This is a genomic window from Citrobacter sp. C5_2, assembly GCF_014596845.2.
Classification (GTDB): domain Bacteria; phylum Pseudomonadota; class Gammaproteobacteria; order Enterobacterales; family Enterobacteriaceae; genus Citrobacter; species Citrobacter werkmanii.
Genome location: NZ_CP115032.1, coordinates 3,743,826 through 3,800,382, shown reverse-complemented (window position 1 = coordinate 3,800,382; position 56,557 = coordinate 3,743,826). Strand labels below are relative to the sequence as shown.

At 53.0% G+C, this 56,557-nt stretch carries 54 protein-coding genes (1 of these 54 running past the window's edge); 34 read left to right on the top strand and 20 right to left on the bottom strand.

Annotation, left to right across the window (positions count from 1 at the left end; all coding sequences use genetic code 11):
• The 4 genes from phoR to malZ all read left to right on the top strand — a co-directional run.
• On the top strand, positions 1 to 923 hold the 3' portion of the coding sequence (gene phoR / locus ICA20_RS18535) for a phosphate regulon sensor histidine kinase PhoR (RefSeq protein ID WP_038638149.1). Its footprint begins 373 nt before the window's first position; 923 of the gene's 1,296 nt are visible here — the last part of the coding sequence; its start codon lies off the left edge, out of view; the stop codon is at positions 921 to 923.
• A gap of 404 nt (positions 924 to 1,327) precedes the next feature.
• Positions 1,328 to 2,647 (top strand): branched-chain amino acid transporter carrier protein BrnQ, encoded by a 1,320-nt coding sequence (gene brnQ / locus ICA20_RS18530; protein ID WP_038638153.1) that lies wholly within the window; start codon positions 1,328 to 1,330, stop codon positions 2,645 to 2,647.
• 79 nt (positions 2,648 to 2,726) lie between these two features.
• A complete protein-coding gene (gene proY, locus ICA20_RS18525; RefSeq protein WP_038638156.1) occupies positions 2,727 to 4,100 on the top strand; it encodes a proline-specific permease ProY in 1,374 nt (457 codons plus the stop codon).
• A gap of 139 nt (positions 4,101 to 4,239) precedes the next feature.
• Positions 4,240 to 6,054 (top strand): maltodextrin glucosidase, encoded by a 1,815-nt coding sequence (gene malZ / locus ICA20_RS18520; RefSeq protein WP_038638158.1) that lies wholly within the window; start codon positions 4,240 to 4,242, stop codon positions 6,052 to 6,054.
• Here malZ and ICA20_RS18515 read toward each other — a convergent pair.
• Positions 6,048 to 6,950: a LysR family transcriptional regulator gene (locus tag ICA20_RS18515; RefSeq protein WP_038638161.1), complete on the bottom strand. Its 903-nt coding sequence runs from the start codon at positions 6,948 to 6,950 to the stop codon at positions 6,048 to 6,050. The genes malZ and ICA20_RS18515 overlap by 7 nt on opposite strands.
• 273 nt (positions 6,951 to 7,223) lie before the next feature.
• On the opposite strand from ICA20_RS18515, the gene ICA20_RS18510 reads away from it, so the two are divergent.
• From ICA20_RS18510 to ICA20_RS18490, 5 genes are all read left to right on the top strand, one after another.
• On the top strand, positions 7,224 to 7,865 hold the full coding sequence (locus ICA20_RS18510; RefSeq protein WP_038638165.1) for a hydrolase: 642 nt from the start codon (positions 7,224 to 7,226) through the stop codon (positions 7,863 to 7,865).
• Positions 7,866 to 8,038: 173 nt separating this feature from the next.
• Positions 8,039 to 8,584, top strand: a complete 546-nt coding sequence (locus ICA20_RS18505; RefSeq protein WP_038638169.1) for an antibiotic biosynthesis monooxygenase — start codon at positions 8,039 to 8,041, stop codon at positions 8,582 to 8,584.
• Positions 8,585 to 8,605: 21 nt separating this feature from the next.
• Positions 8,606 to 10,474 carry an amidohydrolase gene (locus tag ICA20_RS18500; protein WP_038638171.1) on the top strand — a complete coding sequence of 623 codons (1,869 nt, stop codon included), beginning with the start codon at positions 8,606 to 8,608 and terminating at the stop codon, positions 10,472 to 10,474.
• A gap of 136 nt (positions 10,475 to 10,610) precedes the next feature.
• The gene (locus ICA20_RS18495) at positions 10,611 to 13,232 is read left to right on the top strand and encodes a DUF2339 domain-containing protein (RefSeq protein ID WP_038638174.1); all 2,622 of its coding nucleotides are present in this window, start codon (positions 10,611 to 10,613) and stop codon (positions 13,230 to 13,232) included.
• Positions 13,229 to 14,626: a DUF3999 domain-containing protein gene (locus ICA20_RS18490; protein WP_038638177.1), complete on the top strand. Its 1,398-nt coding sequence runs from the start codon at positions 13,229 to 13,231 to the stop codon at positions 14,624 to 14,626. The genes ICA20_RS18495 and ICA20_RS18490 overlap by 4 nt, the downstream gene beginning before the upstream one ends.
• Before the next feature lie 48 nt (positions 14,627 to 14,674).
• On the opposite strand, the gene ICA20_RS18485 is transcribed toward ICA20_RS18490, so the two are convergent.
• Positions 14,675 to 15,277, bottom strand: a complete 603-nt coding sequence (locus tag ICA20_RS18485) for a peroxiredoxin (RefSeq protein ID WP_003021524.1) — start codon at positions 15,275 to 15,277, stop codon at positions 14,675 to 14,677.
• A 168-nt stretch (positions 15,278 to 15,445) separates the two neighbouring features.
• Complete coding sequence (acpH, locus tag ICA20_RS18480) at positions 15,446 to 16,027, bottom strand: ACP phosphodiesterase (RefSeq protein WP_038638179.1); 582 nt, start codon at positions 16,025 to 16,027, stop codon at positions 15,446 to 15,448.
• Between the two features lie 90 nt (positions 16,028 to 16,117).
• Between acpH and queA the strand changes: the two genes are divergently transcribed.
• The 7 genes from queA (at position 16,118) to ICA20_RS18445 (ending at position 22,841) form a co-directional block, all read left to right on the top strand.
• The gene (gene queA / locus ICA20_RS18475; protein ID WP_038638182.1) at positions 16,118 to 17,188 is read left to right on the top strand and encodes a tRNA preQ1(34) S-adenosylmethionine ribosyltransferase-isomerase QueA; all 1,071 of its coding nucleotides are present in this window, start codon (positions 16,118 to 16,120) and stop codon (positions 17,186 to 17,188) included.
• A 53-nt stretch (positions 17,189 to 17,241) separates the two neighbouring features.
• Positions 17,242 to 18,369, top strand: a complete 1,128-nt coding sequence (gene tgt, locus ICA20_RS18470) for a tRNA guanosine(34) transglycosylase Tgt (RefSeq protein WP_003021535.1) — start codon at positions 17,242 to 17,244, stop codon at positions 18,367 to 18,369.
• 22 nt (positions 18,370 to 18,391) lie between these two features.
• The gene (yajC, locus tag ICA20_RS18465; protein ID WP_003021544.1) at positions 18,392 to 18,724 is read left to right on the top strand and encodes a preprotein translocase subunit YajC; all 333 of its coding nucleotides are present in this window, start codon (positions 18,392 to 18,394) and stop codon (positions 18,722 to 18,724) included.
• A 27-nt stretch (positions 18,725 to 18,751) separates the two neighbouring features.
• Positions 18,752 to 20,599, top strand: coding sequence for a protein translocase subunit SecD (gene secD / locus ICA20_RS18460; RefSeq protein ID WP_071888113.1), 1,848 nt, complete (start codon positions 18,752 to 18,754; stop codon positions 20,597 to 20,599).
• Positions 20,600 to 20,609: 10 nt separating this feature from the next.
• Positions 20,610 to 21,581 (top strand): protein translocase subunit SecF, encoded by a 972-nt coding sequence (gene secF, locus ICA20_RS18455; RefSeq protein WP_038638190.1) that lies wholly within the window; start codon positions 20,610 to 20,612, stop codon positions 21,579 to 21,581.
• Positions 21,582 to 21,759: 178 nt separating this feature from the next.
• Positions 21,760 to 22,125, top strand: coding sequence for a VOC family protein (locus tag ICA20_RS18450; RefSeq protein WP_038638193.1), 366 nt, complete (start codon positions 21,760 to 21,762; stop codon positions 22,123 to 22,125).
• A gap of 23 nt (positions 22,126 to 22,148) precedes the next feature.
• Positions 22,149 to 22,841 carry a YafY family protein gene (locus tag ICA20_RS18445; RefSeq protein ID WP_038638197.1) on the top strand — a complete coding sequence of 231 codons (693 nt, stop codon included), beginning with the start codon at positions 22,149 to 22,151 and terminating at the stop codon, positions 22,839 to 22,841.
• Between the two features lie 45 nt (positions 22,842 to 22,886).
• On the opposite strand, the gene ICA20_RS18440 is transcribed toward ICA20_RS18445, so the two are convergent.
• Both ICA20_RS18440 and ICA20_RS18435 read right to left on the bottom strand, forming a co-directional pair.
• On the bottom strand, positions 22,887 to 23,750 hold the full coding sequence (locus ICA20_RS18440; RefSeq protein ID WP_003021561.1) for a nucleoside-specific channel-forming protein Tsx: 864 nt from the start codon (positions 23,748 to 23,750) through the stop codon (positions 22,887 to 22,889).
• Positions 23,751 to 24,048: 298 nt separating this feature from the next.
• Positions 24,049 to 24,588 (bottom strand): DUF3251 domain-containing protein, encoded by a 540-nt coding sequence (locus ICA20_RS18435; RefSeq protein WP_038638200.1) that lies wholly within the window; start codon positions 24,586 to 24,588, stop codon positions 24,049 to 24,051.
• A gap of 154 nt (positions 24,589 to 24,742) precedes the next feature.
• On the opposite strand from ICA20_RS18435, the gene nrdR reads away from it, so the two are divergent.
• The 6 genes from nrdR (at position 24,743) to pgpA (ending at position 28,848) form a co-directional block, all read left to right on the top strand.
• A complete protein-coding gene (gene nrdR / locus ICA20_RS18430; RefSeq protein ID WP_016152032.1) occupies positions 24,743 to 25,192 on the top strand; it encodes a transcriptional regulator NrdR in 450 nt (149 codons plus the stop codon).
• 3 nt (positions 25,193 to 25,195) lie between these two features.
• Entirely contained in the window at positions 25,196 to 26,299 is a 1,104-nt protein-coding gene (gene ribD, locus ICA20_RS18425; RefSeq protein ID WP_038638204.1) for a bifunctional diaminohydroxyphosphoribosylaminopyrimidine deaminase/5-amino-6-(5-phosphoribosylamino)uracil reductase RibD, read from the top strand.
• A 90-nt stretch (positions 26,300 to 26,389) separates the two neighbouring features.
• Positions 26,390 to 26,860, top strand: a complete 471-nt coding sequence (gene ribE, locus ICA20_RS18420) for a 6,7-dimethyl-8-ribityllumazine synthase (RefSeq protein ID WP_003021575.1) — start codon at positions 26,390 to 26,392, stop codon at positions 26,858 to 26,860.
• A gap of 19 nt (positions 26,861 to 26,879) precedes the next feature.
• On the top strand, positions 26,880 to 27,299 hold the full coding sequence (gene nusB / locus ICA20_RS18415; protein WP_000801129.1) for a transcription antitermination factor NusB: 420 nt from the start codon (positions 26,880 to 26,882) through the stop codon (positions 27,297 to 27,299).
• Positions 27,300 to 27,374: 75 nt separating this feature from the next.
• On the top strand, positions 27,375 to 28,352 hold the full coding sequence (gene thiL / locus ICA20_RS18410) for a thiamine-phosphate kinase (RefSeq protein WP_038638205.1): 978 nt from the start codon (positions 27,375 to 27,377) through the stop codon (positions 28,350 to 28,352).
• Complete coding sequence (pgpA, locus tag ICA20_RS18405) at positions 28,330 to 28,848, top strand: phosphatidylglycerophosphatase A (protein ID WP_038638206.1); 519 nt, start codon at positions 28,330 to 28,332, stop codon at positions 28,846 to 28,848. The genes thiL and pgpA overlap by 23 nt, the downstream gene beginning before the upstream one ends.
• Positions 28,849 to 28,905: 57 nt before the next feature.
• Here the strand turns inward: pgpA and yajO are convergent, their stop codons facing one another.
• The 4 genes from yajO to xseB are packed head-to-tail and all read right to left on the bottom strand — an operon-like array spanning position 28,906 to position 32,966.
• Positions 28,906 to 29,880: a 1-deoxyxylulose-5-phosphate synthase YajO gene (gene yajO / locus ICA20_RS18400; RefSeq protein ID WP_038638209.1), complete on the bottom strand. Its 975-nt coding sequence runs from the start codon at positions 29,878 to 29,880 to the stop codon at positions 28,906 to 28,908.
• A gap of 56 nt (positions 29,881 to 29,936) precedes the next feature.
• Positions 29,937 to 31,799, bottom strand: a complete 1,863-nt coding sequence (gene dxs / locus ICA20_RS18395) for a 1-deoxy-D-xylulose-5-phosphate synthase (protein WP_038638211.1) — start codon at positions 31,797 to 31,799, stop codon at positions 29,937 to 29,939.
• 24 nt (positions 31,800 to 31,823) lie between these two features.
• Complete coding sequence (ispA, locus tag ICA20_RS18390) at positions 31,824 to 32,723, bottom strand: (2E,6E)-farnesyl diphosphate synthase (RefSeq protein ID WP_038638213.1); 900 nt, start codon at positions 32,721 to 32,723, stop codon at positions 31,824 to 31,826.
• Positions 32,724 to 32,966 (bottom strand): exodeoxyribonuclease VII small subunit, encoded by a 243-nt coding sequence (gene xseB / locus ICA20_RS18385; RefSeq protein WP_038638224.1) that lies wholly within the window; start codon positions 32,964 to 32,966, stop codon positions 32,724 to 32,726.
• 208 nt (positions 32,967 to 33,174) lie between these two features.
• On the opposite strand from xseB, the gene thiI reads away from it, so the two are divergent.
• Positions 33,175 to 34,623, top strand: coding sequence for a tRNA uracil 4-sulfurtransferase ThiI (gene thiI, locus ICA20_RS18380; protein ID WP_038638226.1), 1,449 nt, complete (start codon positions 33,175 to 33,177; stop codon positions 34,621 to 34,623).
• A 33-nt stretch (positions 34,624 to 34,656) separates the two neighbouring features.
• Here the strand turns inward: thiI and ICA20_RS18375 are convergent, their stop codons facing one another.
• Positions 34,657 to 35,358, bottom strand: coding sequence for a helix-turn-helix domain-containing protein (locus ICA20_RS18375; protein WP_038638229.1), 702 nt, complete (start codon positions 35,356 to 35,358; stop codon positions 34,657 to 34,659).
• A 169-nt stretch (positions 35,359 to 35,527) separates the two neighbouring features.
• Here ICA20_RS18375 and ICA20_RS18370 point away from each other — a divergent pair, with 169 nt between their 5' ends.
• From ICA20_RS18370 to ICA20_RS18360, 3 genes are read left to right on the top strand one after another with little or no spacing between them, the layout of a single operon-like run.
• Positions 35,528 to 37,861, top strand: coding sequence for a molybdopterin-dependent oxidoreductase (locus ICA20_RS18370; RefSeq protein ID WP_038638230.1), 2,334 nt, complete (start codon positions 35,528 to 35,530; stop codon positions 37,859 to 37,861).
• 2 nt (positions 37,862 to 37,863) lie between these two features.
• The gene (locus ICA20_RS18365) at positions 37,864 to 38,412 is read left to right on the top strand and encodes a 4Fe-4S dicluster domain-containing protein (RefSeq protein ID WP_165353552.1); all 549 of its coding nucleotides are present in this window, start codon (positions 37,864 to 37,866) and stop codon (positions 38,410 to 38,412) included.
• 10 nt (positions 38,413 to 38,422) lie between these two features.
• Positions 38,423 to 39,211, top strand: a complete 789-nt coding sequence (locus ICA20_RS18360) for a DmsC/YnfH family molybdoenzyme membrane anchor subunit (protein ID WP_038638231.1) — start codon at positions 38,423 to 38,425, stop codon at positions 39,209 to 39,211.
• 39 nt (positions 39,212 to 39,250) lie between these two features.
• On the opposite strand, the gene yajL is transcribed toward ICA20_RS18360, so the two are convergent.
• Positions 39,251 to 39,841: a protein deglycase YajL gene (gene yajL, locus ICA20_RS18355; RefSeq protein WP_038638232.1), complete on the bottom strand. Its 591-nt coding sequence runs from the start codon at positions 39,839 to 39,841 to the stop codon at positions 39,251 to 39,253.
• On the bottom strand, positions 39,804 to 40,715 hold the full coding sequence (gene panE, locus ICA20_RS18350; protein WP_038638233.1) for a 2-dehydropantoate 2-reductase: 912 nt from the start codon (positions 40,713 to 40,715) through the stop codon (positions 39,804 to 39,806). The genes yajL and panE overlap by 38 nt, the downstream gene beginning before the upstream one ends.
• Positions 40,716 to 40,889: 174 nt before the next feature.
• Here panE and ICA20_RS18345 point away from each other — a divergent pair, with 174 nt between their 5' ends.
• Positions 40,890 to 41,381 (top strand): YajQ family cyclic di-GMP-binding protein, encoded by a 492-nt coding sequence (locus tag ICA20_RS18345; RefSeq protein WP_038638234.1) that lies wholly within the window; start codon positions 40,890 to 40,892, stop codon positions 41,379 to 41,381.
• A gap of 79 nt (positions 41,382 to 41,460) precedes the next feature.
• On the opposite strand, the gene ICA20_RS18340 is transcribed toward ICA20_RS18345, so the two are convergent.
• Positions 41,461 to 42,825, bottom strand: a complete 1,365-nt coding sequence (locus tag ICA20_RS18340; protein ID WP_038638246.1) for an MFS transporter — start codon at positions 42,823 to 42,825, stop codon at positions 41,461 to 41,463.
• A gap of 182 nt (positions 42,826 to 43,007) precedes the next feature.
• Here ICA20_RS18340 and tssD point away from each other — a divergent pair, with 182 nt between their 5' ends.
• The 3 genes from tssD to ICA20_RS18325 are packed head-to-tail and all read left to right on the top strand — an operon-like array spanning position 43,008 to position 44,310.
• A complete protein-coding gene (gene tssD, locus ICA20_RS18335; RefSeq protein WP_003021598.1) occupies positions 43,008 to 43,490 on the top strand; it encodes a type VI secretion system tube protein TssD in 483 nt (160 codons plus the stop codon).
• An 11-nt stretch (positions 43,491 to 43,501) separates the two neighbouring features.
• Positions 43,502 to 43,951 carry an STM2901 family protein gene (locus ICA20_RS18330; protein WP_038638248.1) on the top strand — a complete coding sequence of 150 codons (450 nt, stop codon included), beginning with the start codon at positions 43,502 to 43,504 and terminating at the stop codon, positions 43,949 to 43,951.
• Positions 43,936 to 44,310: a DUF1493 family protein gene (locus ICA20_RS18325; protein ID WP_038638250.1), complete on the top strand. Its 375-nt coding sequence runs from the start codon at positions 43,936 to 43,938 to the stop codon at positions 44,308 to 44,310. Before ICA20_RS18330 ends, ICA20_RS18325 begins: the two co-directional genes overlap by 16 nt.
• A gap of 95 nt (positions 44,311 to 44,405) precedes the next feature.
• Here the strand turns inward: ICA20_RS18325 and cyoE are convergent, their stop codons facing one another.
• From cyoE to ICA20_RS18290, 7 genes are all read right to left on the bottom strand, one after another.
• Complete coding sequence (gene cyoE / locus ICA20_RS18320) at positions 44,406 to 45,296, bottom strand: heme o synthase (protein WP_003831005.1); 891 nt, start codon at positions 45,294 to 45,296, stop codon at positions 44,406 to 44,408.
• An 11-nt stretch (positions 45,297 to 45,307) separates the two neighbouring features.
• On the bottom strand, positions 45,308 to 45,637 hold the full coding sequence (locus ICA20_RS18315) for a cytochrome o ubiquinol oxidase subunit IV (RefSeq protein WP_003831006.1): 330 nt from the start codon (positions 45,635 to 45,637) through the stop codon (positions 45,308 to 45,310).
• The gene (locus tag ICA20_RS18310; protein WP_003831007.1) at positions 45,637 to 46,251 is read right to left on the bottom strand and encodes a cytochrome o ubiquinol oxidase subunit III; all 615 of its coding nucleotides are present in this window, start codon (positions 46,249 to 46,251) and stop codon (positions 45,637 to 45,639) included. The genes ICA20_RS18315 and ICA20_RS18310 overlap by 1 nt, the downstream gene beginning before the upstream one ends.
• Positions 46,241 to 48,232 carry a cytochrome o ubiquinol oxidase subunit I gene (gene cyoB, locus ICA20_RS18305; RefSeq protein ID WP_038638255.1) on the bottom strand — a complete coding sequence of 664 codons (1,992 nt, stop codon included), beginning with the start codon at positions 48,230 to 48,232 and terminating at the stop codon, positions 46,241 to 46,243. Before cyoB ends, ICA20_RS18310 begins: the two co-directional genes overlap by 11 nt.
• 10 nt (positions 48,233 to 48,242) lie before the next feature.
• Positions 48,243 to 49,199 (bottom strand): cytochrome o ubiquinol oxidase subunit II, encoded by a 957-nt coding sequence (cyoA, locus tag ICA20_RS18300; protein WP_038638258.1) that lies wholly within the window; start codon positions 49,197 to 49,199, stop codon positions 48,243 to 48,245.
• 584 nt (positions 49,200 to 49,783) lie between these two features.
• Positions 49,784 to 51,259 (bottom strand): muropeptide MFS transporter AmpG, encoded by a 1,476-nt coding sequence (gene ampG / locus ICA20_RS18295; protein ID WP_038638261.1) that lies wholly within the window; start codon positions 51,257 to 51,259, stop codon positions 49,784 to 49,786.
• A 44-nt stretch (positions 51,260 to 51,303) separates the two neighbouring features.
• Positions 51,304 to 51,882, bottom strand: a complete 579-nt coding sequence (locus ICA20_RS18290; RefSeq protein ID WP_003021617.1) for a lipoprotein — start codon at positions 51,880 to 51,882, stop codon at positions 51,304 to 51,306.
• Between the two features lie 306 nt (positions 51,883 to 52,188).
• On the opposite strand from ICA20_RS18290, the gene bolA reads away from it, so the two are divergent.
• The 4 genes from bolA (at position 52,189) to clpX (ending at position 56,423) form a co-directional block, all read left to right on the top strand.
• Positions 52,189 to 52,506, top strand: coding sequence for a transcriptional regulator BolA (bolA, locus tag ICA20_RS18285; RefSeq protein WP_038638264.1), 318 nt, complete (start codon positions 52,189 to 52,191; stop codon positions 52,504 to 52,506).
• 346 nt (positions 52,507 to 52,852) lie between these two features.
• Complete coding sequence (gene tig / locus ICA20_RS18280; protein ID WP_038638267.1) at positions 52,853 to 54,151, top strand: trigger factor; 1,299 nt, start codon at positions 52,853 to 52,855, stop codon at positions 54,149 to 54,151.
• Positions 54,152 to 54,398: 247 nt separating this feature from the next.
• Positions 54,399 to 55,022 (top strand): ATP-dependent Clp endopeptidase proteolytic subunit ClpP, encoded by a 624-nt coding sequence (gene clpP / locus ICA20_RS18275; protein WP_032939995.1) that lies wholly within the window; start codon positions 54,399 to 54,401, stop codon positions 55,020 to 55,022.
• A 126-nt stretch (positions 55,023 to 55,148) separates the two neighbouring features.
• A complete protein-coding gene (gene clpX / locus ICA20_RS18270) occupies positions 55,149 to 56,423 on the top strand; it encodes an ATP-dependent protease ATP-binding subunit ClpX (RefSeq protein WP_003831013.1) in 1,275 nt (424 codons plus the stop codon).
• The last annotated feature ends 134 nt before the right edge of the window (positions 56,424 to 56,557 follow it).

Here is a 56,557-nt window from a genome sequence, read left to right as displayed (position 1 = left end):
GCCTGGCCCAGCAGGTTCTGGGACTGCGCTGGCCGGACGATAGCGGGCAAAATATACTTAACCTGCTGCGCTACCCGGAATTCACGCAATATCTGAAAACGCGTGATTTTAGTCGGCCAATCAATCTGGTGCTCAATACCGGACGGCATCTGGAGATTCGCGTGATGCCCTATACCGATAAGCAATTGCTGATGGTCACGCGCGATGTTACCCAGATGCACCAACTGGAAGGTTCGCGGCGTAACTTTTTCGCCAACGCCAGCCATGAGTTGCGTACGCCGCTGACGGTGCTACAAGGTTATCTGGAAATGATGCAGGAGCATCCGCTGGAAGGAACGACGCGTGAAAAAGCGCTGCATACCATGCGTGAGCAAACGTACCGCATGGAAGGGCTGGTGAAGCAGTTGCTGACGTTGTCGAAAATAGAGGCCGCGCCAGCGCTACTGCTTAATGAGAAGGTGGACGTGCCGATGATGCTGCGCGTGGTTGAACACGAGGCGCACACGCTGAGTCAGAATAATCATACGTTTACTTTTGATATTGATAGCCACCTGAGCGTGCGGGGAAATGAGGAGCAACTGCGTAGCGCGATTTCGAATCTTGTGTATAACGCGGTGAACCATACCCCCGCGGGTACGCACATCACCGTGCGCTGGCAGCATGTTGCCTCCGGGGCGGAATTTAGCGTCGAGGACAATGGGCCTGGTATTGCTGCGGAGCATATTCCTCGTTTGACCGAACGCTTCTATCGCGTGGACAAAGCGCGATCCCGACAAACGGGCGGGAGTGGACTGGGTCTGGCCATCGTGAAACATGCTCTGCAACATCACGATAGCCGCCTGAATATCGAAAGTACGCCAGGCAAAGGGACGCGATTTAGTTTCGTCATTCCGGAACGTTTAATGGCCAAAAGTAACGATTAAAGCGTATTCGTAAGATAATCTTTCCAAAAGCCAGCGCGAGCTGGTTTTTTTATGTGGTCAATAGTTACATCCTGAATTTTGCGACGTTTGATTGTTTTTTGTTCGAACTATTACCCATACCTTTTTCCATGAAATGGTTTTTTGTGCTAACTGCATTTTTCATATCGCTATATTGTTCTGGTTTTTGGATCCCACCTTGCTTTAAAACGTTATAAGCGTTTAAATTGCGCTCCAGATGCTGTCATACCGACTGCATTTACGCGGTAAATCGAAAAACTATTCTTCGCCGCGCCAGGTCGGGAGTGTTTCCCGCTGGAATTGAGCAAAAATGCCGCTGTATTGTCCCCCAGGGAAAGGCAAAAATTTATTATTTTCAACACCACATCCACAGGCTGTAAGACTTTATGACCCATCAGTTAAAATCGCGCGATATTATCGCTTTGGGATTTATGACATTTGCACTGTTCGTTGGTGCAGGTAACATCATCTTCCCCCCAATGGTTGGTTTGCAGGCAGGCGAACACGTCTGGACTGCGGCTTTTGGCTTTTTGATTACCGCCGTTGGTCTTCCGGTACTTACCGTTGTCGCGCTGGCGAAAGTCGGTGGCGGTGTGGACAGCCTGAGTACGCCTATCGGTAAGGTTGCTGGATTGCTGCTGGCCACCGTCTGCTATCTGGCGGTTGGTCCATTGTTCGCGACGCCGCGTACCGCAACGGTCTCTTTCGAAGTCGGGATTGCGCCGCTGACCGGTGACTCTGCGCTGCCGCTGTTCATCTACAGCGTGGTCTATTTTGCGATTGTTATTTTGGTGTCGCTGTATCCAGGCAAACTGCTGGATACCGTCGGCAACTTCCTTGCTCCGCTGAAAATCCTTGCGCTGGTGGTACTGTCTGTCGCCGCGATTGTCTGGCCGGCAGGCCCGATCAGCAATGCGATGGAAGCCTATCAAACCGCAGCATTTTCGAATGGTTTCGTAAATGGTTATCTGACCATGGATACGCTGGGCGCGATGGTATTTGGTATTGTTATTGTTAACGCCGCCCGCTCGCGTGGCGTTACCGAGTCGCGTCTGCTGACCCGTTACACCGTTTGGGCTGGTTTGATGGCGGGTGTGGGCTTAACGCTGCTGTACCTTGCGTTGTTCCGTCTGGGCTCCGATAGCGCAATTCTGGTCGATCAGTCAGCTAACGGCGCGGCGATTCTGCATGCGTATGTTCAGCACACCTTTGGCGGCGCAGGAAGCTTCCTGCTGGCGGCGCTGATTTTCATCGCCTGTCTGGTGACTGCGGTTGGCCTGACCTGCGCGTGCGCAGAGTTCTTTGCCCAGTACGTTCCACTGTCTTATCGTACGCTGGTATTTATCCTCGGCGGCTTCTCAATGGTGGTATCTAACCTGGGGCTGAGCCATCTGATTCAGATCTCTATTCCGGTGCTGACGGCTATCTATCCGCCATGTATCGCACTGGTTGTATTAAGTTTTACCCGCTCATGGTGGCATAATTCTTCCCGCGTCATTGCACCTGCGATGTTTATCAGCCTGATTTTTGGTATCCTTGATGGCATTAAAGCTTCTGCAATTGGCGACGTGTTACCGGCCTGGACCCAGCGTTTACCGCTGGCGGAACAAGGGCTGGCGTGGTTGATGCCAACAGTCGTGATGGTGATCCTGGCAATTATCTGGGATCGCGCCGCGGGTCGACAAGTGACCTCCAGCGCGCACTAATCACTGACAATAAGTTTTAACCACGGGGCTATTAATATGGCCCCGTGGTTTTTTTATTGTGTTAACAGGTTAGGAATCGATGGAAAGTAATAACAAGCTAAAGCGTGGGCTGAGCACCCGGCACATTCGCTTTATGGCATTAGGTTCGGCAATTGGCACCGGGCTGTTTTACGGCTCTGCCGACGCGATCAAAATGGCGGGGCCGAGCGTGTTGCTGGCCTATATTATCGGTGGCGCTGCGGCATATATCATCATGCGCGCGCTGGGCGAAATGTCTGTGCATAATCCTGCAGCCAGCTCTTTCTCGCGCTACGCGCAGGAAAATCTCGGGCCGTTGGCGGGTTACATTACCGGCTGGACCTACTGTTTTGAAATCCTGATTGTCGCTATTGCCGACGTTACTGCCTTCGGCATTTACATGGGGGTCTGGTTCCCGGCGGTACCGCACTGGATATGGGTACTCAGCGTGGTGCTGATTATTTGCGCCATCAACCTGATGAGCGTGAAGGTGTTTGGCGAGCTGGAGTTCTGGTTCTCGTTCTTTAAAGTCGCCACTATTATCATCATGATTGTCGCCGGGTTCGGCATCATCATTTGGGGCATTGGCAACGGCGGTCAACCTACCGGTATCCATAACCTGTGGAGTAACGGCGGCTTCTTTAGTAACGGCTGGCTCGGCATGGTGATGTCGCTACAAATGGTGATGTTCGCTTACGGCGGGATAGAGATTATCGGTATTACCGCAGGTGAAGCGAAAGACCCGGAAAAATCTATTCCGCGTGCTATCAATTCCGTACCGATGCGTATCCTGGTATTTTACGTGGGGACGTTGTTCGTCATTATGTCTATTTACCCGTGGAACCAGGTTGGCACCGACGGGAGTCCGTTCGTCCTGACGTTCCAGCATATGGGCATTACCTTTGCCGCCGGGATCCTCAACTTTGTGGTTCTCACCGCATCGCTGTCGGCTATCAACTCTGACGTCTTCGGCGTGGGGCGTATGCTGCACGGTATGGCGGAGCAGGGCAGCGCGCCAAAAATGTTCGCCAAGACGTCGCGTCGCGGTGTGCCATGGGTCACGGTGATGGTGATGACTATCGCGCTGCTGTTTGCGGTTTATCTTAACTACATCATGCCGGAAAACGTCTTCCTGGTGATCGCCTCACTGGCGACCTTCGCCACGGTGTGGGTGTGGATTATGATCCTGCTGTCGCAGATTGCCTTCCGCCGCCGTCTGCCGCCGGAAGAGGTCAAGGCGCTGAAATTTAAAGTACCTGGTGGGGTAACAACGACCGTTGTTGGCCTGATTTTCCTCGTCTTTATCATCGCGCTTATCGGCTACCATCCGGATACCCGCATTTCACTGTATGTTGGTTTCGCGTGGATTGCCCTGCTGCTGGTGGGGTGGGTATTTAAACGCCGCCGCGAGCGTCAACTGGCTGAAGCACAGTAATTTTTTGCCGGGTAACGCGTCGCGTCGCCCGGCAATTTTCTCCTCCCCCGAACTCCTCCCCTAATAAACGTTAAGATGATGAGTGATCCTGCTCTTTGCTATGGCAAGGTGGCTTCATTTTCATCAAAGGGGATACGTGATGTTGAACGCCTGGCACCTTCCGGTTGCCCCATTTGTTAAGCAAAACAAAGATCAACTGACAATTACGCTGTGGCTGGCCGGGGAAAATCCACCTCAGCGGGTGACGCTACGCGCAGAAAACGATAACGAAGAGATTTCGCTCTCCATGCACAAGCTGCGCAGCCAGCCGCAGCCGGGCGTAACCGCGTGGCGAGCGGCGATCGATCTTGCCAGCGGCCAACCTCGTCGGCGCTATAGCTTTAAATTATTGTGGCCCGATCGTCAGCTGTGGTTTACACCGCAGGGATTCAGCCGTTTTCCGCCTGCGCGTCTGGAGCAGTTTGCTGTTGATGTGCCGGATAACGCTCCGCAGTGGGTAGCTGACCAGATTTTCTATCAAATTTTCCCGGATCGCTTTGCCCGCAGCCAGTCGCGTGAGCCGGCTCCAAACGTCTATTACCACCACGCAGCCGGGCATGACATCGTGCGTCGCGAGTGGGATGAACCGCTGACCGCTCAGGCCGGAGGATCGACATTTTATGGCGGCGATTTAGACGGCATCAGCGAAAAGCTGCCGTATCTGAAAACGTTAGGGGTGACGGCGCTGTATCTGAACCCGGTATTTACCGCGCCGAGCGTGCATAAATACGATACCGAAGATTACCGTCATGTTGATCCACAGTTTGGCGGCGACAACGCGCTGCTGCGCTTGCGTCACAACACGCAACAGCAGGGCATGCGTCTGATTCTGGACGGTGTTTTTAACCACAGCGGCGATTCACACCCCTGGTTTGATCGGCATAACCGTGGGACGGATGGGGCGTGTTACAACCCGCATTCCCCCTGGCGTGACTGGTATCATTTCTCTGCCGACGGTGTGGCGCTTGACTGGCTGGGCTATGCCAGCCTACCCAAGCTGGATTTTTGTTCGCAAAGCCTGGTCAATGAGATTTATCGTGGGGAAGACAGTATCGTTCGTCACTGGCTGAAAGCGCCGTGGAGTATGGACGGCTGGCGTCTTGATGTCGTGCATATGCTGGGAGAAGGCGGCGGGGCGCGCAACAACCTGCACCATGTGGCGGGGATTACGCAGGCGGCAAAAGAAACTCAGCCTGAAGCGTATGTTGTGGGTGAACATTTTGGTGATGCGCGCCAGTGGTTGCAGGCGGATGCAGAAGATGCCGCCATGAACTATCGCGGTTTTACTTTCCCCATCTGGGGATTTCTGGCCAATACGGATATCTCCTACGACCCGCAATCTATTGATGCCCAAACCTGTATGGCGTGGATGGATAACTACCGCGCGGGTCTGTCGCATCAGCAGCAACTGCGGATGTTCAATCAGCTCGACAGCCACGATACCGCCCGTTTTAAATCCTTGCTTGGCAAAGACGTGGCGCGTTTACCGCTGGCGGTGGTATGGCTGTTTACCTGGCCTGGCGTGCCTTGTATTTATTACGGTGACGAGGTGGGGCTGGACGGTAATAACGACCCGTTCTGTCGTAAGCCGTTCCCGTGGCAACCTGAAAAACAGGACACTCATTTGCTTGAGCTGTATCAGCGGCTGGCAAAATTACGCCATCAAAGCCAGGCGTTACGCCATGGCGGTTGTCAGGTGATTTACGCCGAAGATAACGTGGTCGTGTTTATGCGGGTGCTCAACCGCCAGCGCGTGCTGGTGGCGATTAACCGTGGTCAGGCCTGTGAAGTAGTCCTGCCAGCCTCGCCACTACTGCGTGTCGTTCAATGGCAGCACAAAGAGGGTAACGGCCTGCTCGCTGACGATATCCTGACGCTGCCGGCGATCTCCGCCACGGTGTGGATGGGTCATTGATACAAGCGCGCAATCTCCGGGCTCGCCAGCAGCGTTTCTCGCCACCAGCGCTGCGCCAGCCCGTCGCGGCTGTTACGCCATGCCATATAGGCCACATCTTTTTGGCGAAATGAGATGACCGTTTTTTCCACCAGTTCGCCTGTGGCAAGCCACGGGCTGGCAATGTGGCGGGGAAGAAATCCGCAGCCCATGCCGGCTCGCAATAACATCACCTTACTGTGGAAGTCATCGACGCGAATCTGCGCCTGCTCGTCCATCAGATTGGTTTGCAGCGGATGGCAAAAGCGGGCGCTGTCGCTGATAACAATGGCCCGATGCAGGCACAGCTGTTCGTTTGTCAGGCCATCTGGCGCGGCGGCCAGCGGATGTTCGGGTGCCACGACAAATACATTATCCAGCGTGCCGAGCATTTTGTAGGACCAGGCGGCTGACGTTGGCGGTTCATTAATCGCCCCCAGAATGATGTCTGCGCCATTATGGGTCAGCTCCTCCCAGGAGCCTGCCAGCGTATGGTGGGTAAAACTCAGCCGGGTTTGCTTATTCAGCGCGTGAAATTCATCAATAATGGGCAGCAGCGTGGCGAAAGGGAAAGAGTCATCCAGCGCGATTGCCAGCTCTTTTTCCCAGCCTGAACTCAGCTGTACTGCCTGCTTTTCGAGATCTTTGGCTGCACTCAGCAGCAAACGTCCCTTTTCCAGCAGCATCAGCCCGGTGTCGGTAAATTTCGCCCGGTGCCCGGAGCGGTCAAGCAGCTCAATATTCAAATCGCTTTCCAGCTTCTGAATCATATAGCTGAGTGCCGCAGGGGTTTTAAACAGCGATTCGGCTGCTGCGGCAAATGAACCCTGTTTGTCGAGTGCGTCGAGGATGAGCAAAACATCCAGATTGATGCGCATAAGCAGAAAATATCCTGAATAATAAACTCCTCTGTTGTACCGAATGAACATAAACAATGCCAGTGAATAAATTAGATGAGTCATGCGCATTTTTTTGATGTTGTTTAGGATATATCGCAACACAGAATTAATAGTTTCACAGGATGGTTAGTTTTCTTTAATAACTCGTTAGAAATTTCCCGCTATACTCAACAAGCTTTCTGATTCAGGATCCTGCTGCTGACGGCAGATACAGACCGTTGCCTTTTAACTTATTGATTAAGAAGGTGTGTTATGTCTATTCGGGAACTGATTGACCCTCAAAACTCTACGCTGATTTTTATTGATCATCAGCCGCAAATGTCATTTGGTGTGGCAAATATTGATCGCCAGACTTTGAAAAATAATACCGTGGCATTAGCGAAAGCCGGCAAGATATTTAATGTTCCAGTGATTTATACCTCTGTGGAAACAAAAAGTTTTAGCGGCTATATCTGGCCGGAATTGTTAGCGGTTCACCCCGATGTGAAGCCTATTGAACGCATGTCTATGAACTCCTGGGAAGATGCGGCGTTTGTGAAAGCCGTGGAAGCGACCGGGCGCAAAAAATTGATTATCTCCGCGCTGTGGACCGAAGTCTGCCTGACCTTCCCGGCGCTGATGGCGCTGGAAGCGGGTTATGAAGTGTATGTGGTTACCGACACGTCCGGCGGCACGTCTGTGGATGCCCACGAGCGTTCTATTGACCGGATGGTGCAGGCGGGCGCAGTCCCCGTAACCTGGCAACAGGTTCTTCTTGAGTACCAGCGTGACTGGTCCCGCAAAGAAACCTACGACGCCGTAATGGATTTGGTGCGCGAACATAGCGGCGCCTACGGTATGGGCGTGGATTACGCCTATACCATGGTGCATGGCGCGCCGGAACGTAAAGCCTAAATACACTTTATCCTTCATGCTGCATCTTTGATCGCTTCGCTTGCGCACCCCGGTCACTTACTGATGTAAGTTTCCGGGGATCCACAACCTTGCCGCCTCGATGCACCATGAATGATTTTGTGTATTGCTTTCCTGGCCTAAGCGGTCTGTTTCCTCTCAACAAGGAACCCTTCATGGCGCAGAACAAACATGTGACGTTGGTGATTACCCATACCCTGCAGCCTGAGCAGGCGCGGCGGTATGAGCAGTGGCTGGGGAAAATCATGCCGGTGGCGGCCGAGTTTCCCGGTCATCTCGGGGCGAATGTGATTCGCCCTGCGGAGGGCGAGAATCTGTGGAACATTATTATCCGCTTCGACACGCTGGAGCATCTGTACAACTGGACCCAGTCCGATACGCGCCGTGTGCTGGTGGAAGAGATAGCTCCGCTGCTGGCAGAAGGTGACAAAACCGAAATTCGTACCGAAGCGGCGTTCTGGTTTACGCCGCCCGCGCCCCATGTACGCCAGCCCAGGCGCTGGAAACAGTTCCTGATAACTCTGCTGGTGATTTTTCCCAGCACTAACCTGGTGCCGTGGTTGACCGGCATTGTGCTGCCTGCAATGAAGGGCTCGTTACTCCTGCATCTTATCAATGATGCGTGTGTGGTTGCGCTGGTGGTCTGGTTCTGGATGCCCATCGTAACCCGTCTGTTTGCCGGATGGCTGAAAAAAGCCTGACCGGTTTCTCAGGAGATTGTTATGTCGCAAACTGCCACACTGATTCTGACTCACGGAAAAATTCATACTCTCGACAGACAAAGCCCACAGGTCGAGGCGGTCGCGATCGCCAACGGGAAGATCCTGGCGACCGGTAACCACGACCGGATCATGAGCTTTGCCGCCGAAGGAACGCAGATTGTCGATCTGCAAGGACATACGGTGATCCCCGGCTTAAATGATTCACACCTGCACCTGATTCGCGGTGGTCTGAATTACAACCTGGAACTGCGTTGGGAAGGCGTACCGTCGCTGGCGGATGCACTACGCATGCTCAAAGAGCAGGCTGACAGAACGCCGTCGCCGCAATGGGTGCGCGTGGTAGGCGGCTGGAGCGAATTCCAGTTTGCCGAACGGCGCATGCCGACTCTGGAAGAACTGAATGAAGCCGCGCCAGATACCCCGGTATTTGTTCTGCATCTGTACGACAGGGCGTTGCTGAATCGCGCGGCGCTGAAAGCCGTGGGCTACACCAAAGCGACGCCGGATCCGGCAGGCGGTGAGATTGTGCGTGATAGCAACGGCAACCCGACCGGAATGCTGATCGCCAAACCCAACGCCATGATCCTTTATTCGACGCTGGCGAAAGGGCCAAAGCTGCCGCTGGAAATGCAGGTCAATTCGACCCGCCAGTTTATGCGCGAGCTGAACCGTCTGGGACTGACCAGCGCCATTGATGCGGGCGGCGGCTTTCAGAACTACCCGGAAGATTACGAGATCATTGAGCAGTTGCACGCCAACAAGCAGATGACGGTGCGCATCGCCTACAACTTGTTTACTCAGCGTCCTAAGCAGGAGCTGGAGGACTTTGAACGCTGGACCGATATGCTCAAGCCCGGACAGGGCACCGATTTCTACCGTGCTAATGGCGCAGGGGAAATGTTGGTCTTCTCGGCCGCTGATTTTGAAGATTTCCTGCAACCACGTCCGGATCTGCCGGAAGGTATGGAAGAAGAACTGGAACGCGTGGTTCGCCACCTGGTGGAGCATCGCTGGCCGTTCCGTCTGCATGCCACCTATGATGAATCCATCAGCCGCATGCTGGATGTGTTCGAGAAGGTGAATCGCGATATCCCGTTCAATGGCCTGCACTGGTTCTTCGATCACGCCGAAACGATTACCGAACGCAATATCGAGCGCGTCAAAGCGTTGGGCGGCGGGATAGCGGTTCAGCACCGAATGGCGTTCCAGGGGGAGTATTTTGTCGATCGCTATGGCAAAGACGCGGTCAAGCATACGCCGCCGGTGGCGAAAATGCTGGCGGCTGATGTTCCGGTAGGGCTGGGGACTGACGCCACCCGCGTGGCCAGCTATAACCCGTGGACCGCGCTGTACTGGCTGGTTTCTGGCCGTACCGTTGGTGGTATGGCGATGTATGATGATAACAATCGCCTGCCGCGCGATGTGGCGCTGGAACTGTGGACGGCCGGTAGCGCCTGGTTCTCCAGCGAACAGGGTAAGAAAGGGCGTATCGAGAAAGATCAACTGGCCGACCTGGTGGTGCTGTCTAAAGACTATTTCAGCGTGCCGGAAGAAGAGATCAAAGGCATCGAGTCGGTGATGACTATTGTCGATGGTAAAGTCGTGTACGCAGCCGGGCATTTCACGCCGCTGGCACCGCAAGCCATTCCGGTTGTGCCGGACTGGTCGCCGGTGGTGAAGGTGCCGGGGCACTATCGCTCAGCGCCGCCTGCTGCGGCGAAAATTGGCGCAATGGTACAGATGCACCAGTGCTGCGGTAGCTGCGGCGTACACGGTCATCAGCATGACATCGCGCGTAAGTCGGGGATTCCGGTGTCAGATGACAGGGCTTTCTGGGGCGCGCTGGGTTGTTCCTGTTTTGCGTTTTAATCTCTCATCACAGCCCCTGGCCAAACGCAGGGGCTGATTGGCTTTTCTGAAAAGCGGGTCATAGTGTTAACAGATATGGCACAGCTGCAACAATTTGTGTCATTCTGGTCTGTCTTTACACAGTGAAGGTGGAAACATGGATGAGCTGCTAACCCTTGGCTGCATTGTTTTATTCTTCGCGTTGGTCGTGGTTCCTGGTCTCGCGATCGTGGCATACAGACGCAGTGCGGCGGTACGTTCTGAGCTGGCGGCCTTGCGCCGTCGGGTAGAGGAACTTGAGCTGCGCGGTGTGGCGTCAGAGTCTGTGGCACAGGCTGCCGCCGATGCGCCAACGCCTGCGATGAGCAGCGTGGCGCCGGAACCTGACGCTGAGCCGACGCCTGAACCCGTTAACCCGTGGTCTTCACAGCAAAAGCCGGATAAAGCGACGGTCTCCACGCCCAACGCCCAGCGGCCTTCTGCTTTTGGCGGGGTGATATCATCGCTGGTGCGCTGGTTTATGCAGGGCAACCCGTTGGCAAAGCTCGGTATATTGCTCCTGTTCCTGGGACTTTCTTTTCTGCTGCGTTACACCGTCGAACATTCTCTGTTTCCGCTTGAGCTGCGCCTGGTGGCGGCCGCGCTGTTTGCTATTGTCCTGTTGGCGCTGGGCTGGCGGTTGCGGCATAAGCAACCGGTCTATGCGCTGATCTTACAGGGCGGGGCCACGGGAGCACTCTATCTCACCGTCTTTGGCGCGTTCCGGCTGTGGCAAATGCTGCCAATGACGCTGGCATTTGCGCTGCTGGTGGCGATTTGCGCGGCGAGCGTGGGTCTGGCTATTTTGCAAAAGGCACTCAGCCTGGCGATGCTGGCAAGCCTTGGCGGCTATCTCGCGCCGCTGCTGCTTTCCTCCGGCGGCGGCAGTCATGTCGCACTTTTCTCTTTCTATCTTCTGCTCTCGGTCGGCATTCTCGCCATTAGCATCTGGCAGCACTGGCGGGAGCTGAATCTGCTCGGCCTGCTGTTTACCTTTGGCGTTGGCGGTTTGTGGGGGCTGGAGGACTATCGACCTGAGTATTACCTGAGCTGCCAATTGTTCCTGATCGCCAACACCCTTATTTTTGGCGTGCTGAGCGTGGCGCTGTCGCTTCGTGCGCAGGAAAAAGGCAAGCAGATTATTGATGGCGTGCTGCTGTTTGCCCCTCCGCTGGTAGGTTTTGGCATGCAGTACGCCATTACGCGGCATATGGCATATGGTCCGGCGCTGAGCGCACTAGGCTACGGTGGTTTCTATCTGGTGTTAGCGACGCTGGCGTTGCGGCGTTCGTCTTTGCCGGGGAGACCGCTGGTATTGGCTGCCCTGGCGCTTGGCGGCGCATTTACTACCCTGGCTATCCCGTTGGCGCTTTCAGCCCGTTGGACGGCGATGGCCTGGTCGCTGGAGGGACTTGGGATCCTCTGGCTGGGTATCCAACAGCAGCAGCGACGCATGAGTTATAGCGGTACGGCGCTGCTCGTGCTGGCCGTGGGCAGCGCGCTATGGGCGCTGGCGAACGGCACAACTGCGCTCTCAGTGATGCTGATATTTGCCGTGCTTAGCCTCAGTTGGCTGGCTGCCGCATGGCTATGGCGCAGCATTCGGATGCAGGGCAGTTGGGGGCTACTCGCTGGCGGTTTGCTTTTCTGGATTACTGCCCTCGTTGCGGTATCGCAGCTCGTCCTGAAGCAGGAGCGGTGGGTGCTGTCTGGCGTGTTGGCATTAATGGCGGTATCGGTCTGGGGCTGGCGTACGATTGCTGGTCGCCTGGCATGGCGGGAGCTTGATGCCAGTAAATGGCTGTTATGGCCGACGATGCTGGTGATGCTGATGTATCAGATCTCCTGGCAGCAGATTTTTGCTGCGGGCTGGCCGAATCTGGCCTGGTGCGCGGCGCTAATTGTTGCAGTTGCGCTGCTCTGGCGTGACGCACAGATATTACCGCCAACGCTTTCCCGGCTGGCGCATTTGTCATTCTTCTGGATGATTGTACTGGCGCTGGCGGTTGAGCTGTTCTGGTTCGCACAGGCGCTACCGTGGGGGAGGGCCGCGTGGGGAAGCGGCCTGATGATGGCGGCTGGCGGGTTGCTGATTTTCCTGGTTTATCAAGCTGTTCAGCGCAAGCTCTGGCCATTTCGTATCTGGCCAGCCTTATATTCTGTGCAGGCGATGGTTCCCGTTGCGCTGGTGCTGATCGGTCTGCTCGTGTTGACGAATTTACAGGATGGCGTGGTTTATCGTCAGACGTATCTGCCGTTGCTCAACCCGCTGGAAGAGGGCGCAGCTTTTGCCCTGCTAGGGTTGATCGTGTTTTATCGCGCGTCTGAACGCTATTTCCCGGTGCAGCTTTCGGTGTGCCGCCCATGGCCGGTTGTGGCGCTGATGGTGCTCGGCTTTTGGTGGCTTAATGGTTTGTTGCTGCGCGCGTTGTCCTGGTATGGTGAAGTTGCGTGGAATGTACACGCCCTGTGGGATTCGCGGTTGATTCAAACCTGTTTTGCTCTGTTCTGGATGCTAACGGCATTGGTGGTGATGCTGCAGGCAACCCGGCGTCGCTCGCGGCAGGAATGGCTGTGTGGAGCCGTTTTGCTGGGGATAGTCATTATTAAACTGATGCTGGTGGACAGCGCGGGAGGCGGCGGCCTGGCGCGCGCGGTCGCGTTTATTGGCGTCGCCATTCTGGTGCTGATTATCGGGTATTTTTCACCCTTACCGCCCAAAGCTGGAGAAGAAAAATGAAATGGATTAAAGCGGTTCTCTGGAGTGCTCTGTTAGGAGCAATCGGCGCGGCGTGGGGCAGTAATACGGCTACGGATGCGCCAGCAGACTACGCGAACGGCATGAAGCTCTTAACGCCGGGGTCAGAGCAATGGTATAGCCTGCCTCTGCCTTTGGCGGTGTACCATGAGGCAGTCTGGCCGGATTTACGTGATATCCGGGTGTTCAACCGTCAGGGCGAGGTAGTGCCTTTCACTCTGCTGGCAGAAAAAACGCAGGCAACGTCCCCGAGAACGATTCCTCTGCGCCTTTTTCCGTTTGATTCTACGGTGCAACAGGTGACGCCAAAGCAAGATGATGAAAGACCCGCGGTCCTGCTTCGTGCTAAAAATGGCATCGAAATTCGCTTCGAAAGTGAAAACCTGCAATCCATCGGGCAGAGTTATTTAATCGCCTTGCCAGACGATGTCAAAGAGACGCCATCGCTGTCCCAGTTGCGTTTAAACTGGGATGCGCCTGCGAAAAACTGGCAGGGAACGGCATCGCTTTATTACAGCCGAGATTTACGTGACTGGAGGTTGATTACAGGAAATGCGCCGCTGATGGATCTGACGCATAGCGACGACCGATTGAAAATGGACACCTTAGGCGTCGATGATTTGCGCATGTCCGCTGGTGGTGTCCCATGGCTGTTGCTGATTCTTGATTCGCAAAGCCCTGCTTTAAATCTGACCGGCGTGAGTGCGATAACCCGTGAGGAGCCTCCGCTTACCCGGCCTGTTTCGATGGATGCTGAAGCGGAGAGAATTGCCGAAAACCAGGCGATTTGGCGCTGGTCCAGGCCGCAACCGTTGACTTCATTAAAGATTTCACTGGATTACGAAGGCGTATTGCCGGTTGAACTTGAATGGCGCAAGGGAGAAAAAGACGCCTGGCAGCCTTTAACCCGAACGGTTCTCTACAATCTGGAAAATCAGCATTCGGATGATATTCCACTCTCCGGTGAGTTAGTCGAGGCGGTCCGGATGACGACGCTTCAGGCGCGTTTACCCGCCACCTTACCCGTACTGAGAGGGGAGCGCGACAGCTATAAAGTGATTTTTAACGCGCAAGGCCAAAGCCCGTTTATCCTGGCATGGGGTAACAAAGCGGCGGAACCCGCGAGCATCAGTCTGGCGATGCTGATCCCGGAGGCGTTACGTAAGCACAACGATCCTGACAAAATGCCGCAGGCATTGGAGGATGAACGGGTTACTCTGGGCGGTGAGGGTCGGCTGACGGCAACGTCAGTCGCTGAGCAACAAAGCCAGTGGAAAACGCTGTTGGTGTGGGGGGCGTTAATCCTTGGCGTCGCCGTACTGGCGCTGATGGCGTGGCGAATCTGGCGTGAAGTGAAAAAGGGTAATCCGACATAAACCCATAAAAAAGGCCCGCATTGCGGGCCTTTTGTCGATTCATGCCAATTACAGGCTGGAAACGTTCTCGGTCAGGTATTTTGCCACGCCGTCCGGAGACGCGTTCATACCTTCTTTACCTTTTTCCCACTGCGCCGGGCAAACGTCGCCGTGCTCTTCGTGGAACTGCAGCGCGTCAACCATGCGCAGCATTTCGTCGATGTTACGACCCAGCGGCAGATCGTTAACCACCTGGTGACGAACAACGCCGTTAGCGTCGATCAGGAAAGAACCACGCAGAGCAACGCCCGCTTCCGGGTGCTCGATGCCGTAGGCTTTCTGGATTTCGCGTTTGATGTCAGCAACCATTGCGTATTTCACCGCACCGATGCCGCCTTTGTCGACAGGGGTGTTACGCCATGCGTTGTGGACAAATTCAGAGTCGAAAGAAACGCCAACAACTTCAACGCCGCGCTTCTGGAATTCTTCGTAACGTTTGTCGAATGCGATCAGTTCAGACGGGCAAACGAAAGTGAAGTCCATCGGCCAGAAGAACAGAACGGTGGTTTTACCGTTGGTATGCTGTTTGAAGTTGAAGTTTTCAACGATCTCACCGCTACCCAGTACCGCAGCTGCTGTGAAATCCGGAGCCTGACGAGTTACCAGTACCATATAATTCTCCTGCAATGTTAAGGGGTTTTTGGAACGCAACGCGGGCCAGTATAGAGAGTGTTCGTGAATAAGACAAAGAGGCGCTGGCAATCAATGAGACAGGTTTTGTCTATCAATCTTTTACCGGATGGTGGCTAAGGCTTATCCGGCGCGTTATGCGGGCTGCAATCAAAGGGTTTTACGCTGCGCCTGTTCCATCATCTGCGGATAAAACTGCCAGAAACGTTCTTCTAACGCATCATAATGCGTATCCAGGTCATACCATGAGGCGCGCAGGGCATCGAGACGCGGACGGCGGCTGGCCATGCCGTTCAGGACGTTCTGGATAAAATCCATGTCACGATAGCGCTCAAGCCATTTTTCTGACCATATATAGTTGTTTAAGTTAATAAAGCGCGGCGGCGATTCCGGCAAAATTGTGGTCACCTGGGTGCGGGCATAGCGCACAAAGTCTACCAGCGGGAAGTCTGGGGAGATTTCCGCCCAGTGGCGCGACAGAAAGTGATCCCACATCACGTCCAGCGTAATTGGCGCGACGCGGCGCGTTTCGCTACGAAACCACTCTTTGGCTTCACGCACCTGCGGCAGGTTATCGGTCATCACGTCGATACGACGGTGCATGAAGATGCCTTCCACCACCTCAGGCGAAAAATGCGTTTCCGGATTACCCCGGACAAAATCGGCCAGCAGATTGCCGGAAAGCGAGCTGTCGGCAAGATGAGCGAGATGCAAATGTGCAAGAAAATTCATAGTTAAACGTTTATCCAGAGGGGTAAAGGTTGCAGGGAGAACGCCCCGGCACTAGACTACCCGCCTCTTATTTTAGTCTGAGTCAGTGTCATGCGCGTTACCGATTTCACCTTTGAACTACCCGAATCCCTGATTGCCCACTATCCGCAAGCTGAGCGCAGTAGCTGCCGCTTGCTGTCTTTGGACGGGCCGACGGGCGCGCTGACGCACGGTACTTTCACCGATTTGCTCGATAAGCTCAACCCTGGCGATTTGCTGGTCTTTAACAACACCCGCGTCATACCTGCGCGTCTGTTTGGCCGTAAAGCCAGCGGCGGTAAGATTGAAGTGCTGGTCGAACGCATGCTGGATGACAAGCGTATTTTGGCACACATTCGCGCCTCGAAAGCGCCGAAGCCGGGTGCCGAGCTGCTGTTGGGCGACGATGAAAGTATTAAAGCGACGATGGTTGCCCGTCACGACGCGCTGTTTGAAGTGGCGTTTGACGATGAACGCAGCGTGCTTGATATCCTCAATGCCATCGGCCATATGCCGTTGCCGCCGTATATTGACCGCCCGGACGAAGACGCCGACCGCGAGCTGTACCAGACCGTGTATAGCGAAAAACCGGGTGCCGTCGCTGCGCCGACCGCGGGGCTGCACTTTGACGAGCCGCTGCTGGCGAAACTGCGCGATAAAGGCATTGAAATGGCGTTCGTTACGTTGCACGTCGGCGCGGGTACCTTCCAGCCGGTGCGCGTAGACACTATCGAAGACCACATTATGCACTCCGAATATGCGGAAGTGCCGCAGGATGTGGTTGACGCGGTGCTGGCGGCGAAGGCGCGTGGCAACCGCGTGATAGCCGTGGGCACAACGTCCGTTCGCTCACTGGAAAGCGCGGCGCAGGCTGCAAAAAACGATCTCATTGCGCCGTTCTTCGGCGATACGCAGATATTTATTTATCCAGGCTATAAATACCAGGTGATTGATGCCCTGGTCACCAACTTCCACCTGCCGGAATCGACGCTGATCATGCTGGTTTCTGCGTTTGCTGGTTATAAAAACACCATGCACGCCTACCACGAAGCGGTAAAAGCGGAATATCGCTTTTTTAGTTACGGAGATGCGATGTTTATCACGTACAATCCGCAGGCTATTTCTGAGCGTGTCGGGGAATAAATTTCCGGCATGAGTATTTAACGTCGGACTGTTTTTCTGACGCAGGAGTTAAGATGAAATTTGAACTGGACACCACAGACGGTCGCGCGCGTCGCGGCCGCCTGGTTTTTGATCGTGGCGTAGTGGAAACACCTGCATTTATGCCGGTCGGTACTTACGGCACCGTAAAAGGCATGACGCCGGAAGAAGTTGAAGCCACCGGCGCGCAGATCATTCTCGGCAACACTTTCCACCTGTGGCTACGCCCGGGTCAGGAAATCATGAAGCTGCACGGCGATCTGCACGATTTCATGCAGTGGAAAGGGCCAATCCTTACCGATTCCGGCGGCTTCCAGGTTTTCAGTCTGGGCGATATCCGCAAGATCACCGAGCAGGGCGTGCATTTCCGCAACCCGATCAACGGCGATCCGATTTTCCTCGATCCTGAGAAGTCAATGGAGATTCAATACGATCTCGGTTCCGATATCGTGATGATCTTCGACGAATGTACACCGTACCCGGCCGACTGGGACTATGCTAAACGCTCAATGGAGATGTCTCTGCGTTGGGCGAAGCGCAGTCGCGACCGTTTTGACAGTCTCGGCAACAAAAATGCGCTTTTTGGCATCATTCAGGGCAGCGTTTACGAAGATTTACGTGATATCTCTGTCAAAGGTCTGGTAGATATCGGCTTTGATGGCTACGCTGTCGGCGGTTTGGCTGTCGGTGAGCCGAAGGAAGATATGCACCGCATTCTGGAGCATGTTTGCCCACAGATTCCGGCAGATAAACCGCGTTACCTGATGGGCGTCGGCAAACCAGAAGATCTGGTTGAAGGCGTACGTCGCGGTATCGATATGTTTGACTGCGTGATGCCAACGCGAAATGCCCGTAATGGTCATTTGTTTGTGACTGACGGCGTGGTAAAAATTCGTAACGCGAAACATAAAAGCGACACCAGTCCGCTCGATGCTGAGTGTGATTGCTACACCTGTCGCAATTATTCGCGCGCTTACTTGCATCATCTCGACCGTTGCAACGAAATATTGGGCGCGCGTCTCAACACGATTCATAACCTTCGCTACTACCAGCGTTTGATGGCGGGTTTACGCAAGGCTATTGAAGAGGGTAAATTAGAGAGCTTCGTGACCGATTTTTACCAACGTCAGGGGCGACCAGTTCCACCTGTGAACGTTGATTAATTTTAATAATGAGGGAATTTGAATGAGCTTTTTTATTTCTGATGCGGTAGCGGCAACAGGTGCTCCGGCGCAGGGCAGCCCGATGTCTCTGATTCTGATGCTGGTGGTGTTTGGTCTGATTTTCTACTTTATGATCCTGCGTCCGCAACAAAAGCGTACCAAAGAACACAAAAATCTGATGAACTCCATTGCGAAAGGCGATGAAGTGCTGACTAACGGTGGTCTGGTGGGTCGCGTGACCAAAGTAGCAGAATCTGGCTACATCGCTATTGCGCTGAACGATACCACTGAAGTGGTTATTAAACGTGATTTCGTAGCTGCCGTTCTGCCGAAAGGCACCATGAAGGCGCTGTAATTTATTGTTTTCCCAAAGGGAACTGCCGTGTTAAACCGTTATCCTTTGTGGAAGTACATTATGCTGGTCGTCGTGATTGTCGTCGGCCTGCTTTACGCACTTCCCAACCTGTATGGTGAGGATCCGGCTGTTCAAATCACTGGCGTGCGCGGTGCCGCCGCCAGTGAGCAAACGCTGATCCAGGTCCAGAAAACGTTACAAGAAGATAAAATCACACCTAAGTCTGTGGCTCTGGAAGAGGGTGCTATTCTTGCGCGCTTCGACTCCACTGATACCCAACTGCGCGCACGTGAAGTGCTGATGGGCGTGCTGGGCGATCAATACGTCGTGGCGCTTAACCTTGCTCCGGCAACCCCGCGCTGGCTGGCAGCCATTCACGCAGAACCGATGAAACTCGGTCTTGACCTGCGTGGCGGCGTTCACTTCCTGATGGAAGTGGATATGGACACCGCGCTGAGTAAGTTGCAGGAACAAAATATCGATAGCCTGCGCAGCGATCTGCGTGAAAAAGGCATTCCTTATACTACCGTTCGTAAAGAAGATAACTACGGCCTGAGCATCACCTTCCGTGACAGCAGCGCCCGTGATGAAGCTATCTCTTATCTGAGCAAGCGTCACCAGGATCTGGTTATTTCCAGCCAGGGCAGCAATGCTCTGCGTGCGGTGATGACCGATGCGCGCCTGAGTGAAGCCCGTGAATACGCGGTACAGCAGAACATCAATATTCTGCGTAATCGTGTGAACCAGTTGGGTGTTGCTGAGCCGGTGGTACAACGTCAGGGCGCTGACCGTATTGTCGTCGAACTGCCGGGTATTCAGGATACCGCGCGCGCGAAAGAAATTCTGGGCGCAACCGCGACGCTGGAATTCCGTCTGGTAAACACCAACGTTGACCAGTCTGCCGCGGCATCCGGGCGCGTGCCGGGTGATTCGGAAGTGAAACAGTCTCGTGAAGGTCAGCCGGTTGTGCTGTACAAACGCGTGATCCTGACTGGTGACCATATCACCGATTCCACTTCCAGCCAGGACGAATACAATCAGCCGCAGGTTAACATCTCGCTGGATAGCGCGGGTGGTAACATCATGTCCAACTTCACCAAGGACAACATCGGTAAGCCGATGGCGACCCTGTTTGTGGAGTACAAAGACAGCGGTAAAAAAGATGCCAACGGTCGCGCTGTGCTGGTGAAACAGGAAGAGGTGATTAACATCGCCAACATCCAGTCTCGTCTGGGTAACAGCTTCCGTATCACCGGTATCAACAACCCGAACGAAGCGCGTCAGCTTTCTCTGCTGTTACGTGCCGGTGCGTTGATCGCGCCGATTCAGATTGTTGAAGAACGTACCATCGGCCCAACCCTGGGTATGCAGAACATCAAACAGGGTCTGGAAGCCTGTCTGGCCGGTCTGGTGGTGTCTATCCTGTTCATGATCTTCTTCTATAAGAAGTTCGGCCTGATTGCGACCAGCGCGCTGATCGCTAACCTGGTGCTGATTGTCGGCATTATGTCGCTGTTGCCGGGAGCTACGCTGAGTATGCCGGGGATTGCGGGGATCGTCTTAACCCTTGCCGTCGCGGTCGATGCTAACGTACTGATCAACGAACGTATCAAAGAAGAGTTGAGTAACGGTCGTTCGGTGCAGCAGGCCATCAATGAAGGTTATGCGGGCGCATTTAGCTCCATCTTCGATGCGAACATTACGACGCTGATTAAGGTCATTATCCTGTACGCAGTCGGCACCGGGGCAATTAAAGGGTTCGCGATTACTACCGGTATTGGGGTAGCGACGTCGATGTTTACCGCAATTGTCGGTACACGTGCCATCGTAAACCTGTTGTATGGCGGCAAGCGCGTCAAAAAGCTGTCAATCTGAGGAGTGCGAAGTGGCACAGGAATATACTGTTGAACAATTGAACCACGGCCGTAAAGTCTGGGACTTTATGCGCTGGGACTACTGGGCTTTCGGCATTTCAGGTTTTCTGCTGATCGCGGCCATCGTGATTATGGGCGTGCGCGGCTTTAACTGGGGTCTCGATTTCACCGGTGGTACGGTCATTGAAATCACGCTGGAAAAACCAGCTGAAATGGACGTGATGCGCGATGCGCTGGAGAAAGCGGGCTTTGTTGATCCGCTTCTGCAAAACTTCGGCAGCAGCCACGACATTATGGTGCGTATGCCGCCAACTGAAGGCGCAGACGGCGGTCAGGTGCTGGGTAGCAAAGTGTTGAGTGTGATTAACGAATCCACCAACCAAAACGCTGCGGTGAAGCGAATTGAATTCGTGGGGCCGAGCGTGGGTGCAGACCTGGCGCAAACCGGTGCGATGGCGCTGATGGCGGCGCTGATCTCAATCCTGGTGTACGTCGGTTTCCGCTTTGAGTGGCGACTGGCTGCAGGGGTAGTTATCGCGCTGGCGCACGACGTAATCATCACACTTGGGATCCTGTCGTTGTTCCATATCGAGATTGACCTGACTATCGTCGCATCGCTGATGTCGGTAATCGGTTACTCGCTGAACGACAGTATCGTCGTCTCTGACCGTATTCGTGAAAACTTCCGCAAAATTCGTCGCGGTACGCCTTACGAAATCTTTAACGTGTCATTGACGCAGACGCTGCACCGTACGTTGATTACGTCCGGTACGACGTTGATGGTTATTCTGATGCTTTTCCTGTTCGGTGGTCCGGTACTGGAAGGCTTCTCGCTGACCATGCTTATCGGTGTTTCCATCGGTACCGCGTCTTCTATCTACGTGGCATCGGCGCTGGCGCTGAAGCTGGGTATGAAGCGTGAGCATATGCTGCAGCAGAAGGTCGAGAAAGAAGGGGCGGATCAACCGTCGATTCTGCCTTAAGCGACGCAGAGCGTGTGAAGCGTAAGAACTGGAATCCCGATCGCAAGGTCGGGATTTTTTTTGCTTGTGCTTTAGCGACTGAGCATTATCTTTTTCTGTCGCCACACTACTGACAGTATGCTGTCAGTAGCCCTGTCTTATAGTCCTTCTGAGATTACCCACACAGGCAGGAGGAAGTATGAACAACGTAATTAACTGGTTTGAAATTCCCGTGGCACAAATGGAGCGCGCCATCGCTTTTTATGAGCCAGTGATGCAGGTTTCTTTGCGTCGGGAGAATATGGACTGCGCCGAGCTGGCCGTATTCCCGCATCAGGATCCTGCTCCTGGCGGGGCGTTGGCTAAATTTGACGGTATTTCGCCTTCAGCGCAGGGCGCTATTATTTATCTGCATACGGACAATTTGGCTGCCACGCTTGAACGCGTCGCCACCGCTCGCGGTCAATGCGTGTTTGGCCCGCTCGAACTGGGGCCGGACATTGGTACGATTGCGCTATTTACTGACAGTGAAGGCAATCGTGTTGGTTTACATCAACCCGCGTAATATTTTCAGGCCAGAGGATTAAAATGAGTAGACGCGCCGACCGTTTGTTTCAGATTGTACAAATCCTGCGTGGCAGGCGAGTGACAACGGCGGCGCTGCTGGCAGAACGTCTTGACGTTTCTGAACGGACGATTTATCGCGATATCCGCGATCTCTCTTTATCCGGCGTGCCCATTGAAGGCGAAGTGGGCAGCGGATACCGCTTAATGGCCGGGTTTGATCTGCCACCGTTGATGTTAACGCATCACGAATCAGAAGCATTGATGGTCGCGATTCGGTTGCTGAAAACATGGGGCGGGGATTCACTTTCACAGGCACTGGAGTCCGCGCAGGAAAAAGTGCTGGCGATATTGCCGCCAGAGAGTCGCCGCAGGGCCGAGCAAACGCGGATTTTTGCGCCAGATTTTGGTAATCAGCCGCATTCACGCAGTGCCTTCGATCTCATACATCGCGCGGTTTCGGCGCAGCAGACGCTGGCGCTGCATTATCGAGATGAGTCCGGGAACCTCTCCTGGCGCGACGTTCAGCCGCTGGGATTATTTTTCTGGGGCGAGCACTGGCTTCTGGTTGCCTGGTGCGAGAAGCGTGACGATTATCGCTGCTTTCGCGTTGATCGCTGTCTGAAGATCACGCTGCTCGACAGGCATTTTCGTGAATCGGCAGATCGCTCGCTAAGTGACTTTTTACGTAAAGTACGTTGTGAAGACCAGCCGTAAAAAAGCCAGCGGTTAAGCTGGCTTGTCTGCGATAAATTGTCTGGATTAGAAGTTGTAACCTACGACCAGATAACCACCCCAACCGGTTGATTTCGCGCTGAAGTCGCCTTCGCCCCAGTTCAGGGTATCCCCACCTTTCCACTGGCCGCCGTTATGGAAATAACGCGCGACTACGGAGTAGTGCCAGTGATCGTAGTTCAGCGCCAGCACGTGGCTGGAAGCGATAGAGTTGCTGGTACGGTTAGGATCATCACCCAAATCTGAACCCCAGTCGAAGTTGGTGAAGCCAATATAGGTCAACTGACCGCCCCAAACCTGGGTGATCGGCACAAAGTATTTCACTTTGAAACGGTAACCATCCCACTCGTTTTCGTTGGATGCGCCATAGTTCTGCCACTGGTATTTAGCATACACGTTCAGGGACAGACCCATCGGCAGCCCGGTGTCGATATCGGTACCCAGACCCATATACCAGGTGCTCTGGCGGCTGGCTTTGTTATCACCCATATCGTAGATGTAGTTGTTGGCGAAGTACCATTCTTTGAATGGTCCAAAGCTCAGGTCAGCACCGGTCAGCTTGTCGATGGAGAAACGCGGTTCGATTTCCATAAACAGCGGAGAACCGTCAGACCAGATACCTTTGTCGTTACCGTTACCCCAGTCGAAGGTTTTCGGGATATCGATGTAGCCATAGAAATCAAACCAGTCTTTTTTGGCAAACGCTTCGTATTCCAGATACACGTCGTTGTTCAGTTTCGGAGAGAAACGGGTGTGGTAGCTGCCCACCACGTTGACGCTTTGGTGCCACCAGTCGGACAGATATTGCGGTTTGTCATTTTCTGCTGCATTGGCAGTAAAAGACGAGGAGAGTGCCAGCACTGCACCGGCTGCAAGTAATGTTTTTTTCATATGTATGCCACTGTTTGAAATCCCTTTCGGGAGTGAAAAATGCGCAAATTGCGTTTCTAAATATTTCGTAATTCTTCGGAGCCTATTATAAAAATCATTGTTCACAAAAATATGTCTTGTTTCACAGTTCTATCATTTACGTAATCGATTGCGTTCACGTTTGCTTACTTTAGGCGGCGAATTGTACTGGCTCTGATGAATGTTGCCAAGTTTTGCCAGAAATATCGGTTATGTCAGGGGAGTAACAAAAGGGGCCGAATTGATGTTGCGGAACGCACAAAACGTTCCGCAAAAAAGTTTATTGGCTAACAGGCTGTACGTCGTGAATGCGAACAAATCCCAACTGGTCGGGGGAGAGACCATTTATCTGCAACGGAATGTCTACGTCGCTGGGGGCAAGAATACTTGCCGGGGCATTGACCAGTTGATTTTGAACATTCACTTCCTGGTAATTCTCTGTAGTGCCCTGAATTTGCCCGTACTCTACGGTGGCGCTGAAGGCGGGCAAGGGCGTATTGGACTCGCCCTGAATGTGTAGCGTTAACCGTGTGCCATCGGCGTTCGGCGCAATATTCACCAGCGACATACGTAGCGTGCCGATCTGGCTTTCCAGCCGGGCAGGCGTTTTGGAGCCCGGCAACAGATAGGCGCCACTGGTCGATTTGGCATTCAACATATTTTGTTGCGTAATTTTTACCGTTTCCTGATTAAGCTGCGTCATCTCTTTATTTAGCGTGCTTACGCTTTGATGCATCTGGCGTACTTCGCTTTGCTGCGCGCAGGCGCTAAGACTAAAGAGGCTTCCCACCAGGAGAATTCTTAGGTAACGTCTTGTCATTGTGATTACTTCCTTCATTGTCGCGATAGCATAATGGTAGTGTGCACAGAGCACGAAGGCATCGATCCTTTGTCTCAAAAGCGCTGCGCCTTTGTTGTCACGCCAGTTCAGGGTAAAATAGATTTCTGTGAACCACTGAGGTACAGGACGCCGTATGCATTGCCCATTCTGTTTCGCCGTAGACACTAAGGTAATTGACTCTCGTCTTGTAGGCGAGGGCTCCTCAGTACGCCGCCGTCGGCAGTGTCTGGTCTGTAACGAACGTTTCACCACTTTTGAAGTGGCTGAACTTGTCATGCCGCGCGTTGTGAAGAGCAACGATGTGCGTGAACCCTTTAATGAAGATAAGCTGCGCAGCGGCATGCTCAGAGCGCTGGAGAAACGCCCGGTCAGCTCAGATGACGTCGAAATGGCGTTAAACCATATCAAATCACAACTGCGTGCGACTGGCGAGCGTGAGGTGCCGAGTAAGATGATCGGCAACCTGGTGATGGAGCAGTTGAAAAAGCTCGATAAAGTCGCTTACATCCGCTTTGCTTCGGTTTACCGCAGTTTCGAAGATATCAAAGAATTTGGCGAAGAGATTGCTCGCCTACAGGACTAAGCCATGCAGGATGAATTGTACATGGCGCGCGCGCTGAAGCTTGCTGCGCGCGGACGTTTCACTACTCACCCAAATCCCAACGTCGGCTGCGTGATTGTTAAGGACGGGGAGATTGTCGGTGAAGGATATCATCACCGCGCGGGCGAGCCGCATGCCGAAGTCCATGCCCTGCGCATGGCCGGAGAAAAAGCGCAAGGGGCAACCGCCTACGTGACGCTTGAGCCCTGTAGTCATCATGGCCGTACGCCGCCGTGCTGCGATGCATTGATTGCGGCGGGCGTAGCACGCGTCGTTGCCGCGATGCAGGATCCCAATCCACAGGTAGCAGGCCGTGGCCTCTACCGTTTGCAGCAGGCGGGCATTGACGTCAGCCACGGGCTGATGATGAGCGAGGTTGAGCTGCTTAATAAGGGCTTTCTCAAGCGCATGCGTACAGGATTCCCGTATCTGCAGCTTAAGCTTGGCGCATCGCTCGATGGCCGTACGGCGATGGCCAGCGGGGAAAGCCAGTGGATCACCTCGCCGCAGGCGCGCCGCGATGTGCAACGGCTGCGCGCGCAAAGCCATGCCATTTTAACCAGCAGCGCGACGGTACTGGCCGACGATCCTCAGCTTACCGTGCGCTGGTCGGAGCTTGGGGAGTCAACTCAGGCGAGTTACCCGCAGGAAAATCTGCGCCAGCCGATCCGCATTGTCCTTGATAGCCAGAATCAGGTCACGCCGGAGCACCGAATTGTGCACCAGCCGGGAGAAACCTGGATTGTCCGAACGAAAGACGATACCCGCAGTTGGCCGGAGTCGGTTCGCAGTATCAAGGTGCCGGAACATAACGGGCATGTGGATTTGGTCGTGCTGATGATGCAACTGGGTAAACAGCAAATTAACAGTATTTGGGTGGAAGCTGGCCCAACGCTTGCGGGCGCGTTATTACAGGCCGGTTTGGTGGACGAGCTAATCGTGTATGTTGCGCCTAAACTGTTAGGCAGCGATGCGCGAGGATTATGTGTGCTGCCTGGGCTTGAGAAACTGGCCGACGCCCCCCATTTCAAATTCAACGAGATACGCCAGGTGGGCCCGGACGTTTGCCTGCATTTAACCACTGCGTGAGGCTTTCTGAATTAGAGGAAGCAGCGCCCAGAATATTATGATAAAATCCGCCCCCCTTACGGGGCCATAAATCGAACCCGAAGGAAGAATATGAACATTATTGAAGCTAACGTTGCTACTCCGGACGCTCGCGTCGCCATCACCATTGCGCGTTTCAACAACTTTATCAATGACAGCCTGCTGGAAGGTGCGATCGACGCCCTGAAACGTATTGGCCAGGTTAAAGATGAAAACATTACCGTCGTTTGGGTTCCAGGCGCGTATGAGCTGCCGCTGGCGGCTGACGCACTGGCGAAAACCGGTAAATACGATGCGGTGATCGCGCTCGGTACGGTGATCCGTGGCGGTACCGCGCACTTCGAATATGTGGCTGGCGGTGCAAGCAATGGCCTGGCGCATGTCGCGCAGGACAGTGGCATTCCGGTAGCCTTCGGTGTACTGACCACCGAAAGTATTGAACAAGCCATCGAACGTGCTGGCACGAAAGCCGGCAACAAAGGCGCAGAAGCTGCACTGACTGCGCTTGAAATGATTAATGTATTGAAAGCCATCAAGGCCTGATTTTTGTAAGGGGAAATCCGTGAAACCTGCTGCTCGTCGCCGCGCCCGTGAGTGTGCCGTCCAGGCGCTCTACTCCTGGCAGTTGTCCCAGAACGACATCGCTGATGTTGAATACCAGTTCCTGGCGGAACAGGACGTTAAAGATGTCGACGTTCTGTATTTCCGTGAGCTGCTGTCCGGGGTGGCGACTAACAGCGCGTACCTGGATGGATTAATGAAGCCTTACCTGTCTCGTCTGCTGGAAGAGCTGGGTCAGGTAGAAAAAGCCGTACTGCGTATTGCGCTGTTTGAACTGTCTAAACGTAGTGATGTGCCGTACAAAGTGGCTATCAACGAAGCGATTGAACTGGCGAAAACCTTCGGCGCCGAAGACAGCCATAAATTCGTTAACGGCGTACTGGATAAAGCAGCACCTGTGATTCGCCCCAACAAAAAGTAATCCCGAGGCCGGCGGAGAGTGGAACTTGTTTCCGCTATCCCCGGCTTTTTCTTTTTTTCTGCTGAGGCATAACGTATGGCATGCGGCGAATTTTCCCTGATTGCCCGTTATTTTGATCGCGTAAGAACGTCTCGTCTTGATGTCGAAACCGGTATTGGCGACGATTGCGCACTCCTGAACATCCCTGAAAAACAGACATTGGCGATCAGTACCGATACGCTGGTGGCAGGCAACCACTTCCTCCCCGACATTGATCCTACCGATCTGGCCTGGAAAGCCCTGGCGGTGAATTTAAGCGATCTGGCGGCGATGGGGGCCGATCCTGCGTGGTTGACGCTGGCACTGACGTTACCCGACGTTGATGAAGCCTGGCTTGAAGCTTTCAGCGATGGCCTGTTTGAACTCCTTAATTACTACGATATGCAACTGATTGGCGGTGATACCACGCGTGGGCCGCTGTCGATGACGTTGGGTATTCATGGCTACGTTCCCGTTGGGCGAGCCTTAAAACGTTCCGGGGCAAAACCGGGCGACTGGATTTATGTGACCGGCACGCCGGGCGACAGTGCGGCGGGACTGGCGATTTTGCAGGACCGACTGCAGGTGACAGAACCAAAAGACGCGGAGTATCTGCTGCAACGCCACCTGCGCCCAACTCCGCGTATTTTACAGGGACAAGCCCTGCGCGATCTGGCCAGTGCGGCTATCGATCTCTCCGACGGCCTGATTTCCGATCTGGGACATATCGTCAATGCCAGCGGCTGCGGCGCGCGGGTTAACGTTGACGCGCTGCCATATTCCACGGCATTCGCCCAACACGTTGAGCCGGAACAGGCGCTGCGCTGGGCGCTCTCAGGGGGGGAAGATTATGAGTTATGCTTTACCGTACCGGAAATCAACCGTGGCGCGCTGGACGTCGCGCTGGCACATCTCGGGACCTCGTTTACCTGCATCGGTCAGATGAGTGCGGATGTTGAAGGCGTTCACTTTACGCGCGATGGAAAACCCGTCACGTTCGACTGGAAAGGATATGACCATTTTGCCGCGCCTTAAAAAAGATGTCGCCAAAAGCCGCCTGAATATGCGTAATCCGTGGCATCTGTTAGCCACCGGTTTTGGTAGCGGGCTGAGTCCAATTATTCCTGGCACCATGGGATCGCTGGCGGCGATCCCTTTTTGGTATTTAATGACATTTCTGCCATGGCAGCTGTATTCGCTGGTGGTCATGCTGTCTATCTGTATCGGCGTTTATCTGTGTCATCAAACGGCGAAAGACATGGGCGTGCACGATCACGGCAGCATTGTCTGGGACGAATTTGTCGGTATGTGGATAACCCTGATGGCGCTACCGACCCTCGACTGGCAATGGGTTGCCGCCGGATTTGTGATTTTCCGTATTCTGGATATGTGGAAGCCGTGGCCGATTCGTTGGTTCGATCGCAATGTGCATGGCGGGACGGGGATCATGATCGACGATATTGTCGCCGGGATACTGTCTGCCGGAATTTTGTATTTTATCGGCCATCACTGGCCGATCGGTATCATTTAACGGGTTTGCCGGATAGCGGCGTAAACGCCTTATCCGGCTTACAATCTACGATCGCGCTTATTTAAATCCCACCACCGGGTGCTGTTTATACGGCGTCTCCAGCTCGGCAATTTGCTCCGGCTTCAGCGTTAAATCCACCGCATTGAGCAATTCATCCAGTTGTTCTTCACGCGATGTACCGATAATGGGCGCAGCCACGCCTGGTTTGCTCAGCAGCCATGCCAGCGCGACCTGCGCCCGCGTAACGCCCAGCTCCTCACTGATGCCAGCCAGCCGGGCGGCAATTTGCGCGTCGTTTTCATCGCTCTCGTTATATAAATTTTTACCGACTTCATCGGAAACCAGACGTGCGGTCGTTTCTCCCCACGGGCGGGTCAGGCGACCACGCGCCAGCGGACTCCACGGGATCACCGCGACACCTTCCTGATAGCAGAGCGGCAACATTTCGCGTTCTTCTTCGCGGTAGATCAAGTTGTAGTGATCCTGCATGCTGACGAACTGCGCCCAGCCGTGTTGCTTCTGCAAGGCCAGCGCCTGAGCAAACTGCGAAGCATACATGGATGAGGCGCCGATATAGCGAGCTTTACCGGCTTTGACTACATCGTTAAGGGCTTCCAGCGTTTCCTCGATTGGCGTGTTGTAATCCCAGCGGTGAATTTGCAGTATGTCTACATAGTCCATGCCCAGGCGTCTGAGGCTGTCGTCGATTGAGCGCAGGATTTGTGCGCGGGATAATCCTTCTGCTAAATCATCCACCTGGTGAAAAACTTTGGTCGCGACCACGACATCTTCGCGGCGGGCGAAATCACGCAGCGCGCGGCCGACAATCTCTTCGCTGCTGCCAGCGGAGTAGCTGTTGGCGGTATCGAAAAAGTTAATGCCGCCCTCAAGGGCGTGTTTGATTATCGGGCGGCTGCTCTCTTCAGGCAGCGTCCAGGCGTGATTACCGCGATTGGGCTCGCCAAACGTCATGCAGCCCAGGCAAAGGCGGGAGACCCGGAGGTCGGTTTTTCCTAAGGTGTTGTATTGCATTCATTCGCTCCTGCTTAGCGTGTTATTCATTAAGCATAGCAGGAGCGGGGAGGGGATTATGCCAGCCAGGCCTTGATTTTGGCCTCAATGCCTGCGGCATTAAGACCCAGATCGGCGCGAGCCTCATCCTGAGTGCCCTGTGGGATGAAGAAGTCAGGCAGGCCGATGTTCAGCACCGGAACGGGCTTGCGATGGGCCATCAACACCTCGTTTACGCCACTGCCTGCGCCGCCCATAATGGCGTTCTCTTCAATGGTAACCAGCACGTCGTGTCGGGCCGCCATTTCGAGGATCAACGTTTCATCCAGCGGTTTCACAAAGCGCATGTCAACCAGCGTGGCGTTCAACGACTCTGCGACCTGAGCAGCTTCCGGCATCAGGGTGCCAAAGTTAAGAATCGCCACTTTTTCCCCGTGACGCTTCACGATGCCTTTACCTATTGGCAGGTGTTCCAGCGGCGTCAGCTCAACGCCCACCGCATTACCGCGTGGATAGCGCACGACCGATGGCCCGTTGTTGTAGTGATAGCCGGTAAACAGCATCTGGCGGCATTCATTCTCATCGCTCGGGGTCATAATGACCATTTCCGGGATGCAGCGCAGGAAGGAGAGATCGAACGCCCCCTGGTGGGTTTGCCCATCTGCGCCAACGATACCTGCCCGGTCAACGGCGAACAGGACCGGCAGTTTCTGGATGGCCACATCATGCAGCACCTGATCGTAGGCGCGTTGCAGGAAGGTAGAGTAAATAGCCACGACCGGCTTGTAGCCGCCAATCGCCAGACCTGCTGCAAAGGTCACTGCATGCTGCTCGGCAATCGCCACATCGAAGTAGCGGTCCGGGAACTTACGTGAGAATTCCACCATACCGGAGCCTTCGCGCATCGCCGGGGTAATCGCCATCAGCTTATTGTCTTTCGCTGCGGTCTCACATAACCAGTCCCCGAAGATTTTTGAATAGCTTGGCAGGCCGCCGCTGCTTTTCGGCAGACAGCCGCTGGATGGATCGAATTTGGGTACGGCGTGGAACGTGATCGGGTCTTTTTCCGCTGGCTCATAGCCACGACCTTTTTTGGTCATGATGTGCAGGAACTGCGGGCCTTTCAGATCGCGCATGTTCTTCAGCGTGGTGATAAGTCCCAGCACGTCGTGCCCGTCCACCGGGCCGATATAGTTAAAGCCCAGCTCTTCAAACAGCGTGCCCGGCACGACCATGCCTTTGATGTGTTCTTCGGTACGTTTGAGCAGCTCTTTAATCGGCGGTACGCCGGAGAATACTTTCTTCCCGCCTTCGCGCAGCGAGGAGTAGAGTTTGCCTGAGAGTAATTGCGCCAGGTGATTGTTCAGCGCGCCGACGTTCTCTGAAATCGACATTTCGTTGTCGTTAAGGATAACCAGCATATCGGGCTTAATATCACCCGCATGGTTCATCGCTTCAAACGCCATCCCGGCGGTGATAGCACCGTCGCCAATCACACAAACGGTACGGCGATCTTTGCCTTCTTTCTCGGCGGCAACCGCAATACCAATGCCAGCGCTAATGGACGTTGAGGAGTGCCCAACGCTCAGTACGTCATACTCGCTCTCACCGCGCCAAGGGAACGGATGCAAACCGCCTTTCTGACGAATGGTGCCGATTTTATCGCGGCGGCCGGTCAGAATTTTGTGCGGATAAGCCTGATGTCCCACATCCCAGATTAACTGGTCAAACGGGGTGTTATAGACGTAGTGCAGCGCGACGGTAAGTTCCACCGTGCCCAGACCAGAGGCGAAGTGCCCGCTGGAACGGCTTACGCTGTCGAGCAAATAGCGGCGCAGTTCGTCGCAAAGCTTTGGCAGGCTCTCTTTTGGCAGCAGGCGTAACTCCTGGGTGGAGTCGACCAGCGCCAGGGTCGGGTATTTGGCTATATCAAAACTCATCGCAAGCTCATGGGATATGTTGGTTTATTTATCACGCTGGATTATATAGTCCGCTAGCGCTTCCAGTGCCGAGGTATCGAGTGACTGCGCGGCCAGCAAACTTAACGACTGGCGGGCATCTTCGATTAAATCCCGGGCTTTATTCCGGGCTTGCTCAAGACCCAGAAGTGCAGGATAGGTACTTTTGCCAAGCTGCTGGTCAGCACCCTGACGTTTACCCAATGTTGCAGTATCGCCTACCACATCCAGTATGTCATCCTGAACCTGGAAGGCCAGACCGATGCTTTCTGCGTATTTGTCGAGTATTGCCAGGCATTCCCGCCCTTTATCTCCTGCGCTTAATGCACCCAGACGCACGGCGGCACGAATCAATGCCCCGGTTTTATGGCGGTGAATACGCTCCAGCGCATCCAGCGCAACCTGATGACCTTCCGCTTCCAGATCCAGCGCCTGGCCGCCGCACATGCCGGCGATACCGCTGGCCTGCGCCAGTTCAGAGATCATCGCGATGCGGTCACGGTCAGATACTTCCGGCATCGGGGCGTCGCTGATAATGGAAAACGCCAGCGTTTGCAGCGCATCTCCGGCCAGGATCGCGTTTGCCTCGCCAAATTTTACATGGCAGGTTGGCAGACCGCGGCGCAGGTCATCGTCGTCCATCGCGGGTAAATCATCATGCATCAGCGAATAGGCATGGATGCACTCGACGGCGGCAGCGGGAGCATCAAGCGTACTCAGGCTGACGCCAAACATCTGACCGGTCGCATATACCAGGAATGGGCGCAGACGTTTACCGCCTAATAATGCGCCATATTGCATGGTTTCGACCACGGGAGTGTTCTGAAAGGGCAGTGGCGTGATAAAACGGCTCAGTGCCTGATTGGCCTGCTCAACGCAAGCCTGTAGCTGCTGCGTAAAATCCATTTACTCATTATCCGGTGTAAAAGGCGTAAGGGCGGCGTCTTCGGTGTCTGACAGCAGGATTTGTACGCGCTGTTCAGCCTGTTGCAATTTGACCTGTCCCTGACGCGCCAGTTGTACGCCACGTTCGAATTCGTTCAGCGCTTCTTCCAGCGGCAGGTCGCCGCTTTCCAGGCGGGTAACAATCTGTTCCAGCTCGCTCAGCGCTGTTTCAAAACTGGCTGGCGCTTCATTTTTCTTCGGCATAATGAATGTCTGACTCTCTGTATTGGCAGCACAAGACTATGGTAACGGACTCGCACTGATAAGCAAATAACGCGCAATGGTAAGGCGATGTGCACAGGATGACCATGATAGTGGTATACTTGCGCGCCTGGATGCAGCCGCAGGGTATGGGCTGCTGTATTTTTTTCCATTACAAGTCATTCAGACTTGCCAAAGAACCATTGCCGCCATGAAGTTTATCATTAAATTGTTCCCAGAAATCACCATCAAAAGCCAATCTGTGCGTTTGCGCTTTATAAAAATTCTGACAGGGAACATTCGTAACGTTTTAAAGCACTACGATGAAGACCTTGCCGTTGTCCGTCACTGGGATCACGTTGAGGTTCGCGCTAAAGATGAAAGCCAGCGTCTGGATATTCGCGACGCGCTGACCCGTATTCCGGGTATCCACCATATTCTCGAAGTAGAAGACGTGCCGTTTACCGACATGCACGATATTTTCGAGAAAGCGCTGGTGCAGTATCGCGATCAACTGGAAGGAAAAACCTTCTGTGTACGCGTTAAGCGTCGCGGTAAGCATGAGTTTAGCTCCATTGAGGTGGAACGTTATGTTGGCGGCGGGTTGAACCAGCATATTGAATCCGCGCGCGTGAAGCTGACGAAACCGGACGTGACGGTGAATCTTGAAATCGAAAATGACCGTCTGCTGCTGGTTAAAGGCCGCTATGAAGGTATTGGCGGTTTCCCGATTGGTACGCAGGAAGACGTCCTGTCGCTGATCTCCGGTGGTTTCGACTCCGGCGTATCGAGCTACATGCTGATGCGTCGTGGCTGCCGCGTACACTATTGCTTCTTTAACCTCGGCGGCGCTGCGCATGAAATTGGCGTTCGTCAGGTGGCGCATTATCTGTGGAACCGCTACGGTAGCTCGCATCGCGTACGTTTTGTCGCGATCAACTTTGAGCCGGTGGTGGGCGAGATCCTGGAGAAAGTCGACGACGGTCAGATGGGCGTGGTCCTTAAACGTATGATGGTACGCGCGGCATCGAAAGTCGCTGAGCGCTACGGCGTACAGGCACTGGTAACCGGTGAAGCGCTGGGCCAGGTGTCCAGCCAGACGCTGACCAACCTGCGCCTGATTGATAACGTTTCGGATACCCTGATCCTGCGCCCGCTTATCTCCCATGATAAAGAGCACATCATCAACCTGGCGCGTGAAATTGGTACCGAGGACTTTGCGCGTACCATGCCGGAATACTGCGGCGTAATTTCAAAAAGCCCAACGGTGAAGGCGATTAAAGCGAAGATTGAGGCCGAAGAAGAAAACTTCGATTTCTCTATCCTCGATAAAGTGGTCGAAGAAGCGAACAATATCGATATTCGCGATATCGCCCAGCAGACTCAGCAGACCGTGGTGGAAGTGGAAACCGTGAGTGGTTTCGGCTCAAACGACGTGATTCTGGATATCCGTTCTGTGGATGAACAGGATGACAAGCCGCTGAAGGTGGAAGGTGTGGACGTGGTTTCACTGCCGTTCTACAAGCTGAGCACTAAATTCGGCGATTTAGACCAGAGTAAAACCTGGCTGCTGTGGTGTGAACGCGGCGTGATGAGCCGCCTGCAGGCGCTGTATCTGCGCGAGCAGGGCTTTGAAAACGTGAAGGTGTATCGTCCTTAATTTCCGCTTGCCCCGGCCTCAGGCGTCGGGGCGCTATTCGCCCTGCAAATGCAGCGGAGTGAGTATTTCCACCAGTTGACGGGCAATCCGTGGGATCGCCTCGTCGCTGAAAAAACCCATCGTAACCGCAATGGCCAGCAGCTTTCCTTGCTTATCGCACAGCGGACAGGCAATTGATTGTGCGCCCGGAATCCCGTCAGTGGGATGATAGCGTACCGCATAGCCCTGTGTTCTAACTTGTGCAATACACTGTGCCTGTGCTTCACTTTGCGCCTGATAATCTGTGAAGCTCATAAACACCTGTCCCGCCGCGCTGGCTAAAAGCGGAACAGGCGTGTTTGGCAGAAAATCGATATCGACATGGCGAAAGCTGCGGTTGTAATGCTTCAGCACAAGCCCATTATCGGTGGTGGCGACGACGACGCCGGTTGAGTGGTTAAAGGCGTTACGAAACGCGATTAGCGTCGTGTTCAATTCCGCAATCGGATCGCGTTGGCCCGTCTCCATTCCCGCCAGCTGCCGTGCCGTCGCGCCCAGCGCATACAGCCCCTTTTCGTTTTGACGCAGCATGCCGGTTCGACACAGCGAAACCAGATATTTGTGTAGACGACTTTTAGATAAGCGGCATCCCGTGGCGATATCGATGGCTCGCGCCTGGCCGCTATGCGCGGCAACGAACGTCAAAATGCCGACGGCAATATCAACCGAATTAACCCCTTGCGATGTTTCAGACATATCAAATCTCTTTTTAAATTCTTCACAATTATACCACCAGCGCGCAGAGCCTGACTGCCTTCGCAATTTAAAAAGATCCTTACGCCTATGTGATGAGATCTTGATACGTCTCAAGTTAATCATTGGTGTACTTTGATTCACTAATGGTGAATTATCTGGAGGCAAGATCATGGAAGCATTGAACAACATACGGTTAAAAAGAAGAACCTTGTTAAAAGGGCTTGGGGTCGTGGGGCTGGCGTCTTTAGGACCTTCGTTTTTGGGGCTGCGCCAGGCTAACGGCGCGCCGTTACCCCGTTTTCGGCTGAAGCAGTCGGATTACCAGACCTATCGCTCAACCTGTGCGATGGAGTGCCTGCACTGTAACCTCACGGCCTATGTATGGAAGGATCGCCTGATGAAAATAGAGGCGACCAAAGGCTTTAACGTTAAGTGCTGTCTGCGTGGGATCAGCCGGACGAAATGGGTCTATCACCCGCTGCGGCTGACGCAGCCCCTGCTTCGCACGGGGGAGAAAGGCGAAGGCAAGTTTAAGCCGATTAGCTGGGATGCGGCGTTGGATCTGATCGAAAAGAAAATCCGGGAAACGATCGCTGCCGACGGCAACAAAGGTTTATTGTTTACCGCCGCCTCGGGAAATATGGACTCAATTAAAAACGATATGGGGAAGGCGTTTTTTGATTATCTTGGCGGCTCGACAAAACATGTCGGTTCGCTGTGCTGTGCTGCTGTCACCGCGGCGATGATGCCAATGGTTGGGTTACGTTATGCCGATACCCGCGACACTATCGCAGACAGTCGCTATATCTTGTGCTGGGGGAATAACCCGGCCGTCACCATGCATGCCTATTTCAAAAACTACTCGCAGGCGCAGCGTAACGGGGCGCGGCTGGTAGTTATCGATCCCCGTTTTAACGAAACCGCAGCTAAAGCGGATGAGTGGGTGCCGATTGTTCCCGGCACGGACATAGCCCTGGCGCTGGGAATGATCAACATCATTATGCAGGAGCAGCGCTACGACGCCGATTTTTTACGGGTACATACCGGGGCCGTTTATCTGGTGGATCGGCAAGGGCAACTCATGCGCGCCGACCCACAGTATCCCAATAGTTATCTGGTGTTTGATACCGTCAGCCAAACGCTGGCTCGCCATGATGCCGCCGGAATAGTCCCCGCTTTGCTTGGCGATGAGCTTCCGGCGGATAGCGTGTTTTCTACCGTGCTGGATGCGGTGTGGGAGCAGGCGAAACCCTGGACGGCGCAGAAAGTGGAGCAGGAAACCGACGTTCCCGCCCACACGGTGCTGCGGCTGGCCCGTGACTATGCCTCGACGCAGCCAGCCATGATTGTGCAGAACATGTCTGGCGCGCAAAGAACCGAGTTTGGCACCTACGTAGCGGCCAGTCAGTTCTATCTGGCATTAATCACCGGCAATATCGGTAAACGTGGCGCAGGGGTTTGCGATGCGGGAGGGGTCAGGCAGATGGCCAAATTCTCGCCCATTATTCCGCCCGCGCCTCATGCCGCCAAAATCCCGCCGATTCCCATCGCCAAACTCGGCGACTGGATTGTCAACGAGAAGCCGCATGCGATTAAGTTCTGGTGGAACATGACGCTGGGGGCGATGACTCAGTTGCCGAATACCAATCAGGTCCGGGAAGCGTTTAAAAAAGTGCCGTTTGTGGTGGTGGCGGACAACCTGATGAGTTCGTCTGCACTGTATGCCGATCTGGTACTTCCGGTGACGACCATTTTTGAAGATGTCAGTTTAATGGCGGGGGTCCGTAGCCATTATGTACAGTTGATGGAAAAAGCGGTTGAACCGCCGGGAGAAGCCAAACCTGATTATTGGATTTTTGCCCGCCTCGCCGAGCGTTTTGGATTTGGAGACGTCTTTAATCAGCCCATTGAACATTACATTGATACTTGCCTCAAAGGGTCGGGTATCACCCGCGAAATGTTAAAAAAAGGGCCGGTATGCCCCGTTATAGAAGACTGGATCCCCTTTAAGGATGGGCAGTTTTGTACCTCAACCGGAAAGGCGCATTTTTATATTGAGGAGTGGGCCAAAAAAGACTTCCTGCCGGTGGTAACCTGGAAACAGGTGAAAGAGTCAGTGAAAGGTTCACCTGAACTGGCAAGCCACTATCCGTTAATGGCGGTACAGCGCAAACTGGCACGTAGCGTACATTCGAGCCACGGTATGAATGAATGGATCCTCGAGGTTCAGCGTAATCGCCCAAACGTTATGATTCACCCGGAAGATGCCCGTAATCGTCAGATCCAGGCCGGAGAGTGGGTTGTTGTGTTTAATCATCGTGGAGAGCATAGAGCAATTGCCGATGTTACAACGCATATAAAACGGGGAGTTGTAAGCCTGGATAATGGCTGGTGGGAGCAGCAGGGAGGAAGTAGCAGCCATGTCACCAACGATCAGGTAGAGCTGTTGGGTAATGGACACTGTTGTAACAGCACGTTGGTTGACGTGAGAAGGGAGGCATAATCATGACGAAACAGTATGGATTTCTTATTGACATGCAGAACTGCTATGGCTGCAAGACCTGTAGTATGGCCTGCAAATCGGAAAATATGACGCCGCTTGGTGTGTTATGGCGCCGAGTGCGCGAGCGCAATACGGACGAACCTAATACTCAAGCGTTTATCAGCATGTCGTGTAACCATTGCGATGACCCTCAGTGCATGAAAGTGTGCCCTGCCGGGACTTATACCAAACGAGCTGACGGGATTGTTGTACAGGACCACGAACGTTGTATCGGTTGCCGGATGTGTATTATGGCCTGCCCCTGGAGTGCACCGGTTTACGATGCGGAAGAGGGGAAAACCAGTAAATGTAATTTGTGTGCGGAACGCCTGGATGAAGGTTTGCAACCACGCTGTGTTGAATCTTGCCCTGCGGGGGTTTTGCGATTTGGTGAGATAGAAGATCTTCGCAAAGAGCATACCACCCAATGGACTGTGCTAGAGAAGCTCTACAACTTACCCGATCACAACATCAGTAAGCCCAATATTGTAATTATTGCGCCACGGGACTGAGGAGAGAGAAATGGAACACTATGAATTGCCATTAGTCTTTTTTACGGTCTTTGCTCAATGGGGGATTGGCGGTGTCCTGGCACTAACGTTGTGTCAGAGTTTTGGCACGCTGAAATTTAATGCTGAACAATATCGTCGGCTTGCGCTGCTATTTTGGGTCATCACTGTGCTGGGTTCTTTGGCATCCCTTGCACACCTGGGAACACCTACAGGCGCATACCGTTCGATGGCAGGGTTGGGAATATCCTGGTTGAGCCGGGAAGTAGTGGCATTTATAGTATTGAATGCCGTGATATTTTGCTGGTTAGCGTTATGTTGGCTCAAGCCTGGGCATCCAGGGGCGAATCTTCTGGGTGGTGTGACTGCGCTTGTTGGCCTGGTGTCAATTTTTGTGACGTCTCAGGTGTATTACCAAATGGCGCTGCACTCGCTTTGGCATACCATAGCTACGCCGCTTGGCTTCCTGGCAACGGCAGTATTGCTGGGTTTTATGAGTGTGGCGGTGGCGGGTGGCTATTGGCATAAATCCTCTTCAACGGTGTGTAATGCAGGGATCATCATTGGAATCGTGTTGACGGCAGGCGGGCTGTGGTTTCGCTATCATGTGCCTGGCGCTGATGCGTCAAGTCCTCTGCTATGGTGGCAGCTATTTGCCAGTATCTGCGTTGCTGTGTGGGGAATATCGCGTCTGAACTACGGCCAACAGAGTTGGTTATGGGTCGTATTAATGGCGACGGGGGAACTGGCGGGAAGAATGTTGTTTTATAGCAACGTTATGAGCGGAGTGCCTTGGTTTTAAATATTTTACCGGATGGTTGAAACCATCCGGCAATCATTATTATTCGTAGTAGTTATAAATTCCCGCCGCAATTACCAGATGTGACGCCACTTCATGAGCCTTCTCGCGGCTTACCAGTAGATCAATGATTTTTAAACCAAAATCAATGGATGTTCCCGGACCCTGGCTGGTTAACAGGTTAACGCGCGGATCCCAGACGACACGCTTGTCTTGCCATTGATCTGCGGGAATTTTGTCCTTCAACGCCGGGAAACCCGTCATATTTCCGATGGGGAAGAGATCGTGCGGGACAAGTACGGTGGCGGCAGCGGCGCAAATTGCTGCGACAATACGCCCGGAGCGATGAAACTGCTTCACGGTTTCGACAAGCAAAGGGCTATCGCGAAAACACTCCGCGCCTTTAATACCGCCAGGCAATACGATGATGTCGAAATCGCCGTCAGCCACTTCGACCAACGGTGCGTCAGCCAGCAGTTTCACTCCGCGTGAGCACACAATCGTCAGGTCGCCATCGCTGGCGACGCTTGCTGTAGTGACCTTAATTCCGCCGCGAACCAGCAGATCGATAGTAGTGACCGCTTCGGTCTCTTCACTACCAGGGGCGAGACAAACCAGTGCTTGAGCGCTCATACTCACTTTCCTTTCTCTTTACCATTTCAAACAGGTGGGCATTTTCCGGGACGGCGATGCCGTGTGCACGGGCGCGTTTTAACAGGTAACCGGTAATATAGTCGATCTCTGTATGGCGCATGGCACGAATATCCTGCAGCATTGATGAGATATTTTCCGCCGTACTATCAATTACTTGCTCGACATAATAGCGTAAATCATCTGCTGATGTGTGGTGGCCTTCGCGTTCAATAACCGCTGCTACTTCCTCACAGATTAGCGCTATTTTTTCCGGATGCTGACGCAGTTCGCCGTTTGGGCAGTCCCAGAGCGCCGTCAGGGGATTAATGACGCAGTTCACCGCCAGTTTGCGCCACAGTTCGGCACGAATATTATTGTGCCAGGCGACATCCGGTAGTACTTCTTGCAGTGTTTCAGCCAGATAGCTGAAATCACCGTCCTGCTCACGTGCCGGACCGATGCGCGTTGTGCCCTGAGCGACATGAATGATGACATTTCCGTCGCGACGTGCTGCGTGGGTGGTGGTGCCCATCAGCAGAGGCTGTTTAATGTTTTGCAGCTCTTCAATCGTCCCCATACCGTTGTGAATCAGCAAAATTGGGGTAGTTTCAGGCAGAATTGCGGCCAGACCTTTTACCGCATCGGAAACCTGCCAGGCTTTAAGTGTAACCAGCAACAGGTCGCTTTTTGCCAAAAAGTCGGGGTCGTTTGCCGTCAGGGATTCATTAAAAACCGATCCATCCGTGTCGATCAGGTTCACGCTGCAGTAGGGCTGTGGCACGCGTAGCCACCCTTGCACCTCATGTCCATGTTTGCACAGCGTGGTAAGCCACAGCTGTCCTAACGCTCCACATCCCAGTACGGTAATTTTCATTCTTCCTCCTCACCTGCAACAGCACCAGGTGTTAATCCATATCGGCCGTACCCCTTTATTGTTCGCAGGTATCAGTTCCGCGTACAATTAAAGGATACAGCCTAGTATAGCGCTGTCTGTTGAGTAACTTTGCAGGTATTATGCTTCGCATCAAAAATGAAGGGAGAGGAAAAGATGCCATCTTTCGATATTGTCTCTGAAGTTGATCTTCAGGAAGCCCGTAACGCGGTAGAAAACGCCAGCCGCGAAGTAGAGTCACGCTTTGATTTTCGTGGTGTTGAAGCGACTTTTGAGCTGAATGAGTCAAATAAGACGATTAAGGTGCTGAGCGAGTCAGATTTCCAGGTCAATCAACTGCTGGATATTTTACGTGCCAAGCTGCTGAAACGCGGGATTGAAGGCACGTCGCTGGACGTACCGGAAACCTTCGTGCACAGCGGTAAAACCTGGTTTGTGGAAGCGAAGCTGAAGCAGGGTATTGAAAGCGCGGTGCAAAAGAAAATCGTTAAGCTGATTAAAGACAGCAAGTTGAAAGTGCAGGCGCAGATTCAGGGCGAAGAAATCCGTGTAACCGGCAAGGCGCGTGACGACCTACAATCTGTTATGGCGTTGGTTCGCGGCGGCGACCTCGGCCAGCCGTTCCAGTTTAAGAACTTCCGCGATTAAGTCGTAATGCCCGCTTATCCGGCCTACAGGTAGCACACGCTATTTGTCGGCCGGATAAGACGTCGCCATCCTGCAATCTTCACGCCTGGCTGATGGCCTGCTCAACCTCAAATCGATTGGTCACTTTGCTGTCGATTTTTATGTAGGCCGAATGTTCTTGCGCCACAATTAACACTTCGCTTATCCCTTCTTTAGCCAGCAGACGCTGCTTCAGGGTGTCATCCGCGGCAATCTCCGGTGGGATTTCCACGCGCAGGCTGCTAACGTACGGCGGTTCTTTCATTGTGCTGGCCACCAACAACCACACTGCCGCCAGAAGCGCGCCGGCCAGGAATACCGCCTGCCCATCAAACATGTCGACAACCCAACCGCCCAGCGAACCGCCAATCGCCACGCCAAGAAACTGGCTGGTGGAGTAAACGCCCATCGCCGTACCTTTATAGCCAGCCGGAGACTCTTTACTGATAAGCGAGGGGAGGAGGGCTTCCATCAGGTTGAAGGCGAGGAAGAATATCTGCACGCCCGCAATCAGCCCCCAGAAACGAATGTTTGCGCTCCACAATACAATTTCGGCAACAAGAATCAGTAACACGCAGGCGAGGAACACGCGTTTCATCCGGCGTTTCACTTCGGCGTAAATGATGAACGGCACCACGGAAACGAAGGACAGCAGCATCGTCACCAGATAAATTTTCCAGTGTTCGGCGGCGGGGAAACCCGCTTTCGCCAACTGACCTGGCAAGGCGACGAAAGTGGACATCAGTAAAATGTGCAGACACATGATGCCGAAGTTGAGCTTCAGCAGTTTTGGCTCCGCCAGTACTTTGCTGAAGCTACCTTTTACCATGCCTGATTCGCGGTTCAGTACGTGGGTCGTGCTATTGGGAACGACCCAAATGGTCAGCACGATACCTGTGGTAGCAAGGCCCGCGATCATCCAGAACAGCGCGTGTAGCCCCAGCGCGTGGGTAACGATCGGCCCCAATACCATCGCAATGGCGAAGGTGATACCAAAGCTGACGCCGATAAACGCCATTGCTTTGGTTCGGTTTTGCTCGCGGGTTAAGTCGGACAATAGCGCCATTACGGCGGCGGCAATCGCGCCAGAGCCTTGCAGAGCTCGACCAAGAATAATTCCCCAGATTGAATCTGAGAGGGCGGCAATCACGCTGCCGAAAACGAATACCGCCAGTCCGCCGACAATAAGCGGCTTACGACCGATGCGGTCTGACAGCAGACCAAAGGGGATCTGGAAGATGGCTTGCGCCAGGCCATAAATACCGATAGCAAGTCCGATCAAGGCTTCGCTGGCACCCTGTAGCGCCATACCGTACGTGGTCAGAACCGGCAGGACCATAAACATGCCAAGCATGCGCAACGAAAATACGGTCCCTAAACCCCAGGTGGCGCGCAACTCACCGGGCGTCATTTTGTAATCGTTCATTCCCACCTCTGTATTAATTTCGCGCCTAGTGTAAAGCGGGGAAGGGGTGGGGTAAACCTCTACGATATGTGGAATTGTGTAGCGGTATAACTGAAATAATTACCTGTGTAACTAATTTACTTGCGATAATTACAGGTGTAGTCTTTTTGTGGTTATTACTAATGTAAACAGGGAAAAGGAAAATGGCAATTCCAGGCAATATGTGGATTTATGACGATGGTGGCGCGCTGATAAAGGGCGGGTGTGACGTAAAGGGAAGAGAATACAGTATTGAATTTAAAGGTTTTCATCACAATCTCTCTATTCCCACCGATAATGCAACGGGTAAACCAACAGGCACACGTCAACATTCACCGATGATGATCGTCAAAGAGTTTGACTACTCGAGTCCCTATTTATACAAAGCGGTTGCTTCTGGTCAGAATCTTAAGTCTGCAGAGATTCGTTGGTACAAAATCAATGATGCGGGTCAGGAAGTGGAGTATTTCAACATGCTGCTCGAGGGCGTGCGGATTGTCTCGGTCTCTCCTACGATGGCTGGGCCAGAAGACAAAAACAACAATCACCTTGAAACCATAGAATTACGCTACGAAAAAATCACCTGGAAGCATTGCGACGGGAACATAATCTATACCGACGCATGGAATGATCGGCAGACGGCATAATGGGTGATTGAATGGACACAACTGAAGAAGCGAATGGAACCTATTGGTATCACGGTCACAGCAATCTGTCTGCTGGCGAATTGTTCGATCTCATCTTTCTGGAACAGTTTTGTGATGAGTTAGGAATTGGCATTGAATCGGGAGCGGCTATTCTGGCTGGTCAGCCCTGGTTAAAGACAAGGCAAAAACCTTCTGGGGCTATTGAAGGAACAAGTGTTGTTTCCAAATACGGGAGAATGCTTCTGAGAGATGCACGGGTACCATTTGGTATTAAAGTCCCCACTCCAGTAGGTTTCAGGATACAAAGCACTAACAAACTTGCTGCTGTGATTGCTCGGTATATACCTTGGCTTGGGTGGATTGGTCTTGTAAATGCACTTGTGCAAGTTTCCAGAAAGACGCGGACAAAATACAACTTAATTGCCCGGCCCAAAGATCGAATTCAATGGACATCATTCTAATGAGTATTCAAGACGATGTGTTAAAGCTTTTCAGGGAAGAAATACCTGGGTATTTGGATGAAAACTGGAAAGAGGTTCCTTTAGAACTCGACTCAGAACTATTTGATGTCCCCGGTGATGACCTCCACAGTGCTCTGACTCGATATGAGAAAGAGTTTAAAGTCGATTTATCATGTGTGAACTGGAAACCGTATTATCCGTGGCACAATTTGCCACTCTTCACGAGATGGTTCAAAGCTAACCGGGAAGAAGTCGAAGCAACACGCATACCGTTAACCGTAAGGATGTTTGCCGAGTCGGCTGAAGCGGGAAAATGGTTGTTTGAAATATGGACGGATAATAAACAGGAGGATGCCTGATGGGGTTACGTTTATCCGGCCTACAAGCCATGTGCTTTTTTGTAGGCCGGATAAGGCGTCAGCCGCCATCCGGCATAGAAGATGTGACGATTAACTTACCAGACGTAAGTCAGCAGGTTCTGCGAGTTTGGCACCATAAAGTCGACGGACATCATCACGCTGAGCGCGGTAATGGCGATGATGGAGAAGCCGAACAGCTTGCGCGCCCAGACTCTGTCATCTTCCACTTTATAACCGCGCAGCGCCATGCCCAACCACCAGACGCTCACCGCCGCAGCAACAATCAGGTATTTATAACCTGCATAGCCGCCCAGGGTTAGCATCAGCGTGGCGATAGCAAATGCCACGATATACAGCGTGATATGGTTCTTCGCGACCGAAATGCCTTTTACCACTGGCAGTACAGGGATGTTGGCAGCCTGATAATCCTTGAAGCGGAAAATCGCAATCGCGTAAGAGTGCGGCATTTGCCACAGGCTGAAAATAGCCAGCAGAATCAGCGCACCGCTATCGAACTCACCGGTTACGGCGCAGTAGCCAATCACCGGCGGCGCAGCGCCGGAGAGTGAGCCAATCAGCGTACCGTAAACGGAATGGCGCTTCATATACAGGCTATAGACGCCCACGTATACCACGAAGCCCATCACCCCCAGCCAGCAGGCCAGAGGGTTGGCGCCAAACCACAGCAGCATAAAGCCAGCAATACCCAGCAAGGTGGCGTATACCAGCGAGACGGCAGGAGAAATCAGACCTTTAACCAGCACGCGGTTTTTGGTCCTCTCCATCTTCCTGTCGATATCCCTGTCGATATAGTTGTTAAATACACAACCCGACGCCACAACCAGTGACACCCCAACCAGCGTGTAGATAAACAGGGGATAGTCGATGCTGCCTTTCGAGGCCAGCAGGAACCCCCCAATCACCGAGATCAGGTTGCCAAAGATGATGCCTGGTTTCGTAACTTGCAGGTATTGCTTAAACATCATAATCGCCGCTCTTAGTGCATCATCATGTTGTAGTTAAGGTTCCACATAATCCAGATGGAGCCCACAACCAGAATGGCGATGATTAGCACAGTAAAGACAAAGGCCGTCATGTTCCAACCTTCATCAGATTTGCTATTCATGTGCAGGAAGCACACCAGGTGCACCAGAATCTGTACCACGGCCATTGCCAGAATAGTTCCCAGAATGACGGCCGGAGAGGCAGAACCTGTCATCACCATCCAGAACGGAATGACCGTCAGGATGATCGACAGGATAAAACCTGTCATGTAGGTTTTTACGCTGCCATGGGATGCGCCGCCGCTCTCGTTAGAATGACTCATTACATCGCCCCCATCAGATAAACAACAGTGAACACACAGATCCACACCACATCCAGGAAGTGCCAGAACAGGCTCAGGCACATGATGCGGGTACGGTTAGTACTGGTCAGGCCGCGACGGGCAACTTGCACCATCAGCACCGCCATCCAGATAAGACCGGAGGTGACGTGCAGACCGTGCGTGCCGACCAGCGCGAAGAACGCAGACAGGAAGCCGCTGCGATCCGGGCCCATACCGTTAACAATCAGGTGATGGAATTCATAGAGTTCCATCCCGATGAATCCGGCACCGAACAAGAAAGTCAACGCCAGCCAGGAGATGACCTGGCTCTTGTTGTTCTTATACATGGCGATCGCCGCCATGCCGTAAGTAATGGAGCTAAATAACAGCAGGAATGTTTCAACCAGAACGAACGGCAGTTCAAAAATGTCCTTACCTGTCGGGCCACCTGCGGTGCCGTTCACCAGAACGGCATAGGTTGCAAACAGAATTGAGAACAGAATGCAGTCGCTCATCAGGTAGACCCAGAATCCGAAGATCTTGGTCTGGCCTGCATCGTGGTGCCCGTGTTCGTGCGCGTGGGCAGTCGCGTGCGTTAAAGTATCAGTTGCCATTTTTCAGCCCTGCCTTAGTAATCTCATCGAAATGCTGGTTTTCCAGTTTTTCGACTTCCGGGACCGGCACGTAGTAATCCACGTCTTCATCAAAGCTTTTCACAATCCAGCTAATGATCATGCCTGCGAAGCTTGCAATCGCCAGCCACCAGATATGCCAGATCATGGCGAAACCAAACAGTGTTGCGAAGGCGGTAATGACGATACCGGCACCGCTGTTCTTCGGCATATGAATCTCTTCATAGTGCGTAGGCTGCTTGTACGCTTCACCTTTTTCTTTCATTTCCCAGAAGGCATCACGCTCGTGAACGTGCGGCACAACGGCAAAGTTATAGAATGGAGGCGGGGAAGAGGTTGCCCACTCCAGCGTACGACCACCCCATGGGTCACCGGTCAGGTCACGGTTCTGCTCGCGGTCGCGAATAGACACGTACATCTGAATGAACTGGCACAGGATACCCAGTGCAATCAGCGCGGCGCCACAGGCGGCAACAACCAGCATCGGATGGAACTGCGGATCAATCTGCTGGCTGAGGCGACGGGTCATACCCATAAAGCCCAGCACGTACAGCGGCATAAATGCCACGAAGAAGCCGATGATCCAGAACCAGAATGCACGTTTACCCCAGGTTTCGTTCAGCGTGAAGCCAAACGCTTTTGGCCACCAGTAGGTCATACCCGCGAAGCAACCAAATACCACGCCGCCGATGATAACGTTATGGAAGTGCGCAATCAGGAACAGGCTGTTGTGCAGTACGAAGTCCGCACCCGGCACCGCCAGCAGTACGCCGGTCATGCCGCCGACTGAGAAGGTGACGATAAAGCCAATCGTCCACAGCATTGCTGAGTGGAATACGATACGGCCCTGATACATGGTGAACAACCAGTTGAAGATCTTCACCCCGGTCGGGATGGCGATAATCATGGTGGTAATACCGAAGAAGGCGTTTACGTTTGCGCCGGCACCCATGGTGAAGAAGTGGTGCAGCCAAACTATGAACGACAGAACGGTGATACACACGGTTGCCCACACCAGCGAGGTGTAACCAAACAGACGCTTACGCGAGAAGGTTGCTGCGACTTCGGAGAATACCCCGAATACTGGCAGGATCAGAATGTACACTTCCGGATGGCCCCAGGCCCAAATCAGGTTGATGTACATCATCATGTTGCCGCCCATATCGTTGGTAAAGAAATGGGTGCCCAGATAGCGATCCAGGGTCAGCAACGCGACGGTAACCGTCAGAATTGGGAACGAAGCGATAATCAGGATGTTCGCGCACAGAGATGCCCAGCTAAATACCGGCATCTTGAACATGGTCATTCCTGGCGCACGCATCTTAATGATGGTCACAAAGAAGTTGATACCGGTCAGGGTTGTACCAATACCGGACAACTGGACTGCCCATATCCAATAATCGACCCCGACGCTTGGACTGTACTCTATCCCCGAAAGAGGCGGATACGCCAGCCAACCGGTCTGCGCGAATTCACCGACGCCCAGAGACAGGTTAACCAGGATTACGCCAACAACGGTGAACCAGAAGCTCAGGTTGTTCAGGAACGGGAATGCAACGTCACGTGCGCCAATCTGTAGTGGAACCACCAGGTTCATCAGACCGATAACAAATGGCATTGCCACGAAGAAGATCATAATCACGCCGTGAGCCGTGAAGATCTGGTCGTAGTGGTGAGGTGGCAGGAACCCCGCTTCACCTGCAGAAGCCAGCGCTTGCTGACTACGCATCATGACGGCATCGGCAAAGCCACGAATCAACATCACGATTGCGACGATGACATACATGATGCCAAGGCGTTTGTGGTCAACCGAAGTTAGCCACTCTTTCCACAGGTAGGTCCACTTACCGAAGTAAGTGATAAGGCCGAGTAAGGCCGCACCACCGATGATAATGGCAGCGATCGTAACCATGACGATTGGTTCATGGAACGGAACTGCATCAAGTGTCAATTTTCCGAACATCGTATTCTTCTCAACCCCTTGAGTTGGCGGATTCCGCGTGGCTCATGTCCATGCCTTCCATACCTTCGTGTGCGCTGTGCTCACCTTCTGGTTGGGTCATGTCCATGCTCTTACCGTGAGCCATAAATTTGTTAATAACATCTTTAAACAAATCAGGTTTCACGTTGGAGAAGTATTCCACCTGGTTGTATTCGCTTGGCACAGCCACTTTTTCGAACGCAGCCATGTCGCTCATGGTGTTCGGAGACTGCTTAGCTTTAGCAACCCATTGGTCGAATTCGGCGCGGTCCTTTGTTGCAATAGCCTTGAATTTCATACCGGAGAAGCCTGGTCCGCTATAGCTTGCGGAGATACCATCATAAGTACCGACTTCATTGGCGATCAGATGCAGTCGAGTCTGCATACCAGCCATGGCATAAATCTGGCTACCCAGACGCGGGATAAAGAAGGAGTTCATCACGGAGTTAGAGGTCACTTTGAAGTAAACCGGAGTGTTCGCCGGGAAAGCGATTTCATTCACGGTTGCAATGCCCTGTTCCGGATAGATGAAGAACCATTTCCAGTCCATGGAAACCACTTCAATGGTAATGGGCTTCTCGTCATGCGCCAGCGGTTTGCTTGGCTCAAGAGCGTGAGTGGTTTTCCAGGTCAGCACGGCAAGGAAAATGATGATTAAGATCGGCACCGTCCAGACCACAGCTTCCACTTTATTGGAGTGTGACCAGTTCGGGCTGTACTTCGCATCTTTATTGCTTGCACGATACTTCCAGGCAAAACCAACAGCCATCAAGATGGCAGGAATAACGACGATCAACATCAGGCCAAATGCCGTCAGTATCAATGACCGTTGTTCCAGTCCAATCTGTCCTTTAGGGTCAAGCAGCGCAGAATTACAGCCACTGAGCAACGCAGTGCCTGCAATTAATGACAACCATCCCAAACTTTTATTGTATTTCCTGAGTCTCATTTAACGACCTCAATTCCACGGGACCGGGTGGCGTTTAAAGTGTGAGGTCATTTTACGGGAAGGTTACATTACTGTAAACATCATTGGATCTGTGTTACCGGGTTCTGCCGAGCGTGTCACATATGTTGCAATATATGTCGGGTTGGCTTTAAGAACCTGTTGCAACATCACGTTATAACGAAAGCAGGCAGGTGAGGGACGTGCGGAGGGCAATTGGTATAACCAATACCAAAATAAAACAATTAATTAACAATTGATTATCAATAAAAAGACAATTACAGAACAAAAAATAAATTTTTCATGGCTGAATCGAGTAAGGAAAATAGCATGTATAAAAGGCGTCAATAATTTCCAAATTCTATGGCGCACAAAATAACAAATAATATTTTTCTCAGTTGTTGTTTATTTAGCCGTTATAATTACGCAGGGTGATTACAACGGCTAAATATGCTCGTCATACTTCAAGCTACGGGTGTGTTGGCTTTCCTCGCTCACCCCAGTCACTTACTTATGTAAGCTCCTGGGGATTTGCTGCGTCGCCGCCTTCCCGTAACTCGAATTATTTAGAGCATAAATATGCAACATCACGCCAGACGGGTTTTGCGCAATGCCAGATAATCCAGCAATCCGCCGAATACCACTCCGCAGACCGCGACCACCACCGAGATTTCAAGCAGTTCCGGCAGGAAGGAGAAGTTGGTGTAGTCCAGTGCGTTAAGGGTCAGCAACAATAGCCAAACTGCCAGCAAACAGCAGCCCGCGACTAGCGTCATTAATGCCAGACCGTACGCGCCACGAAATTCCGTGCGCGGAATAAAGCTTTCATTTTGCCAGCTATGTTCCAGCGTCTGGCGACAAACCAGCAGCAGGAGGAGTCCAGGCAGCGCGGCAAACACGGAGAACAGATAAAACGTGGGCCACCCGTGCGCTTCGACAAACCAACCCGCTACCGGACCTACGTACACGCGGCCAACCGCTGAAAGCGCGGAGAGCAGGGCGAACTGGGTCGCTGAGAAGGACTTATTGCACAGCGTCATTAATAAGGCGACAAACGCCGCGGTGCCCATCCCGCCACACAGGTTCTCAAAGAAGACGGCGGCGGCCATACTGAACATGTGTTTGTCAGTGACGGACAGCAGCCAGTAACCTGCGTTTGATGCCCCTTGCAGAATACCGAAAATCAATAATGCGCGGAACAGCGAGAGGCGCTGCATCAGGATTCCGCCGTACAGCGCGCCAACAATGGTTGCCAGCAGCCCCAGCGTTTTATTCACCACGCCGACTTCACCCGCATCAAACCCAACCCCGCGGATTAAAAAGGTGGTGGTCAGACTCATGGCGAAGGCATCACCGAGTTTATACAGCACGATGAGGAGCAGAATCAGCCAGGCATTGTTGCGGCCAAAAAAGTCTCGCAGCGGAGCCGCAACCGCCTGTTCCAGAGATTTAGGCACCGGAATAGCATCTGTTGGTTCTGGCGCTAACAGGGTGGCGATGATGCAAGGGATCAGCAGCGCCGCCATCAGCCAATACATTCCCTGCCAGCCGAGCCAGCGGTCGGCCATCCACAGGGCCAGTCCGCCGGAAACCAGCATCCCTAAACGGTAACCCAGTACGCTGATTGCCGCACCTGCGCCACGCTCTTCGGTGGGCAATACGTCGGTTTTCCAGGCGTCAAAGACGATATCCTGCGATGCCGAACAAAACGCGATCACCACCGCCAGCGCGGCCATCCAGCGTAGCTGCGTACCCGGCTCCAGAAAGCCCATCGCGGCGATAGAAATCAATAGCAGTAGCTGGGTCGCCAGTAGCCAACCGCGACGTCGGCCCAAAAACGGCGGCGTATAGCGGTCCATCAATGGAGACCAGAGGAACTTAAATACGTAGGCCTGGCCGACCAGAGAAAAGAAACCGATGGTTTTAAGATCGATATTTTCGACCGTCATCCACGCCTGGAGCGTACCGGATGTCAGTGCGAGCGGTAATCCGGAGGCGAACCCCAGAATGAGCAGGATAGCTGAACGTGGTTGCTGAAAAATACGTAAGTAATGACTGGACATGGGCTTCTATAGGCCCGACGAACGCCGGGCCATATGGGCAGAAATTAACGAGCGTTCTGCTTGATGAAATCGTGAACGCTGGTGTCCTGAGACATATCAGCGATGGTGTCGGTCAGGACGCTGTTAACGGCATCAGCAATATTTTTGTTGGAGGCCTGCAGCGCGCCTTCAACAGAGTAGCTTGCGCGGTAGTTTTTGGTCATCTTGTTACCGTTTGCCGCGGTCGCAATAATAGCGATGTCTGCTTTAGTGGCGATATTGTAACGCACGCTACCCTGAGACACGTCAGCATACAGCTGGCTAACAATGATTTGCAGGTTTACTGCGCCGTTCGGACCAATCATATAACCACGCGCGGTCATCTGTTTTTCCAGCACTTCTTGCAGCAGGAAACGCAGATCGCGGGAAGCGGTCAGGGTAACCAACTGGTTGTCGCGGGTGACTTTTGCCAGCGCCTGATCCTGACGCTGGTCGGCGCCGTTGATACTCACGGTCACGCCCATCAGGCTCGGATCCTGCTGCGGCAGGGTAATTTTAGGGGAGACTTCAATGGTGGTAGGCGGCGTTGCGCATCCTGCCAACATAAACATCGCAACTAACGGGAAGAGGATTTTTTTAAACATGCCAGGGCTCTCAGCGAATCTAAATTGTGTGGTTAGAGAAAATTCCCGCCATCATAACATCGCCAACGATGAGGGGAAGTGGGTAACGCATGTAAATTCATTGTGTTGTCCTTTTTATGACTTTGTGGAGACCAGAAACGGACTTTTTGCAATAAACCAAAGAATGAAATGAGTGAACTTCATTCGTTTGGCTGAGAAAATCAGACAAGCGCTAATTTTTTGTTGCTAAGGTGTAATGAAAACGGTAAAAGCGGCTAGTATTTAAAGGGATGGGTGACATCTCAGCGTTGTCGGAGGAAAAATTTCATGATGATTCGTGAGCAAATAGAAGAAAAATTAAGGGCAGCGTTCCAACCCGTATTCCTCGAAGTTGTGGATGAAAGCTATCGTCACAATGTCCCGGCAGGTTCTGAAAGCCACTTTAAGGTTGTGCTGGTTAGCGATCGTTTTACAGGTGAACGTTTTCTTAATCGTCATCGGATGATTTACGGCACGTTAACGGCGGAACTCTCCACAACCGTACATGCGTTAGCCCTGCATACCTATACCATTAAGGAGTGGGAAGCGTTGCAGGACACGATCTTTGCGTCGCCCCCTTGTCGTGGAGCCGGGAGCATCGCGTAGAAAAACGGATTTGCAACAACCGATGTTTTTCCAGTATGTTGCTACAGAATATGTGAAAACGGCCTGCGGGCCGTTTTGTTTTGTCTGAATTCTGGGGGAGTCGTACAGTATTCAGACAAAAATTAGCCGGGAATTGTGAAAAAAGCCGCAGCAACGCGCGATAACCGTTCTCGACTCATAAAAGTGATGCCGCTATAATGCGCGTCTTATTTTTCGGAATGTCTTCGGGATGATTCTGACGACAGGGAATGTGATTGCTTATGAGAACATCCCAGTTCCGCGAAGCCAACAACCTGTGCTTGCGGAGAAGAGTTGACCGAGCACTGTGATTTTTTGAGGTAACAAGATGCAAGTTTCAGTTGAAACCACTCAAGGCCTTGGCCGCCGTGTAACGATTACTATCGCTGCTGACAGCATCGAGACCGCTGTGAAAAGCGAGCTGGTCAACGTAGCGAAGAAAGTGCGTATTGACGGTTTCCGCAAAGGAAAAGTACCGATGAATGTTGTTGCTCAGCGTTATGGCGCTTCCGTGCGTCAGGACGTGCTGGGCGACCTGATGAGCCGCAACTTCGTTGACGCGATCATCAAAGAAAAAATCAATCCGGCTGGCGCACCGAACTACGTTCCGGGGGAATACAAGCTGGGTGAAGATTTTACTTACGCGGTAGAGTTCGAAGTGTACCCGGAAGTTGAGCTGACTGGCCTGGAAGCAATCGAAGTTGAAAAACCGGTTGTTGAAGTCACCGACGCTGACGTTGATGTAATGCTGGACACTCTGCGTAAGCAGCAGGCTACCTGGAAAGACAAAGACGGCGCTGCTGATGCAGAAGACCGTGTAACCATCGACTTCACCGGTTCTGTAGACGGCGAAGAGTTCGAAGGCGGCAAAGCGTCTGACTTCGTACTGGCGATGGGCCAGGGTCGTATGATCCCAGGCTTTGAAGAAGGCGTTAAAGGCCACAAAGCTGGCGAAGAGTTCACTATCGACGTGACCTTCCCGGAAGAGTACCACGCTGAAAACCTGAAAGGTAAAGCCGCTAAGTTCGTTATCAACCTGAAGAAAGTTGAAGAACGCGAACTGCCGGAGCTGACTGAAGAATTCATCAAACGTTTCGGCGTGGAAGATGGTTCCGTAGCCGGTCTGCGTGCTGAAGTACGTAAAAACATGGAGCGCGAGCTGAAAGGCGCTGTGCGTAACCGCGTTAAGTCTCAGGCGATCGAAGGTCTGGTAAAAGCTAACGACATCGACGTACCGGCTGCTCTGATCGACAGCGAAATCGACGTTCTGCGTCGTCAGGCTGCGCAGCGTTTTGGCGGTAACGAGAAACAAGCTCTGGAACTGCCGCGTGAACTGTTCGAAGAACAGGCTAAGCGTCGCGTAGTTGTAGGCCTGCTGCTGGGCGAAGTTATTCGCACCAACGAGCTGAAAGCTGATGAAGATCGCGTTAAAGGCCTGATCGAAGAGATGGCTTCTGCTTACGAAGATCCGAAAGAAGTTGTTGAGTTCTACAGCAAAAACAAAGAGCTGATGGACAACATGCGTAACGTCGCTCTGGAAGAACAAGCTGTTGAAGCCGTTCTGGCGAAAGCGAAAGTGACTGAAAAAGTCACTTCCTTCAACGAGCTGATGAACCAGCAGGCGTAATTCGTCGCTTTTGTAGCACGAATTTCGTACGCAAGCCCGTCACCTTTTGGTGGCGGGTTTTTTTTTGTCACGCATTTTGCATGGGAAGAGTGCGAAAACAGCGTTTCAGTGTTAGCGTTACAACAAAAGATTGTTATGCTTGAATTATGGCGATGTCGTACCCATTACTGAGGGACTAGCTGATAATCCGTCCATAAGGTTACAATCAGCACAGCAGGTTTTTTCAAATTTTATCCAGGAGACGGAAATGTCATACAGCGGCGAACGAGATAACTTTGCACCCCATATGGCGCTGGTGCCGATGGTCATTGAACAGACCTCACGTGGTGAGCGCTCTTTTGATATCTATTCTCGTCTACTTAAGGAACGCGTCATTTTTATGACTGGCCAGGTCGAAGACCATATGGCTAACCTGATTGTGGCGCAGATGCTGTTCCTGGAAGCAGAAAACCCGGAAAAAGATATCTACCTGTACATCAACTCCCCTGGTGGGGTAATTACTGCCGGGATGTCTATCTATGACACCATGCAGTTTATTAAGCCGGACGTCAGCACCATTTGTATGGGCCAGGCGGCCTCAATGGGCGCGTTCCTGCTGACTGCCGGGGCGAAAGGTAAACGTTTTTGCCTGCCTAACTCTCGCGTCATGATCCACCAGCCTCTGGGCGGTTACCAGGGCCAGGCAACGGATATTGAAATTCATGCCCGCGAAATCCTGAAGGTAAAAGGGCGCATGAACGAACTTATGGCGCATCATACGGGTCAATCTCTTGAGCAGATTGAACGTGATACCGAGCGCGATCGCTTCCTCTCCGCTTCTGAAGCGGTAGAGTACGGTCTGGTCGACTCGATTTTGACCCATCGTAATTAATGCCCAGTGCGCAGGTGTGCCGCTATAATTACCTGGAGCGGCACAACGCTGACTAGCGTCTTGCGCCTGAGAATGGCATTTGCGTCGTCGTGTGCGGCACAAAGAACAAAGAAGAGGTTTTGACCCATGACAGATAAACGCAAAGATGGCTCGGGCAAATTGTTGTACTGCTCTTTTTGCGGCAAAAGCCAGCATGAAGTGCGGAAGCTGATTGCCGGTCCATCCGTGTATATCTGCGACGAATGTGTCGATTTGTGTAACGACATCATTCGCGAAGAGATTAAGGAAGTAGCACCGCACCGTGAACGCAGTGCGCTGCCGACGCCACATGAAATTCGCAATCACCTGGACGATTACGTTATCGGTCAGGAACAGGCGAAGAAAGTGTTGGCGGTCGCGGTATACAACCATTACAAACGTCTGCGCAACGGCGACACCAGCAATGGCGTCGAGTTGGGCAAAAGTAACATCCTGCTGATTGGCCCGACGGGGTCCGGTAAAACGCTGCTGGCTGAAACGCTGGCGCGCCTGCTGGACGTTCCGTTTACTATGGCTGACGCCACCACGCTGACCGAAGCCGGTTATGTGGGTGAAGATGTTGAAAATATTATTCAGAAACTGCTGCAGAAGTGCGACTACGACGTACAGAAAGCGCAGCGCGGGATCGTCTATATCGATGAAATCGACAAGATTTCTCGTAAGTCTGACAACCCGTCCATTACCCGTGACGTTTCTGGCGAAGGCGTACAGCAAGCGCTGTTGAAACTGATCGAAGGTACGGTTGCCGCCGTTCCGCCGCAGGGGGGGCGTAAACATCCGCAGCAGGAGTTCCTGCAGGTTGATACCTCTAAGATCCTGTTTATCTGCGGTGGCGCGTTCGCTGGTCTGGACAAAGTGATCGCTAACCGTGTTGAAACCGGCTCCGGCATTGGTTTTGGCGCAACGGTAAAAGCGCAGTCTGATAAAGCCAGCGAAGGTGAGCTGCTGTCGCAGGTGGAGCCGGAAGATCTGATCAAATTTGGTCTGATCCCTGAGTTCATCGGTCGTCTGCCGGTGGTGGCAACGCTGAGCGAACTGAGTGAAGAAGCGCTGATCCAGATCCTGAAAGAGCCGAAAAACGCCCTGACCAAGCAGTACCAGGCGCTGTTCAACCTTGAAGGTGTCGATCTGGAGTTCCGTGAGGAAGCGCTGGATGCTATCGCCAAGAAAGCGATGGCGCGCAAAACCGGTGCCCGTGGTTTGCGTTCCATCGTCGAAGCCGCGCTGCTTGACACCATGTACGATCTGCCTTCGATGGAAGACGTCGAAAAAGTGGTGATCGATGAGTCGGTGATTGGCGGTCAGAGCAAGCCATTGCTGATTTACGGTAAGCCGGAAGCACAGCAGGCATCTGGCGAATAATTCATCAATTCATACAGACATTTAATTAAAAAGGGGGGATTTTATCTCCCCTTTTATTTTTCCGTAAACATGGCGTTGAATGTGTGGGAAACATCCCCATATACTGACATACATGTTAAAGGTGGTGTGAAGCA

What these genes read in the sequence shown, in the direction of transcription:
- brnQ (WP_038638153.1), top strand. Translation starts at nt 1,328, where the DNA reads ATGACCCATCAGTTAAAATCGCGCGATATTATCGCTTTGGGATTTATG.
- proY (WP_038638156.1), top strand. Translation starts at nt 2,727, where the DNA reads ATGGAAAGTAATAACAAGCTAAAGCGTGGGCTGAGCACCCGGCACATT.
- malZ (WP_038638158.1), top strand. Translation starts at nt 4,240, where the DNA reads ATGTTGAACGCCTGGCACCTTCCGGTTGCCCCATTTGTTAAGCAAAAC.
- ICA20_RS18515 (WP_038638161.1), bottom strand. Translation starts at nt 6,950, where the DNA reads ATGCGCATCAATCTGGATGTTTTGCTCATCCTCGACGCACTCGACAAA.
- ICA20_RS18510 (WP_038638165.1), top strand. Translation starts at nt 7,224, where the DNA reads ATGTCTATTCGGGAACTGATTGACCCTCAAAACTCTACGCTGATTTTT.
- ICA20_RS18505 (WP_038638169.1), top strand. Translation starts at nt 8,039, where the DNA reads ATGGCGCAGAACAAACATGTGACGTTGGTGATTACCCATACCCTGCAG.
- ICA20_RS18500 (WP_038638171.1), top strand. Translation starts at nt 8,606, where the DNA reads ATGTCGCAAACTGCCACACTGATTCTGACTCACGGAAAAATTCATACT.
- ICA20_RS18495 (WP_038638174.1), top strand. Translation starts at nt 10,611, where the DNA reads ATGGATGAGCTGCTAACCCTTGGCTGCATTGTTTTATTCTTCGCGTTG.
- ICA20_RS18490 (WP_038638177.1), top strand. Translation starts at nt 13,229, where the DNA reads ATGAAATGGATTAAAGCGGTTCTCTGGAGTGCTCTGTTAGGAGCAATC.
- ICA20_RS18485 (WP_003021524.1), bottom strand. Translation starts at nt 15,277, where the DNA reads ATGGTACTGGTAACTCGTCAGGCTCCGGATTTCACAGCAGCTGCGGTA.
- acpH (WP_038638179.1), bottom strand. Translation starts at nt 16,027, where the DNA reads ATGAATTTTCTTGCACATTTGCATCTCGCTCATCTTGCCGACAGCTCG.
- queA (WP_038638182.1), top strand. Translation starts at nt 16,118, where the DNA reads ATGCGCGTTACCGATTTCACCTTTGAACTACCCGAATCCCTGATTGCC.
- tgt (WP_003021535.1), top strand. Translation starts at nt 17,242, where the DNA reads ATGAAATTTGAACTGGACACCACAGACGGTCGCGCGCGTCGCGGCCGC.
- yajC (WP_003021544.1), top strand. Translation starts at nt 18,392, where the DNA reads ATGAGCTTTTTTATTTCTGATGCGGTAGCGGCAACAGGTGCTCCGGCG.
- ICA20_RS18450 (WP_038638193.1), top strand. Translation starts at nt 21,760, where the DNA reads ATGAACAACGTAATTAACTGGTTTGAAATTCCCGTGGCACAAATGGAG.
- ICA20_RS18445 (WP_038638197.1), top strand. Translation starts at nt 22,149, where the DNA reads ATGAGTAGACGCGCCGACCGTTTGTTTCAGATTGTACAAATCCTGCGT.
- ICA20_RS18440 (WP_003021561.1), bottom strand. Translation starts at nt 23,750, where the DNA reads ATGAAAAAAACATTACTTGCAGCCGGTGCAGTGCTGGCACTCTCCTCG.
- ICA20_RS18435 (WP_038638200.1), bottom strand. Translation starts at nt 24,588, where the DNA reads ATGACAAGACGTTACCTAAGAATTCTCCTGGTGGGAAGCCTCTTTAGT.
- nrdR (WP_016152032.1), top strand. Translation starts at nt 24,743, where the DNA reads ATGCATTGCCCATTCTGTTTCGCCGTAGACACTAAGGTAATTGACTCT.
- ribD (WP_038638204.1), top strand. Translation starts at nt 25,196, where the DNA reads ATGCAGGATGAATTGTACATGGCGCGCGCGCTGAAGCTTGCTGCGCGC.
- ribE (WP_003021575.1), top strand. Translation starts at nt 26,390, where the DNA reads ATGAACATTATTGAAGCTAACGTTGCTACTCCGGACGCTCGCGTCGCC.
- thiL (WP_038638205.1), top strand. Translation starts at nt 27,375, where the DNA reads ATGGCATGCGGCGAATTTTCCCTGATTGCCCGTTATTTTGATCGCGTA.
- pgpA (WP_038638206.1), top strand. Translation starts at nt 28,330, where the DNA reads ATGACCATTTTGCCGCGCCTTAAAAAAGATGTCGCCAAAAGCCGCCTG.
- yajO (WP_038638209.1), bottom strand. Translation starts at nt 29,880, where the DNA reads ATGCAATACAACACCTTAGGAAAAACCGACCTCCGGGTCTCCCGCCTT.
- dxs (WP_038638211.1), bottom strand. Translation starts at nt 31,799, where the DNA reads ATGAGTTTTGATATAGCCAAATACCCGACCCTGGCGCTGGTCGACTCC.
- ispA (WP_038638213.1), bottom strand. Translation starts at nt 32,723, where the DNA reads ATGGATTTTACGCAGCAGCTACAGGCTTGCGTTGAGCAGGCCAATCAG.
- xseB (WP_038638224.1), bottom strand. Translation starts at nt 32,966, where the DNA reads ATGCCGAAGAAAAATGAAGCGCCAGCCAGTTTTGAAACAGCGCTGAGC.
- thiI (WP_038638226.1), top strand. Translation starts at nt 33,175, where the DNA reads ATGAAGTTTATCATTAAATTGTTCCCAGAAATCACCATCAAAAGCCAA.
- ICA20_RS18375 (WP_038638229.1), bottom strand. Translation starts at nt 35,358, where the DNA reads ATGTCTGAAACATCGCAAGGGGTTAATTCGGTTGATATTGCCGTCGGC.
- ICA20_RS18370 (WP_038638230.1), top strand. Translation starts at nt 35,528, where the DNA reads ATGGAAGCATTGAACAACATACGGTTAAAAAGAAGAACCTTGTTAAAA.
- ICA20_RS18365 (WP_165353552.1), top strand. Translation starts at nt 37,864, where the DNA reads ATGACGAAACAGTATGGATTTCTTATTGACATGCAGAACTGCTATGGC.
- ICA20_RS18360 (WP_038638231.1), top strand. Translation starts at nt 38,423, where the DNA reads ATGGAACACTATGAATTGCCATTAGTCTTTTTTACGGTCTTTGCTCAA.
- yajL (WP_038638232.1), bottom strand. Translation starts at nt 39,841, where the DNA reads ATGAGCGCTCAAGCACTGGTTTGTCTCGCCCCTGGTAGTGAAGAGACC.
- panE (WP_038638233.1), bottom strand. Translation starts at nt 40,715, where the DNA reads ATGAAAATTACCGTACTGGGATGTGGAGCGTTAGGACAGCTGTGGCTT.
- ICA20_RS18345 (WP_038638234.1), top strand. Translation starts at nt 40,890, where the DNA reads ATGCCATCTTTCGATATTGTCTCTGAAGTTGATCTTCAGGAAGCCCGT.
- ICA20_RS18340 (WP_038638246.1), bottom strand. Translation starts at nt 42,825, where the DNA reads ATGAACGATTACAAAATGACGCCCGGTGAGTTGCGCGCCACCTGGGGT.
- tssD (WP_003021598.1), top strand. Translation starts at nt 43,008, where the DNA reads ATGGCAATTCCAGGCAATATGTGGATTTATGACGATGGTGGCGCGCTG.
- ICA20_RS18330 (WP_038638248.1), top strand. Translation starts at nt 43,502, where the DNA reads ATGGACACAACTGAAGAAGCGAATGGAACCTATTGGTATCACGGTCAC.
- ICA20_RS18325 (WP_038638250.1), top strand. Translation starts at nt 43,936, where the DNA reads ATGGACATCATTCTAATGAGTATTCAAGACGATGTGTTAAAGCTTTTC.
- cyoE (WP_003831005.1), bottom strand. Translation starts at nt 45,296, where the DNA reads ATGATGTTTAAGCAATACCTGCAAGTTACGAAACCAGGCATCATCTTT.
- ICA20_RS18315 (WP_003831006.1), bottom strand. Translation starts at nt 45,637, where the DNA reads ATGAGTCATTCTAACGAGAGCGGCGGCGCATCCCATGGCAGCGTAAAA.
- ICA20_RS18310 (WP_003831007.1), bottom strand. Translation starts at nt 46,251, where the DNA reads ATGGCAACTGATACTTTAACGCACGCGACTGCCCACGCGCACGAACAC.
- cyoB (WP_038638255.1), bottom strand. Translation starts at nt 48,232, where the DNA reads ATGTTCGGAAAATTGACACTTGATGCAGTTCCGTTCCATGAACCAATC.
- cyoA (WP_038638258.1), bottom strand. Translation starts at nt 49,199, where the DNA reads ATGAGACTCAGGAAATACAATAAAAGTTTGGGATGGTTGTCATTAATT.
- ampG (WP_038638261.1), bottom strand. Translation starts at nt 51,259, where the DNA reads ATGTCCAGTCATTACTTACGTATTTTTCAGCAACCACGTTCAGCTATC.
- ICA20_RS18290 (WP_003021617.1), bottom strand. Translation starts at nt 51,882, where the DNA reads ATGTTTAAAAAAATCCTCTTCCCGTTAGTTGCGATGTTTATGTTGGCA.
- bolA (WP_038638264.1), top strand. Translation starts at nt 52,189, where the DNA reads ATGATGATTCGTGAGCAAATAGAAGAAAAATTAAGGGCAGCGTTCCAA.
- tig (WP_038638267.1), top strand. Translation starts at nt 52,853, where the DNA reads ATGCAAGTTTCAGTTGAAACCACTCAAGGCCTTGGCCGCCGTGTAACG.
- clpP (WP_032939995.1), top strand. Translation starts at nt 54,399, where the DNA reads ATGTCATACAGCGGCGAACGAGATAACTTTGCACCCCATATGGCGCTG.
- clpX (WP_003831013.1), top strand. Translation starts at nt 55,149, where the DNA reads ATGACAGATAAACGCAAAGATGGCTCGGGCAAATTGTTGTACTGCTCT.